The organism is Paraburkholderia sp. J10-1 (assembly GCF_905220165.1).
Lineage (GTDB): Bacteria > Pseudomonadota > Gammaproteobacteria > Burkholderiales > Burkholderiaceae > Paraburkholderia.
Map to the genome: position 1 here is coordinate 1 of NZ_CAJMYW010000007.1, position 57,226 is coordinate 57,226.

A 57,226-nucleotide genomic window follows, 5' to 3' on the forward strand; every position below is an offset into this window, starting at 1 on the left:
TTCCTCGATTGTCCGCGCAGTGTGGTGAAACCCGGTTTGCAATCTCGTGCGCCTCGCGGCCTGCCTGGCCGGTGTTGAACACCGCACAATTTCCTCGAAACGCATTACGCAAAGCATTCGATTTGCATTCCGGCTCACATGTTTGTTATCGAATTGAAGGCATAAATGCCACAGATCAACTGTACGATACTAAGCCGAAAATCTGATGGTGACCTTAAGCGCTTTCCCTTCTTCCGATGTATCGAAACATGCGAAACCGTCATTGTGACGAATCGATGTGACAGTTTTCATCCTGCTGCCGCAATCGACGGAAATTGTGACGACCGCCGTTGACATGCCTCGCGTGCGGCCCAGGCACGATCCGTGCTGCGCTCGTGAGGAGGGGCTTATACGATCTGATCTATGCAAGCTGCGTGCCACTCTGGTTGCGCGCCTTTCGCATGCCCTGGAAGAATTGTCCGGTGGGTCTTCATTCGCTTTGCATCGCCTCCGCCATATCGGACAAGTTTTCGCTGATCGCCGACATTGCGTAAAAACGACTCACAATCGGGTTACGATGAATCAAACGGCGTGACTGCGGGTCCCCGCCGCGAAAGTGCGAGCGGCGTGGCGCAGGGAACGCTGCCCGGCAGGTCGGGACGACTGCCCGGGATGTCATGCTGGCCGGGCACCGTCGCGGTGCGTTGCCTGCTCAACCAAGCGCCACCGTGAGCCGTCATTGTCCATGCGCATTCTCTTCGTCATCGGCAACCTGGGCGACTACCACGTCCCTCGCTACGAGGCGCTCGTTAGCGCAGCCTCCGGTCGCGGCCACCAGGTGGCGCTTCTCGAGGTCTTTGCGCGCTCCGGCGTCTACGGCTTCCCGCAGGAACGCCGTGCCGCCTTCTTTGCGAACCGCCCGCGAATGGCGGAAACATTGGTGAAAGACGGCGCAGACAGCGACGGCCTCGGCGCGCGCGACACCGCGCGTCTCATTGCGAAGGTACGCAATTTCATGCCCGACGTGGTCATCACGCTCGGCTACAACACCGGCTATTCGGCGGTGCTCTGTTTTCTCAGGCATCTCACGCGGCGCTTCAAGCTCATCTACATGTCTGACTCGAAGGCCGACGACGGACTGCGTCAGCGCACCAAGGAGCGGCTCAAGCGTTTCATCGTGAGCCGCTTCGACGGCGCACTCGTCGCGGGCGAGAAGCATCGCCGCTACGCACAATCGCTTGGCATCCCGAAGGAACGCTCGCGCATTGGCTTCGACGTGATCGATGTCGATTATTTTTCGGATCTCGCGCAGGCCGCGAGCGACAACCCGGCAGCCGTGCGCGCCCGCTTCGGACTGCCGCAGCGCTACGTGCTGTGCGTGAGCCGCTTCGTGGCCCGCAAGAATGTCGACGTGCTGATCGATGCCTACCGCAAATCCGGCGTATACAACGAGAATATCGGCCTCGTTCTGGTGGGTCAGGGTCCGCTCGAAGCGCAACTGCGTGCGCGCATCGCGTCGCTCGGCCTCACGCCGCATGTGACGATACTGAACTCACTCGCTAATCAGGAAATGCCGAATCTTTATGCCCTCGCGGAATTCGTCGTACTAGCGAGCGAATTCGATCAATGGGGGTTGTGCGTGAACGAAGCGTTCGCGGCCGGGTGTCCTGCCATCGTCACGCGCACCTGCGGCGTGGCTGGCGAAGTGGTGATAGACGGCGTGAACGGCTTCGTGGTCGAACCGCGCGATGTCTCGACACTCGCGCAACGTATCGGCGAACTGGGCGGCGAGCCCGCGCTGCGCGAGCGCTTTGCCGCCGGCGCGCAAAGTACGATCCGGCGCTGGACACCGTTGCTCTTCGCATCGAACGCGCTGGAGCTTGCCGAGGTCACGACCCGCCGCGCAAGCGACCCTGCGCAGCACGAACTCGTTTAGCGCGTCGCCGCTCAGAGATTGGGGGCGAAAACCCGGCCTGGCGCGAACTTCCGCTTGAGCGTGCGCATCAGCAAATAAACCGTGCCGTGGCGCTCGACGCCTAGCCGCTGCGTGAGCGTCGCACCAAATCCATTGAGGAAGCTGAATGTCGACGGGCTCGAAAAACCGTCGAAGTCGAACGTGAGCTTGCGCTCGAGCGCACGGCCAATGCCGCTCCACAGCAGCAGGCTGATGGATCCGCTGTGCGCGTCCTGCGCGCGCGACGAGAGCAGGTAATACATCGTCTGATGGTCCCAAACGAGGCCGACCGCCGCCACGAGCTTACCGCACGGCCCATAGGCGCCGAGCAGCATCCCGGCCTTGCGTTCGACGAACGCGTTGACGAGCTCGCGCATGACCGCGTCCCCGTACGCGTTGGTACGCGAGCGCGCCGCGAGATTCGCTTCGTAGAACGCAATGAACTCGCCGGGCGTGAGGTCCGGCACGACGGTCAGCTCACGCGAGGCGCTGCGGATCACATTGCGCGTCTTGCTGTTCAAACGCTTCCACGCTTCGTCCGCCGTGGTATTGCGGTCGATGCGGAACGTGTAGCGCGCCGACACCGTGAAACCATGCAGCGCGAACGCAAGTGCGTCGTCAATGCGCGGGTCGAGCACCTGGAAAAAACTGTCGCAGTCGGGCAACTGCTCGATCAGCTTTCCGGTGACGTCGAGTTCATGATGCAACTGGCGAGCCTCGCTGCCGGTCACGGACTTGATTACCGGACCGAGCGTGCGCGTGAGCGGCGGCAGATGCGAGACACGCCATAGTCGCGTGCGCTGCATCGCGTACGGCATCTCGCCGACGACCTCGTCGTTCTGCTTCACCACCGCAAGCTTCCAGCTGCCTTGCGTGGCGATATCGAGCCACCAGCGCTCGTGAAAGATCGAAGGCGCCGCGCGTACCGGCACCGGCACAACTGTCTCAGCCGGTGCCTCGAGAACGGGCAACGTCCGGTCGTTTATGGTCGTCATCAATCACCGATATATTCTGTCTGCAAGCGCCGCGGGTGACACACGCGCTTTATCTCCCCCCCGGCGCCCACGCTCCTCAACCGTCTCTAGTCGGCATGGCAACGGCGTGTACGCAATGTGACAGCTCCGCGGCAAGCGTTTGTTCTCCCGGGTCTTGCGACTATGCGCAAGACGGCACTTCGAGCACTTCTATTTTTGTTTCCGGGTTCACCTGCTCGCGCTGCCATGGAGCGCTACACTCCATGGCGGCGAACTGCCATTCGTACATCGCCTCCAGTCTACGAACAGCACCCTGCCCGTTTACGCCAAAACCAAGACGTATGCGGTTGGATTATCCCCCTGGAAGATTTTCTTCCGATCATAATGCTCGATTTCGCATTGCAGCATCATGTCAATCTGCAGACTTTTTGCGCCCATTTACGCACGCGCAGAACGTCTAACGATAACGATCGGCGACCCGGCACTTTAGTTAGGATTCCATTTTATCTGATGTATTCCAGACCGGCGCCTTTCAAGCGAGCGGCTGCGTCGTCATGGCTCGCGTGAGCCCGTGCATGGGACGGCGTACCGCCACGTCGAACGGGTTCGTTTGCGGCCCGATGATCTCGGCCTGCCGTTTGAGCAGTTCGACGATCGTGGGCAACCGGTCTTCAGTGAGGCGCGCAGCCAGCGTGCCCACGCTCAGCGCGCCCACGGCGCAACCGTTCTGGTCCAGAATCGGCACAGCCACGCCCGCCATGCCCTCCAGCACGCCGGTATTGCGCCCCGCGTAGCCGAGCTTGCGCACACGCTCGATCTCCGTGCGCAAATACACCTCGTCCAGCACGCCGTAGCTGCGCAGACGCGGCACGTTGAAGCGAATGATTTCCTCGCGCTCGGCTTCGGGCTGGAACGCGAGAATCGCAAGACTGCCCTGGCCCACGCCGAGCGCCACGCGCCCGCCGATATCGCCCGTGAACGAGCGGATCGGAAACGGCCCTTCGCACATGTCGAGGCAAACCGCGTCGAAGCTGCTCTTCACGAGCAGAAAAATGGTGTCGCCAAGGCTTGCGCACAGACGCAGCAACGCGGGCCGGCATAGCGTGCGCATGCCGCTCGGATTGCCCGCCTGCGCCGCGAGCGCAAAGAAGTCCACGCTCAGCCGATAGCGTTTGGTGCCCTCGTCCTGCTCGACCACCCCTTCGGCGATCAGCCCCTGCAGCAGCCGGTGCACGGTGGCCTGCGTCAGCCCCACAGCCTTGGCGAGCGCTGTGACACGGCTGCCTTCCGCCTGGCTCACGCCCAGGGCGCGGATCACCGCGAATGCGCGCTGCAACACGCCGGCGCCGCGCGCGTCGTCGGCTGGCGTTCCACTTTTCTCTTCCACTGCCGTCATATCGACCTCGATTTATTTCATTCAGCGGAATATCCGCGGAATGCTCGTACGAATGCGCATGCCGCTCGAACCGTTGGGCCGCCGTACAGTGCTCCGCCTGTGGCGGGCGGTTCAGGGATTTCCCGAAGTTCATCAAATGAAATCGCCTGCAGATTAGCAAGCAATCACATTCCATAGAACGGAATATATGACATATTTCTATCGCCCGATGGAATTTTAAATTGACGACCCAAAATTTGGCTAGCTACAGTCGGCTCAACGTCAGGCACCGCAGTTCACTCAGCGCGTGCCGGCGCAACCCATGCACTGGAAGGCCACACCATGTCGTTCCTCACCCTGACCGATGTGTCGAAATCGTTCGGCGACCTGCAGGCGGTCACCGGCGTCAATTTGTCGGTGGAAAAAGGCGAGTTCGTCTCGCTGCTCGGCCCCTCGGGCTGCGGCAAAACCACGACGCTGCAGATGATCGCCGGCTTCGTGGAGACCACGCGCGGACGCATCACGCTCGACGGGCGCGACATCACGCATATGCCGCCAAACAAGCGCGGCCTCGGCATCGTGTTCCAGAGCTACGCGCTCTTTCCGCATATGAGCGTGGAGCAGAACGTGAGCTTCGGCCTCGAAATGCGCGGCGTGGACAAAGCCGAGCGCAAGGATCGCATTCGCGAGGCGCTTGCGCTCGTGCGCCTCGACGCTTACGCGCATCGCTTTCCGCGCGAGCTTTCGGGCGGCCAGCGCCAGCGCGTGGCGATCGCGCGCGCCATTGTGATCGCGCCGCCCGTGCTGCTGCTCGACGAACCGATGTCCAATCTCGACGCCAAGCTGCGCGAAGACATGCAGTTCGAACTGCGTGCCATCCAACGCAAGATCGGCACGACCACGCTGATGGTCACGCACGATCAATCGGAGGCGCTCTCCATCAGCGACCGCGTGGTCGTGATGGAAAGCGGCCGCATCACCCAGGTCGACACGCCTTATCGCGCGTATGAGCGGCCCGAGAATGATTTCGTCTCGCAGTTCATCGGCAAGGCCAACATGCTCGCGGGCCGCATCGTCGCGCGCGAGGGCGACACGATCCGCGTGGACCTCGGCCACGAACTCGCGGAAACGGGGTCGACTGCGCAACTGCCCGAGCGCGGCCGCGCGGTGGGGGTGGGCGACGCGATCACGCTGTGCATCCGCCCCGAAAAGCTCAAGCTGTGCGCAAGCGGCTCGGGCCGTCTTGCAGGACGTGTGACGAGCCGCTTCTTCCTCGGCAGCCAGTGGCTCTACCGCCTCGACAGCCGTGCAGGAGAGATGCTGGTGTGCTGCCAGAACGAGGGCAAGGAGCCGCTGGCCGAAGGCGAGCAGGTGGGCATTGACTGGCATAGCGACGCGGTCCGCTTCATTCACAAGGAGAGCGCCCGTGTCTAGCACGCTTGACGCTTCACAACGCGCGCCGCGCGCCACTGTGCGCGCGGGCTGGCAGGCCTACCTGCCGCTCTGGCTCATGAGCGCGCCCGCGATGCTGCTGTTCGCCGCGCTCGTGCTCGTGCCGCTCGCGATGACCCTCGCGCTCACGTTCTACCGCTTCGATCCGATGAGCGGCCCGATCGCCGCATTCGATCTGCACAACTACGTAGAGGTGCTGGGCTCGTCGTACTTCCACACCATCTTCCTGCGCACGTTTGGCATTGCGGCGCTCACCACGCTGCTGTGCGTCGTGATCGGCACGCCCGAGGCGTACATCCTCTCGCGCATGCGCGACCCGTGGCGCTCGCTGTTCCTGCTCGTGATCCTCGCCCCGCTGCTGGTTTCCGTGGTGGTGCGCGCATTCGGCTGGAGCATGCTGCTCAACATGAACGGCCTCGTGAACCAGTTCTTCGGCCTGTTCGGCGCGGGGCCCTTCAAGCTCGAATACACGACGTTCGCCATCGTCATCGCGCTCGTGCACGTGATGCTGCCGTTCATGGTGATCCCGGTGTGGACCGCGCTGCAAAGGCTCGATCCGCAAACCGAGAACGCGGCGCTCTCGCTGATGGCCTCGCCCTTTACCACCATGCGCCGCATCGTGCTGCCGCAACTCATGCCCGGCATTCTCTCGGGCAGCCTCATGGTGTTCGGCCTCTCGGCGAGCGCCTTTGCAATTCCGGGCCTGCTGGGCGGCCGGCGTCTGAAAGTGGCGGCGACCGCCGTGTACGACCAGTTCCTCAGTTCGATGAACTGGCCGCTCGGCGCGACCATTGCCGTGCTGCTGCTCGTCGCCAATCTCGTGGTGATGCTCACTTACTACCGCGTGCTCGAACGGCGCTACGCGCGCAGCATGGGCTAAGGAAAAAACATCATGCGCAAAAACGGACCGCTCGCTCTCACGTTCCACAGCTTCGTCATTCTGTTCGTGCTGGCGCCGCTCGTCATCGTCATTCTCGTGGCCTTCACGCCCGACGAAACCTTGACGCTCCCCACGCACGGCTTCTCGCTGCGCTGGTTCCGCGCGATTCTCGACTACCCCGACTTCATCACCGCGTTCTTCAACAGCCTCAAGCTCGCGTTTGCCTCGGCCACGCTCTCGCTCATCGTCGCGCTGCCCGCGGGCCTCGCGATTGGCCGCGCGCGCTTTCCGGGCCGCGGCTTTCTCAACGCGCTGCTGCTGTCGCCGCTCGTGATTCCGGGGCTCGTGCTGGGCATCGCGCTGCTGCGCTTTTTCGCGCTGATTGGCGCAACCGGCTCGTTCGCGTGGCTGATCCTCGCGCACATGATCATCATCACGCCGTTCGTCATGCGGCTCGTGCTCGCCTCGGTGAGCGGCCTCGACCGCAGCATCGAGCATGCGGCCGCCTCGCTCGGCGCGAACGCGTGGACCACCTTCCGCCGCGTCACGCTGCCGATGATCGTGCCCGGCATTACGGGCGGCTGGCTACTCGCGTTCATCAACAGCTTCGATGAACTGACGATGTCTATCTTCGTGACCTCGCCGCAAACCGTCACGCTGCCCGTGCGCATGTACATGTATGCGACCGAGTCGATCGACCCGATGATGGCCTCCGTATCCGCGCTCGTCATTTTCATCACGGCCGGCGCGATGTTCCTGCTCGACCGTGTGTACGGGCTCAACCGCATTCTGATCGGGCAGCACTGAACACCGCCCGCTTCTTCCGATTCCTGCTGCCGCGCCACTGATCTTTCATGAGCACCGTCACGCCGCTTTCCCCTGCCCAGTTCGTCCGCGTTGCCGATACCGCGCGCGCGAGCGTTTCCTTCGTTCTAGACGGCGTCGAAGTCAAGGCGCTCGCGGGCGATACGCTGCTCACCGCGATCCTCACGCACCAGCGCCACGTGCGCCGCAGCGAATTCAGCGCAGAACCGCGCGCGGGTTTCTGCCTGATCGGCGCTTGCCAGGACTGCTGGGTACGCAGCGAGGACGGCACGCGCCTGCGCGCCTGCTCCACGCCGCTGCGTGAAGGCATGCGCGTATTGACGCGAATCAGTTCGGATACCGAAGTGTGCGAAGGAGGTGCGCAATGAGTACGCGCAAGCCTCCCCGCATCGTCATCGTCGGTGCGGGACCCGCTGGCATTCGCGCCGCGCAAACGCTCGTGGCCGCCGGACTGCGCCCGACCGTGATCGACGAGAACGCGCGCTGGGGCGGCCAGATCTATCGCCAGCCCGCTGCCGATGCGGGCTTTTCGCGCACGAAGGCCGCGCTCTACGGCTTCGAGGCGAAGAAGGCCGATGCCGTTCATCGCGCCATGGCCGACCTCCTCCCGAAGATCGAGTATCGGCCCGACACGCTCGCCTGGTCGTGTGAGCCTGGGCGGCTCGATACCTTGCGCGAGGGTCGCGAGGCCACTGTGCCCTGGTCGCATCTGATCATCGCGAGCGGCGCGACCGACCGCATCGTGCCGCTGCCAGGCTGGACGCTGCCCGGCGTTTATACGCTCGGCGGCGCGCAGGTCGCGTTGAAGGCGCAGGGTTGCGCCATTGGCCGGCGCACCGTATTCGCCGGCACCGGGCCGCTGCTTTATCTGGTTGCCTACCAATACGCCAAAGCGGGCGCGCAAGTGGCCGCCGTGCTCGACACGAGTCCGTTCGCGCGCCAGGCCGCCGCTACGCCCAAGCTCCTCAACCAGCCGGGCACCTTCGCCAAGGGCGTTTATTACGTCGCGTGGCTCAAGGCGCATGGCGTGCGCATGGAGCACGGCGTTTCGCTCGCGGCCATTGAAGGCGACGAAGCGGTGCAATATATCCGCTGGAACGCGGCCGACGGGAAAGAGCAGGCCATGGCTTGCGACGCGGTCGGCCTCGGCTACGGCTTGCGGCCCGAAACGCAACTCGCCGATCTCGCGGGCTGCCGCTTCGCCTTCGACACCCTCAACCGCTGCTGGCTGCCCGAACGCGATGCGGCGGGCCGCAGCTCCGCGCCGGGCGTTTATCTCGCTGGTGATGGCGCAGGTATCGCAGGCGCGGATGCCGCCGAACTTGCGGGCCGCCGCACGGCACTCGCGGTGCTCGAAGACATAGGCATTGAAGCGCCGCAGCATGACGCACATTTGCCCGATGCCGCAACGCTCGAAAAGCGGCTTGAGCGCATTACGCGCTTTCGCGTGGGCATCGAGCAGGCGTTCGCGCCTCCGGCCAATTGCGCCGCCAGCTGGCCCGACGACCTGACCGTCTGCCGCTGCGAGGAAGTCGATGCCGGCACGCTGCGTAGCTGCATCCGCAACGGTCTCGCCACCGAAGTCAATCGCCTGAAGGCGCTCACGCGCATCGGCATGGGGCGCTGCCAGGGGCGCATGTGCGGCGAATCCGCCATGGCGCTCCTGAGCGCCGAAACCGGCAAGCCGCTGCACGAAGTGGGCCGTTTGCGCAGCCAGGCGCCCATCAAGCCAATTCCCATTTCACCGATGCTGTTCGACGACGGCGTGCAGGTCATCGAAGAGGAAGCCCACGATGAGTGACACGCGCCACTTCCAGGTTGTGATTGCGGGCGGCGGGCTCGTCGGCGCATCGGCGGCGCTCGCGCTCGCGCGCAAGGGCGTGAGCGTCGGCTTGTTCGAGCGGCGCTTTTGCGGCGCGCAGGCAAGCGGCGTGAACTACGGCGGCGTGCGCACGCACGGCCGCAGCGCCGAGCAACTGCCGCTCGCGGTGCGCGCCCGGCGCGTGTGGAACCGCTTGCCCGAACTGATCGGCATCGACGGCGAATTCGTCGTTTCGGGACATTTGCGCCTCGCGCGCCGTGACAGCGATCTCGAGGCGCTGCACGCATGGGCAGCCATGGCGCGCGAATTCGGCGTGGAGTCGCGGGTCATGAGCGGCGACGCGTTTCGCCGCCGCTACCCGTGGCTCGGCAAGGCCGCCATCGGCGGCGCGCTCTGCGCGAGCGACGGCCATGCGAATCCGCGTCTCGTCTCGCCCGGCTTTGCGGCGGCGGCGCGGCGCGCTGGCGCGCACGTGCAGGAGCAGACCGCGATCAGCGACCTGAGCTTCGACGGCCGGCGCTTCCAGATGCGCGCGGGCGACGCGCGCATTAGCGCCGACTGGCTCATCAACTCGTCGGGCGCGTGGGCCAATACGGTGGCGGGCGCATTCGGCGAAACCGTGCCGATGAAGCCGATCTACCCGAACATGTGGGTGACCGAGCCGCTGCCGCGCTTTATCGAGCACAACCTCGGCGTGTATGGCGGCGGCGTCTACGCCCGCCAGGTCGAGCGCGGCAACTGCGTGATAGGCGGCGGGCGCGGGCACGGCGACGGCGAATACGCGCAGCCTTCCACCGCCACCACGCGCGCCGTCATGCGCGACGCCTGCGCGCTGTTGCCCGGCCTGCGCGACGCCCTGCTCATTCGCACGTGGAGCGGCGTGGAAGGCGAAACGCCGGACAGCAACCCCATCATCGGTTTCAGCAACACCACGCCGCGCCTCTTGCACGCGTTCGGCTTTTCCGGCGGCGGCTTTTTGCTGGCGCCGGGCGTAGGCGAAGTCCTCGCCGAACTCGTGACCGATGGCGCGACGAGCACGCCCATCGAAGCATTCGCTATCGGCCGCTTCACGCAGTCTTCCGTTCATGCCGCTCTCCCAATCAAATAAGGAGTCCCCACGATGAAATTCACACGCACACTGGTTTCGCTAGCCGCACTCTTTGCCGTTGGCTTCTCGGCCAGCGCCTGGTCGCAAACGAAGACGATCTACATCGGCATGAACGGCGGCCCGATGGAGAAGGCCTACACGAGTCAGGTCCTGCCCGACTTCGAAAAGGCCAACAACGTGAAGGTGGTGGTCGTGCCGGGCACCTCTTCCGACGTGCTCGCGAAGCTTCTGGCCAACCGCAACAGCCCGCAGATGCATGTCGCCTTTCTCGACGACGGCGTGATGGCGCGCGCCGTGAGCATGGGCGTATGCGAGAAGCTCGACGACTCGCCCGTGCTCAAGGAGCTGTATCCGTTCGCGCGCATGAAGGGCGACGTGGGCGCGGGCGTGCAGCTTGGCATGACGGGCATTGGCTACAACACGAAGCTGTTCGCGGATAAGGGCTGGGCGCCGCCCACCTCGTGGCTCGACTTCGCCAATCCCAAGTACAAGGGCAAGGTGGTGTTCCAGTCGGCTTCGAGCAGCACGTTCGGGCTGCACGGCTTTCTCGCCATCAACCGCCTGATGGGCGGCAGCGAAACCAACGTCGAGCCGGGCTTCACGAAATGGGGGAGCACGGTGGGCCCGAACGTCGTCGAATACATTCCGAACTCGGCCAAGCTCTCGGAAATGATCCAGACCGGCGAAGCCGGCATCTTCCCGCTTACGCCCACGGCTGTGGGCGACCTGAAGGACAAGGGCCTGCCCGTGGCCTACGCCAACCCGAAGGAAGGCGCCGTGCTGCTGCTCGTGGACCTGTGCGTGGTGAAGAACAATCCGGACCCGCAACTCGCGCAAAAGCTCGCGCAGTTCCTGCTTTCGGCGCCTGCGCAAAGCAAGGCCGCCGCCGCCGGCAAGCAGATTCCGACCAACCAGAACGCGACCATGCCGCCCGATATGCAAAAGAGCCTGGGCAACCTCGACCAGCTCGTGAAGAAGGTGACGGTGGTGGACTGGGACGTCATCAACGAGCACCGCGCGCAGTGGGATTCGCGCTGGAACCGCCAGATCGAGCAATGATCGTTTGATTGGAGGGCGATAGCAGGGGGCGGCGGGCGCGGCGCGTCCTGTATGATCCACGGGTTGTCGAACCGCCCGCTCGCCCATGCGCTCCACCCTCGATGCTTCGTTTCGCCTTTCCGTTTTCGCCCGTACTCCGCGTGCGGGCATTCTCGCGCTGGCGATAGCCGCCGCGTGCGCGCTGCCGGGGTGCGCAACCGGCCCGGGTTCGCAAAATCAGGCCGGGCAGGCGCTCCCGCCCGACACGGTCACGCTCTTCCCGATCGAGCATTACGACCAGAACGTCGATCGCTGGATCGATCCGGCCAGCGCCGATTACGACAAGCCCTTCATTTCCGCAGACGTCCAGCGCGCGCATTTCGCTGCGCTCGTCGCGCGTTATTTCGGTGCGGGTCCGAACGACCCCTCGCCGTGGAATCGCGCGTTTGTCGAGCAGCGCGTGTATCGCGACGGCGGCAGCGACATCGCCGCCCTGCAAACGCGCCGCCTCGCCTACTTCGACAACACGGACAAGGAAGCCCGGCGCATTGGCTACGGCATGAATTTCCGGCCGCACACGAAGGCGTGGATCGACGCCATCGAGCGCAACGCCAACGTCAACCAGTTCGAGCAGGCGAGCGGCTTCGACCCCACGCGCCGCGCTATCGCCACGACCGCGCTGTACGTGCGCGAGTTGCCCACCATCGACCCGTCGTTCTATTCGCATCGCATTGCGGGCGAAGGCTATCCGTTCGACAACCTGCAGGTGAGCGCCGTGCGGCCAGGCACGCCGCTCTACGTGCTCGGCACGAGCGCCGACGGCGCCTGGCGCTACGTGCAGACGCCGGACGTGCAAGGCTGGGTGCGCAGCGACGGCGTGGCGGGCGTAGACAACGCGTTCGTTTCGGCGTGGCGCGCGGCGGCGCACCGCTCGCTCGGCGTCGTGGTGGTGGCCTCCGCGGCGCTGCGCGACGACGGCGGCGTGTTCCGCTTCGAAGCGCCCGCGGGCACGCTGCTGCCGCTGCGGCCCGCTTCCGGCGCGACGCCGGGCGAAGTGCTCGTGCCGGCGCGCGACATCAACGGCCACGCGGCGATCCGCACGGCGGCGCTCGATTCCAACGCCATCGTGCCCGCACCGCTCGCGGCCACGCCGCGCCATCTCGCGCAGTTGATGAAGGCGCTCATTGGCCGCCCCTACGGCTGGGGCAACACGAACTTCGACAACGACTGCTCGGCCGAACTGCAGAGCATTTTCGCGGCGTTCGGCGTGTGGCTGCCGCGCCATTCGTCCACGCAGATGAACGCCGGAGAGATGACCGATCTTTCGGCCGCCACGCCCGCGCAACGCCTCGACTGGCTCGTGCAGCACGGCGCGCCCATGCGCACGATCATCTATATTGGCGGCCACGTCATGCTCTATCTCGGCAACACGGAGCGCGACGGCAAGACGGTGCCGCTCGTCTATCAGGACGTGTGGGGCCTGCGCCCCGCCGACAACAGCCGCCGCGCCGTGATTGGCGGCTCGGTGATCCTTCCGCTGCTACTGACCTACCCCGAAGACCCACGCCTCGAATCGCTTGCTGGCACACCGGTTTTCCAGGTCAGTATCCTGGGCGTGCCCGCCGGAGCCACGCCGCCTCAGGATGAGGAGAATCCGGCCGGGTAAGGCAAGGAAAGGGGCGTCGTTTTTGGGGCAGAGTGTGATCGTTTCTCCCAGGATGACAGATTCCGCACGGTCGTACAAAAATAGCCCCCATCGAACCTTGCATTCCGTCCACGTTGCACACCTCTCGTCTGGGGAGAAACGATCGGTGAACGCGCATTCAATCCGGCTCATGCCTTGCAGCAAGCCCACGATGACCACGCGCTCGCCCACGATGCTCCAGCGCGAGCGACAGGACCCCGGCCGCCGCGCCAGAGCGCCGCACTTCGCGCTGTACTGCGTGCAGTGCGCTGCGCAGTACGCTGAATAGCACCCCGAGCAGTACTCCCAGTTTCCCGATTTCGAGCGGTTCCGCCAGGAACCCCGGCCTCCTGTTGCCTGAAATTTTCTGTGCGGTTTTACCTGGAGCATTGCCTGAAGCGCCCGTAGCACCGTGTCAGCATCGACCTCAATCCATAAATAACACTAAGGATGACGAAATGTTACAACGCGACAACCTCGGCATGAAACGACTGGTGCGCTGCCTCGCGGCGGCCGGTTTGATGGGCGCGGCAGGTGTCGCGAGCGCGCAGAGCACCGTCACGCTGTACGGCATCGTCGACGGGTCGATTCTCTACACGAGCCACACGATGAACATGCTGACGGGCCAGAACGCCGGTCATCAGTTCTCGTTCACGGACAGCGGCATGTCTGGCTCGAACTTCGGCATGCGCGGCGTCGAGGACCTGGGCGGCGGCATGCGCGCGGTGTTCGCGCTTGAAAGCGGCATTAGCATCGCGAACGGCCAGTTCAGCAATTCCAACGGCAACTTCTTCGGGCGTCAGGCGTGGGTCGGCATGGAAAGTCCCTACGGTACGGTCAAGGCCGGTTTGCAGTACTCACCGTTCTTCCTCTCGCTTTACCAGACAGACCCGCGCGGCATGTCGTACTTCGGCAGCGGTCTCGTGAGCTACGTGAACAACGTGTACGTGACCGGCCTCTTCAACAGCAACGCGATCACCTACACGTCGCCGGAAATCGCCGGCATCCAGGCGATGGGCATGTTCGCCATGGGCGGCGCAGCGGGCAACTTTCAGGCGGGACGCCAGTATTCGGCGAGCCTGCGCTACCACATCGCAGGCTTCACGCTCACCGGCGCGCTCTACAGCGGCAACGCCGGCGGCAGCGCGACCTCCACGCCGGTGCCGAGCACCGTGGAGTTCGTGGGCCGCACGATCGGCGCGAGCTACCGCTTCCCGAACTCGTTCACGATCTCCGCTTCGTATGCCCTCTACAAGGTTGCGCAGTCGTTCGACAACAGCGTCTACTCCGGCGGGTTCAGCTACATGATCACGCCCTACCTCGACGTGGATGCAGGCGTCTGGTACACGCGCGACGGCAACGACGGCAGCAATCACTCGCTGCTCGCGTCGACCGGCCTGCAGTTCTTTCTCTCCAAACGCACGACGCTTTACGGCCAGTTTGGCTACGTGAACAATCACGGACGCATGGACACGGGCCTGTCGATCAACAACGCGCTCTTTGAAGTCTCCGGCTCGACGGTGGGCGCAAGCATCGGCATACGGCATCTGTTCTGATGCGCGGCAGTGTTCCGCGAAGCGCGTGGCGCGACGCGGAACACGCTCGCGTGGCCTAGCCTTCTCGCCACGCGCACACGTCGCCTCGCGCAAGCTCACGCGCGCCCAGCACGAACTGTGCCCCTTCGGGGGCCGGAGCCTGCGCCCGTTGCTCGCCAAAGTTGAAGGCGAAACATAATCCGCCGCGCCGGCTCACTCGCATCCCCTCCGGCAAACGCTGCGTTGCGAGGCCCGCGCCGCGCGCAGCTTCGTCGAGCATGGCGAGATGCAGTTCGCGCGTGAACCACGCGGCGGCGTAACGCACGCGCCCATGTGAGAGCAAGGCGGGCCAGCCGTCTTCGAATTGCGCCTGAATGCGCGTAGCTGCGTTCGCGCGCACGTGGTCCCGCCAATGCACGGCCGCACCCTGCACGCCGCCTACCGTGAGCGCGGGCGCGAGCGTTGGCCGCAGCGATTCGGCCTCGAGCACCTGCAAGGGCAGCACGCGCTGCAATGCGCCGGGCGGCAATTCGCCGGGAATGGCGAAGTGCGCGGTCTTCGAACCGCTGCGCGGCCCGAACACCCAGAGGCCGTCGCTGCGCTCGATCTGATCGACGAAGCTGTCGTCGATCACCGCCAGCGACGGCACCACCACGAGCCGGTACGCCGAGAGATCTGCATGCCGCGAGACGATTTCGACATCGAGGCCGAGTTCGCGCAGCGCGCTGTAGTAGTCGAACGCGAGCGTTTGATAGTCGAAGCTCGCGCCGTGGCGCTGGATCTCGTACATCCACTGGGTTTCGTAGTCGAACACGAGCGCCACCTGTGCGCGCCCCGCCGGCGCAAGCGTGCGCAACGCATCGTTCGCCGCGATCTCGCGCGCGGCCTGCTCCACCTCGCGGCCGCCCGGAGACAGCTCGTTATTCGGCAGATTGAGGCCCGAATGCATCTGTTCCTGCGCATACGGGCACTGCCGCCAGCGGAAATACGAAACAAGTTCGGCGCCGTGCGCGAACGCTTCATAGGCCCACAGGCGCACCATGCCAGGCGCCGGCACCGGATTCCAGGGCGCCCAGTTCACCGGCCCCGCCTGCTGCTCCATCACCCAGAAGCGTCCGCCGCCAATCGTGCGGTAACGGTCGTGGTCGAACGAGGAGACATCGGGGTGCGCGGTGCGTGCATAGCGGGCCTTCTCCGCTTCCGGCAGCCCGATCACTTCGGTACGCGCGATTGGATAGCTGTCCCACGTCGCCACGTCAATGGCCTTGTCCGCAGCAAACCGGTAGTGATCGAAGGTCGTGAAAAAGCCCATGAAGTTGTGCAGTACATCCGCGTTCGGCGCGTAGCGGCGCAGCACCTCCGCCTGCTCGCAATGAAAGCTCGCGACTTCGTCGGACATGTAGCGGCGAAAATCCAGATGGTGCGCCGGGTTGGCGTCGGTCGGCGTGCGTACCGGCAGCCCCACCGCTTCGAACGACGGGTACTCCATGCTCCAGAACACGTTGCCCCATGCTTCGTTGAGCGATTCGATCGTGCCGTAGCGCTTTGCGAGCCACGTCTGGAAGCGGCGCTGTGCGGCGTTCGACCAGCTCGGCACGGTGTCGTGGCAGCCCAGCTCGTTGTCGGTCTGCCATGCAACCACCGCCGGATGCGCGCCGTAGCGCTGCGCCATCGCCTCGGTAATGCGCACGCAATGCGCGCGATACGGCTCGCTCGCAATGTCGTAGTGGCGGCGCGAGCCGTAGTTCCATGGCGTGCCGTCCGCGCGCACGGGAAGCATGTCGGGCGTCGCATCGACGAGCCACTTCGGCGGCGATGCCGTGGGCGTGCCAAGCACGATCTTCAGGCCGCGCGCCGCGAGCGTTTCGATCGCGTCGTCGAGCCAGGTCCATTCATACACGCCCGCGCGCGGTTCCATGCGGCTCCACGCGAATTCGCCAATGCGCACGTGCGTGATGCCGAATTCGGCCATGCGGCGCGCGTCGTCGGCCCACATCGTGCGCGGCCATTGTTCGGGGTAGTAGCAAACACCGATTTGCATGAGTGACAATCCGCCTCGGAATAACGTCGGGATAACGAATTAGATGAAAAAGGGCCTTCGGCTGCGGCAAGTCCCGATCAGCCCTTGCTCGCGCCGAAGGTAAGCCCCGCGACAAAATGTTTCTGCATGGCGAAGAACATCAGCACCGAAGGCAGCGCCGCGAGCACCGAGCCCGCCGCCACGAGATTCCACGCCGTGGTCCACTGCCCCTTGAGCGCGGCCACGCCCACTGTGATCGGCGCGGCGTCGTCGCCTTGCGTGAGACACAGCGCCCAGAAGTAGTCGTTCCAGACGAACGTGAACACGAGAATGCCGAGTGCCGCGAGCGCGGGCCGCACGAGCGGCATGACGATGCGCCAGTAGATCGCCCATTCGCTCGCGCCTTCCACGCGCGCGGCCTCGATCAACTCGAACGGCAACTGCTTGATGAAATTGCGCAGGAACAGCGTGCAAAATCCGGTCTGGAACGACACGTGAAAAATGATGAGCGCCCACACGGTGTTGTAAAGCCCCACGCGCAGCGCCATGTCGCGCACCGGAATCATGAGGATCTGGATCGGCACGAAATTACCCGCGACGAAGGCGAACAACACCGCCGTGTTGCCGCGAAACCGATACGTGGAGAGCGCGAAGCCCGCCATCGAGGCCAGCGCGATGGCGCCGATCACCGAAGGCACCGTAATCAGCACGCTGTTCGCGAAGTAATGGAGCATGGGCGTTTGCGTGAGCGCCGCGCCGTAGTTTTCCAGCAGGGCGAAGTGCTTCGGCCAGCCCCAATAGTCGCCCTGCTGCAATTCTTCTGTAGAGCGGATCGACGTGACGAGCACCGCGAGCATGGGCAACAGCCAGAGCACGAGCGCAATCGGCAACGAGATCTTGTAGAGCGCGCGATTCGCGGGTTTCCAGCGATCGACGGGAAGCGGATACATAAGCGGCAACTCCGTGAAAATCAGCGTTCTTCGCGCAGCATGCGGCGCAAATGGAACACGATATAAACGAGCATGATGGCGAACAGCACGACGGCAATCGACGCCGAGTAGCCTTCGCGGTAATACTTGATCGCCTGGTCGTACATGAAGTACGCGAGCACGGTGGAGCTGTCGAACGGGCCGCCGCCGCTCATCACCGCGATGAGGTCGAAGCTGCGCAGCGCGCCGATCACCGTGAGCACAATGGCCATGAAGGTGGCCGGGCGAAGCTGCGGGAGCACCACGTGCCAAAAGAGCCGCCAGCCTTTCGCGCCTTCCATGCGCGCGGCTTCCACGATCTCCGGGTTGATGCCCGTGAGACCTGTGAGATACAGAATCATGCAGAACGGCGTTTGCGGCCACAGCGCGGCGAAGATGATGCCGAACGTCACGAGCTTCGGGTCGCCGAGCACAGGTATGCCGTGCCCGACGATCATCTTCAGGAAACCGAAGGTCGGGTCGTAGAACCACGAGAACACGAGGCCCACCACTACGCCCGAGAGGACGAACGGTGCGAAGAACAGCGACTTCACCGCGCGTATGCCGCGCACGTGCTGGTTCAGATACAGCGCGAACACGAGACCGAGCGGCGGCGCGAGCAGGAACAGCGCGAGCCACAGCAGGTTGTTCTTGAGCGCGGTATAGAACGTGTCGGTCTGGAACAGCTCGACGTAGTTGGCAAGGCCGACAAACGTCTTCGCGGTCATGCCGTCCCAGTTATAGAAGCTCAGCGTAATGCTGCTGAAAATCGGGTAGATCACGCACAGCGTAAAGAGCGCGCAGCCCGGCAGCAGGAAGAACAGCGCGGCGCGATTCTGTTGCCGCCGCACAGTAGAGACGCGACGTGGCCGCGCCGCCCCAATGGGGCGCGCCAGGGTATCGGACATGGTGAAGTCTCGCCGGAGATTGCAGAAGGTGCGGCCAGCGGGGCCGGCCGCACCACGGCTTTACTTGTGGTAAATGCGCTGGCGCGTCGTTTCGAGGCGCGCAAGCAGCGTGTCGAGCTGCGACGGGTCGCTATAGAACTGCTGCATGGCCTTCATGCCTTCGTCGGCCATTTCCTTTTGCATGTCGCGGTCGTAGAACTGCGCAATGCCGCCGCGCGTGCTCGCGAGCGTCTGGAAGCCCACCTTGGAGATGGGATCGTCAGGCTCCGCGGCCTTGTTGTTCGAAGGCAACTGGCCCCAGCCGTGCGCGAGTTCGGCGTTGATCGCGGGCGTTTCCATGAAGGCCAGCAGCCGGCGCGCGTCGGCCTTGTTTTTAGCCTTCGCAGGAATCAGCAGCACGTTCACGGGACCGTCTTCGGCCGTCGGCACATTGGCGTCGATGATCGGGAAGCGGAAGAAGCCCACGTCCTGCTTCATGTTCGCCGGGAAGCTGGCCGAGAAGAACGTGCCCATCAGCATCATCGCCGCCTTGCCGTTCACAAGCACCGGCGCGATCGAATCCACGTCGTATGAAAGCGCGTTCTCCATGAAGCAATGGTTGTCCATCATCGTCTTCCACGTGGTGTACACCTTCTTCACGCGCGGGTCGGTATAGGGAATCTGACCGGCCATCAACTGCTGATGGAACTCGTTGCCGTTGATGCGCAGGTCCAGATAGTCGAACCAGGCCGCCAGCGTCCAGCTATCGCGCGCGGCCACGGCAATGGGCTGCACGCCAATGGCGTTGAGCTTCTTGCAGCTCTCCAGCAATTCGTCGAAGGTCTTCGGCTCCGACTTGATGCCAGCCTTGGCGAACAGGTCCTTGCGGTAGAAGAAGCCATAGGCGTCATAGCCGAGCGGCGCGGCGTACTGCTTGCCGTTCCACGTGGACGCGCTCTTCACCGAGGCGTACTGCTCGTTCCAGCCGTTCTTGGCCCAGTCCGGCGACAGGTCTTCCAGCAGGCCGCGCTCGGCGTAATAGGCCATGCGCTCGCCGTCGTGCCACGACACCACGTCGGGCGGATCGGTCGCGAGCCAGCCGCCCATCTGGACCTTGTAGGCCTCCTCCGTTATATAGGACACCTTGAGTGTCACGTCGGGGTTGGCCTTCTGGAACTTGTCGAAGGCGTCTTGCCATGTCGAGCGCTGGTTCGCGCGCGCCGAGACGTTGACGGTTAGCGTCCCGGCGTTGGCGGCCATGCTCGTGAACGCGGTCGCCGCAACGATCGCAACGGCCGCCGAGGCGCGGGCCAGCGAACCGAACGTTTTCAAGCGATTAGAAAACATCTGTTGTCTCCTGGGTCGATCCATCCAACTTGCTGTTGGACTGCCTTTGTCGACTGACGGCACTCGCGCCGCCAGACCTGGTAACCCGCTCTGCCGGCGGGGTATAACGAAATCAGGCCAGCGCCGGCGCGTGCGCTATCGCAAGCCGGGGTAGTGCAACGCCTTCTGCGTCGAACAGATGGCACGCTTGCGGCGGCACGTGTACGCGGATGCGCTCGCCCACGCCAATGAGCGAATCGCCCGGCGCTTTGGCGACCAGTGTGCCCGCCGCATGATCCGCGTGCAGATAGCTATGTTCGCCCAGGCGCTCGGCAAGGACCGTTGCGCACGCAATCGATTGATCGTCGCCGGTCAGCCGCAGATGTTCGGGACGCACGCCCAGCGTGACGGGCTGGCCGCGCTGCAATGCGCGGCCGTCCACGCAGGCGAGCAGTGTCTCTCCGCCGTTGAGCGCGATGCGCACGCCCTCCTCGTCCACCGTTTCGACGGTCGCATCGATGAAGTTCATGCGCGGCGAGCCGATGAACCCGGCCACGAAGCGCGACTTCGGATGGTGATAGAGATCGAGCGGCGCGCCGCTTTGCGCCACGCTGCCGTGGCGCTCCATGTCGGCGCCCGCGTGCAGCAGCACGATGCGGTCGGCAAGCGTCATCGCCTCGACCTGGTCGTGCGTGACATACACCACGCTCGCGTCTGTGAAACGCTGGTGCAGGCGCGCGATCTCCACACGCGTGTGGCTGCGCAATGCGGCATCGAGGTTGGAAAGCGGCTCGTCGAACAGGAACACGCCGGGCTCGCGCACGATCGCGCGGCCAATCGCAACGCGCTGCCGCTGCCCGCCGGACAGCGCCTTGGGATGCCGGTCGAGCAGCGCCTCCAGTTGCAGGCTGCGCGCGGCGTCGCGCACGCGGCGCTCGATCTCGGCCTTCTGCACCTTCGCGATCTTCAGGCCGAACGCGATGTTGTCGAACACCGTCATGTGCGGAAAGAGCGCGTAGCTCTGAAACACCATCGCCACGCCGCGCTCGGCAGCGGGCACGTCCGTCACCACGCGCGAACCGATGCGCAATTCGCCTTCGCTCAGTTCCTCGAGGCCCGCGATCATGCGCAGCAGCGTGGACTTGCCGCAGCCGGAAGGCCCAAGGAACACACAAAACTCGTGATGCCCGATGTCGAGATCGACGCGCCGGACCACCGGAGGATGATCGCCGTAGCGTTTGCCGACGCCCGAGAGCTGTATCGTCGCCATGTTCTCGCCTCGAAATTTAAGCGCTTAAATTTTTATGCTGAAAACACCACGCAACTCTTGCACAGCGGGCATTTAACCGCTTAAATTCGAATCCGGCATACTCGCGCATTCGTTGTCTCCGTTGATGTTGTGGGAGAAAAGTAGCAAACCCGGCCGCAGCATTGCAACATTTGAATCATCTTCCCTGAATGTGGGAAAGGTCCTCCATGGTCACCTTGTCAGAAGTCGCGCGCCGCGCTCGCGTTACCGCGGCGACCGTCTCGAACGTGCTGCGCAACCGGGAGAAAGTCCGCCCCGAGACAGCCGAGCGCGTGCTGCAGGCCATCGCCGAACTTGGCTACCGCCCCAACCTCAATGCGCGCGCGCTGGCGCAGGGCCGCTCCTCCACGCTCGCGCTCATGCTCTCGAACATCTCCAACCCGTTCTACCCCGAGTTCGTGCTCGCGGCCGAGCGCGCCGCGCGCAAGGCGGGTCACTTCCTCATGGTCTGCAACACCGACGACGACGCGCAAATCGGCCGTGCCTACCTGAACCAGATTGCGGGCACCTTCGCGGATGGCGTGCTCGTGATGAACACCGACATCGCCATGAACGAGCTGTGCATTTCGGCCATGCACAACGGCCCTATTCTGCTGGCGATGTGGGAGCACCCCGAAAATCCGCCCGTGCTGCCGTGCGTGGCCGTGGACTTCGCGCGCGCCGGTGCGCTCGCCGCGCAGCATCTGCTTGAGTTGGGACACCGGAATATCGCCATGCTGATCGGCGACGGCTGCGGCGGCTTGCAGGACGCGCGTTCGGAAGGATTCCGAACGGCCTTGCGCGAAGGCGGCGTGAATCCCGCAAGCGTGGCGCAGATGCAGGTGCGCGACTCGATCGACTCCGGCTATGCGGCCTGCCACGCATTGCTGGCGCAGCACCCGAATGTGAGCGCGATCTTCGCGACCAACGACCTGCTCGCGATCGGAGCGATTCAGGCGCTCGTCAGCATGGGGCGCGCCGTGCCCGATGATGTGTCCGTGATCGGCATCACCGACATTCAGCTCGCCCATCAGATGCGCCCCGCGCTCACCACGGTCGCGATCCAGACCGAGGCCGTGGCCGAACTGTCGATCCGCAGCCTGATCCGGCTGATCGCAGAACCGGAGCAGCAGCCGCCCATGGTGCTCGGGCCGCCGCCGGAGCTGGTCACGCGCATGTCCACGGGGCCGCGCAGGCGGCGCGCGCGGGACTGAATGCGGTGTGGCGAAAACGCCACCGCGCCGAAAATTGAGACGCAAGGTCAAGCAACCCCCTCCGAGCGCGCTACATTTGCGCTACAGCGAGACACGTCTGCCTGCTCCTGCGGCGGCTGGCCCGTCTGATGGACCGGATTCCTGCGTTCCGCATGGCAATGCCTGCCGGGGGAGAGGCAAGCCGTGCGCGGCATTTCATATGCCAGGAACGCACCGATTCGGGCCGTGCAGCCACCATGGCGACCTGAGAGAACCCAAAAAGAAAATGAGCATCCTGGCCAAACACGTGCCTCCGAAGATCACGGGGCTACTGCCCGCAACGCTGGCAGACACGCAACTCGACCACGTCGAGCGCATGGTCCAGTACTACACCCACCACGGCGACGCTGCGGTGAGCGGCTTCGACTACGCCTACTGGCGCAAGCGCCTGCGAGCCGTGGCCGAAACCTACGATCTCGTTGCGACCCAGCGCAAGCGCATCGTCGACCTGCTCGACCGGCTCGAACGCGACGCCCTGCTCAGTTTGCCGCCGCACGAGCGGGTCTGATCCGGCGCGCGCGGCCTCGCTCGACAGGTGCGGGCGAAGCGCCGACAATAAATGCCCTTTACGTGCGCGCGGTCCCGATGTGCGGGGCCGGGCGCGCAGACGTTCGCGCGCCTTGGCGCGCACAGGGCACACATGCAGGACACAAACGTAAGCAATCGACATTTCGACACGATCATCGTTGGCGCAGGCTCGATGGGGATGGCCGCCGGCTACTATCTGAGCCGCCTCGGCAACAAGGTGCTGCTGCTCGACGCCGGCGATCCGCCTCACGATCAGGGCGCGCATCACGGCGCCACGCGCCTCATCCGCCACGCCTACGGCGAAGGCGCCGCCTACGTGCCGCTCGCCTTGCGCGCCCAGCAGCTTTGGGAAGACCTCGAGCAGCACGCGCAAACGGCCCTGTTCGTGCGCACGGGCGTCGTCAATATCGGCTCGCCCGGCGACGCGTTTCTGCGCGAGGTGCAGGCGAGCGCGGCCCGCTACGACATTGCGCTCGAAACGCTCGACGCAGCCACGGCCAGCCGGCGCTGGCCAGCATGGCGCCTCAGGCCGGAGCAGATCGCGAGCTTCGAACCCGGCGCGGGCGTGCTGTATTGCGAGCGCGCGATCAGCGCTTACCGCCAGCTCGCGACCGCGCTCGGCGCAACGCTCGGCACGAATACGCGTGTTGCACGCATCGAGTGCCATGGGCGCGAGAGCGTCAACGTCTGGACCGACAAGAACGAGAAGTTCACCGCGCGCGACCTGATCGTATGCGCCGGCAAATCGACTCGCGGCTTGCTCGCCCCGCTGGGCCTCGAGGTTCCGGTTACGCGCGTGCGCAAGAGCTTTGCGTGGTTCGAGGGCGAGCCCGGCCTCTTTGCGCCGGAGCGTTTTCCGGGCTTTTCCGTCGCCTCTGAAGTGGGGGCCTATTACGGCTTCCCCGATCTCGACGGCAGCGGCCTGAAACTGGGCCGGCACGATGGCGGCGAGCCCGTGGCGGCCGACGCCCCGCTCGCGCCATTCGGTGCGCAGCCGTCTGATCTCGGCGATCTCCAGGCCTTTCTGGAACGCTATTTACCTGGCGCGGGCAAGCTGCGCGTGGGCCGCGCATGCGAATACGACATGACGCCGGACGAGCATTTCATCATCGACCGGGTGCCCACCTGCCCGCACGTGCACGTCGCAACCGGCTTTTCCGGGCACGGCTTCAAGTTCGCCAGCGCGATCGGCGAGGCGCTCGCCGAGCGGATTACGCAAGGCGAAAGCCGCATCGACCTTGCGATGTTCGCGCGCAAGCGCTTCGCATGACGAGGCGGCCTTGACCTAGTTCGCGGGAATCGTCACGACCGGCGCCTTGCTGCTCGTGTCGGCTTCCGCGAGCGCCATGAGGTTTTGCAGCACCGTGAACGCATATTTCGAATCGAAGTCGGCGCGCTCGACCCAGTACGCCGTGCCGTCGTAGTCGATCACCACATAGGCATCCGCCGGCGCCTTCGGCCCCTGATGCACGACGATGATCGGACGCGTTTCGCCCCCGATCAGCCCGACGGTCGGCTTCGTCGCGCCGCTCTGCACCTGGGCGTCCGGCACCTGAACCTGGGCGCCGATATTCGTGAGGATGCCGAGCACCGAGCGCGTGACCATCGGAATGCGGTTGCCGCCCTGCGCCGAGGGGCCGTAGACAATCTCGTAGGTGCGCGTGTCGGCCGCGAGATGGAGCAGTTCGCGCACGCGCGCAAGGTCCGCCGAAACCTGCGGCGACTGCGCGCTGTTCGTCGCGCCGAGCGCGAGAAACACGCTGTTCCTGCCGTTCTCGTTACGCGACTCCACGTTCAGCTCGCCGGCCAGTTGCAGGCGACGCAGTGCCTGCAGCAACTGGAAGAACCCGGCCGAGCCCGCGCTGCCGTCTCCACCCAGCGCGCTACCGTTCTGCAGCCCGCCGATCGATTGCGCGCTGATGCGCAACAGGAGATCGACCGGCATGCCGCCTTCGGCGAGCGGCATGATCAGTTCCGGCGCAAGCGGACGGATGTAGGCGGACGCGAACGCTTCGCCCGTGGTCGGCGAGAATGTGAAGGTCGGGCGATTCGACCAGGAGACGCTGCCGGTCGCCAGCGCATAGTTCGGTTCCGAGCCCGAGCCGATATTGCCGGTCGCGCCCGCCGTCGAGTCGAATTGATACGCCGCGATGATCGAACTCACCGTGAGGAAGGCGGGCGCATCGCCGTAACGCAATCCAACCACCGCCGCGAGTATTTCGCGCTTTTTTGCATCACCTAACGCTCTTGCGTAGTCGACCTGATCCGCGCGCAAGCGCGTCGGGCCGAGATGCACACATGCCGTGCCCAGCAAGGCCGAGCACGAAACCGCCAGAATCGTCGTTTTTGAAATCATTGCAAGCTTGCGCGGCCGGCCGCGCGCAGAGAGTGGGTCCGCGCGCACAGGTAGCAAGCGTTGTGCCCCGAAATTTCAGACGTGCAGGGAATTGCCGCTCAGCGGCTCGTGTTCTATATGCGCGGCGCGCACGCCAGCGCCCTTGCCAGCAGCACTTCGCGGTCGCGCGCGTTTTGCGTGAGCGCGGCCGCGCGCTCGAATTCCGTGCGCGCCTCCGCATGGCGCCCGAGCTTGTCGAGCAAGTCGCCGCGCGTGGCCGGCAGCCACGGATAGTGGCGCAGCGCGGGCTCTGCGCACAGCGCATCGACAAGGTCGAGCGCCGCCTGCGGCCCTTGCGCCATGCCCACCGCCACCGCGCGATTCAGGCGCACGACGGGCGAGGCGTCGAGTTGCAAAAGCGCGTCATAGATCGAAACGATTTGCGCCCAGTCGGTCGCCGCCGCACTCGGCGCGCGCGCATGGCACGCCGCCAGCGCAGCCTGCAGGGCGTAGGGGCCCAGCGCAGCCGCGCAAGCCGCACCGCGCGCAATCGCGGCGAGTCCGCGCCGGATCAATAGCGCGTCCCACCGGCCGCGGTCCTGATCGGCGAGCAGCACGGCGCGCCCTGCGCGGTCCACGCGCGCGGGCAAGCGCGAAGCCTGCAGTTCCATCAGCGCAACGAGACCGTGCGCCTCGCCCTCGAGCGGAACGAGTTCCGCCAGCATGCGGCCAAGCCGCAGCGCTTCTTCGCACAGCGCGGGCCGTGTCCAGTCCGCGCCTGCCGTGGCCGCATAGCCTTCGTTGAAGATCAGGTAAATCACTTCGAACACCGAAGCAAGCCGCGGTTCGAGGTCGGCAAGCCGCGGCACTTCGAACGGGACCTTCGCGGCCGCGAGCGTGCGCTTGGCCCGCACGATGCGCTGCGCGACGGTCGCCTCCGGCACGAGAAACGCGCGCGCGATCTCCGCCGTGGTGAGGCCGCCGAGCAAGCGCAGCGTAAGCGCCGCGCGTCCTTCCTTCGGCAGCACCGGATGGCACGCCACGAACACGAGCCGCAGCAGATCGTCGCCGATTTCGTCCTCGCGCGCGGCGTCGAGCGCTTCGACGAAGTCGGGTGCGAAGTGCGCTTCGAGCGCTTCGAGATCCGCGCCCATCGCCTCGTGCGCGCGGGCATGCGAAGCCGCGCGACGCAGCCGGTCGAGCGCGCGATGTTTCGCGGCGGTCATGAGCCACGCTCCGGGGTTCTCGGGAATGCCGCTCGCAGGCCAGCTTTCGAGCGCGGCGACGAACGCGTCCTGCGCGATTTCCTCGGCCACGCCCACGTCGCGCACAATGCGCGCGGCGTGGGCGATCACCTTCGCCGACTCGATGCGCCACACGGCCTCGACCGCGCGGCGCGTGGCGGCGAATGCGTCCCGCTTGTCGCCTCGCCCGGTCACGAACCGTGCGCGCCCTTTTCAATCGCGGCCGGCGACATGTACATCAGCTCCCAGATATGGCCGTCGGGGTCTTCGAAACTGCGGCCGTACATGTCGGTGCCGTTTTCCATCGGCGGACGCTTCGACGTGCCGCCCGCCGCAAGCGCCTTGTCCACGAGCGTGTCCACTTCCTCACGCGACACGCACGAGAGGCACGTCAGCACCTCGGTGCTTTCGCGGGCGTCGACGAGCGCCTTGTCGGTGAAATTGCGCATGAAGCCGGTGGTGAGCAGCATGGCGTAGATGTTTTCGCCCAGCACCATGCAGGCGGCCTGGTCGTTGGTGAATTTCGGGTCGAACGTGAAGCCGAGCTGGCCGAAGAAGTCCATCGAGCGCTTGAGATCGCGCACGCCCAGATTGACGAAGATGTGCTTATGCATGAGTGTGTTCTCGCAGTGATCGATGAAAATGCTCAGGATGACTTACGTTGTTGCTGCAGCTGGCGAAAACTCTCCACGCCCTCGCACGCCGGAAATTCGTCGAGTTCGTAGAGCTGCCGCACTTCGACCTCACATTCAGCGCGGCCGAAGGGAGACGGGAAGCGGCGCGCCCATTCGATCGCTTCGTCGCGCGAGCGCACCTGGATCAGCGTATAGCCGGCAATCAGCTCCTTCGTCTCGGCGAACGGGCCATCGACGATCGTGGGTTTGCCGTTCGTGTAGTGCACGCGAAAGCCGCGAGAGCTTGGTTGCAGGCCCGAGGCGTCGAGCAGCACGCCCGCCTTCGCCAGTTCTTCGTGATAGCGGGCCATCTCGGCGAATATTTCCACGTCGTCGGGAGGCTCGCCCGCTTCGGTCAACGCGTTGGCGCGCACCATGATCATGAATCGCATTGTCTTCTCCTGAATGTGACGTTCGGGAATGGTCGAAGGCCCCCGTGGGGGCGCTCATGAACACGACGCGCGGCGCCCACGGAAATCGACACGGACAGCGAAATTTATTACGTGCCTGGGGAAACTACCTGGGAAGACGCCGCTTCAGCGGAAGCACGGCCCGGTTTCACGCACTTCAATGCTCGCCCATTGCGCCGCGGGACAGCGCTGCGCGATGGCGAGCGCCTCGTCGCGCGTGGCGCAATCGACGAGAAAAAAGCCGCCGATCATCTCCTTCGCTTCGGCGAACGGACCGTCGACGATGCTCGTACGGCCTTCGCGCACCTGCACGCGGGCGCCGTTCGCGTCGGCGGTAAGCGCGTGCGCGTCGATCAGCTTGCCCTCGACGGCGAGTTGATCCGCGAACGCGACCATGCGCGCGTAGAGCGCCTCGCCTTCGGATTGCCCGCGCGTATCGCGCTGGCCTCGCGGTTCGGCGATGAGCAGCATGAATGCCATGAAGGTGTCCTCCCGGTCAGCCTGCGATCCTGAAAGGCAAGAGTCTATGCCAGAAGAACCGGCGGGCGTCGGGGCCGTGCGCGCCTGCAGGCGCTCACGCGTAGCGCGCGAGGAAGAGATCGGCGGACGATTCGGCAACCTGGCGCTGCTGCGCCTCGTCGAGCGGCGGCTGGCCCATCGCGACCTGCGGCCAGAAGGCGAATGCCTTCACGACGCCTTGCAGTTGCTGCGCGGCGAACGCCGGGTCGGCCGCCTTCAGGCGGCCATCGGCGGCGGCGGCGCGCACCCAGATCGTGAGGTCCTCTTCGCGCTCGCCAATGCGGGCCACCATGTCGCGCGCGCGTTCGGGCGAGTGAATGCCCGCGGCGATCGCCACGCGCGCGAGCTTGAAAAACGCCTCGTCGTTCAGGAGCCGCAGCTTGCGCATCAGCAATTCGATGAGCTGCGCGCGCAGCGGCTCGCCCGCGCGATAGGCCGGCGCGTCGGCGGTCGCGCTCGCGTCCCAGAGCTGGCACAGGATCGACGCGAACAGCGCCTCCTTGCTTGGGAAATGGTTGTAGACCGTGCGCTTCGAGACGCTCGCGCGCGCGGCAATACGGTCCATGCTCGTGGCGTCGAAGCCCGAGGTCAGGAATTCGTCGATGGCCGCCGCGACAATGGCGGCGCGCTTGCGGTCGGTCAGGCGCTGAGGGGTGGCTGGGGTGCAATCCATTTCAAAATCTTACACCACATAGTTTACTTTTCGCCAGTTTAAACTACACTGTGTAGTCTACTTCACGCTCCCAGAGGCAGCCGCCGCCATGACCTCGCCTTTCGCATCGCTGAGCCGTACCTTGGGCCTGAGTGCCGCACAACGCGGCCGCGAGCTCTCGCACACTTCGCCGCAACATGACGGCGAGCGCTTTCGCAACGTGCGTCCGCGTCCGGCCGAGGGCCTTGGCAAGACGCTGAAGATCATGTGGAACATGATCTTTCATAAGCCGGGCGGCACCATGCCCGCCGGCGCGCTGCCCGTGCACACGCTCACGCGCGAGCAACTCGCCGCCGCGCCCGACCGCAGCGTCTACCGGCTTGGCCATTCCACGCTGCTCTTCAAGCTGCGCGGCCACTACTGGCTCACCGACCCCGTGTTCGCCGAGCGCGCCTCGCCGTTTCAGAACCTCGGGCCGAAGCGCTTTCACGCGCCGCCCATCGCGCTGGCCGACCTGCCGCCGTTGCGCGGCGTGATCCTCTCGCACGACCACTACGACCACCTCGACCGCGAAACCGTACTCGCGCTCGCCGCGACGACGGGCGTCTTTCTCACGCCGCTTGGCGTGGGCGACCGGCTCATCGATTGGGGAATCGACGGTGCGAAGGTGCGCCAGTTCGACTGGTGGCAAGGCGCGAGCGTCGAGGGCATTGAATTCACCGCTACGCCGGCGCAGCACTTCTCGGGGCGCAGCCTGTTCGACGGCAACAGCACGCTGTGGGCTTCATGGGTGATCGCCGACGCCAACCTGCGCGTGTTCTTCAGCGGCGACACCGGCTACTTCGACGGCTTTCGCACGATTGGGGAGCGGCTAGGCCCGTTCGACGCGACGTTCATCGAGACGGGGGCGTACGACCCGCACTGGCCGTACGTCCACATGCAGCCCGAGGAAACGGTGCAGGCGCACGTGGATTTGCGCGGCGACTGGCTCGTGCCGATTCATAACGGCACATTCGATCTGGCGATGCATCGCTGGCAGGACCCGTTCGAGCGCGTAACCGGCCTCGCGCTTGCGCGCGGCGTGACGCTCTCCACGCCGCGCATGGGCGAACGGTTCGATCTGGCGCAGCCGCATCGCGGCGAGCGCTGGTGGCGTGAGGTGGCCGATAGCGCAGAAAGCACGAAGGCGCCGCGTGCTTTGCGCCGGTGGTTTGGCTGTCGCGATGCGGGTGAAGCTCAGTCCTCGTAGCGCTCGCGCCTGTCCCTCCTCACCGCTGCCCGCGCGCCGCTCAGCTAAACGAACGCGCGCGGGCACGCCAACTGCTCGTTCCCCGCTTCTTCCCCTTCCTTCCCAAAGTCTCCTAAGCTTTTGCATCGGACGGCCGCGCATCGCGCCCGCGCGCCGCATCGCACCCCATTACCCTTAACGGGATTTCCCCAGGCTGACAGCCCCCGATTTCTGGCATTAAATAAATCAACTTGATTTATTTAGTCGGCGACGGATACCCCGAACGCCGACACTCCCTTCAGCTTTGCATGGGAGCTTTGCATGGGACCGGAGTCAGTGCTGAAACACTAACTCCGGGTCGACAGGAGGAGACAAGTGAGAAGTCCGCATGTCGGTCAGGGCAGCAATTCCGCCAACGTCCGCCGCTTCAACGAACGCCTGCTGCTGCAGGCGCTGCGTCGCGCGGGCGAGGCGTCGAAGGCCGATCTCGCGCGTCTCGCGAATCTCACGAGCACGGCGGTCGGCACCATCATCACGTCGCTCACGGCCAATGGCCTGATCGAGGTGAGCGGCCGCCGCGACGGTCAGCGCGGCCAGCCCGCCTCGCTCCTGCGCCTCTCGCCGCGTGGCGCGTTCGCGATCGGCGTGCGGCTCGACCGGACCAACATCGAAACCGTCCTCGTCGATTTCGCGGGTCAGATGATCGAGCGCCGCTCGCGCGACATGCTGCTGCCGCAACCCTCGGTCGCGCAAGAAATCGTGCAGCGAGACATCGCCGAACTATTAGGGTTACTGACGACCGAGGAGCGCAGCCGCCTGGCCGGCATTGGCGTGGCGCAGCCGTACAACCTCGGCAGCTGGCTGCGCGAGCTGGGCCTGCCCACCGACACCTTCCGCGTGTGGAACGACGTGGACTTCGCGGGCGAACTCGCACGCGCCACGGCGCTGCCCGTGTTCAGCGAAAACGACGGCAATGCAGCCGCCATCGCCGAGATTTTCTACGGCTGCGGGCGCCAGCGCGACGACTTCCTCTATCTGTTCCTCGGCCCGGCGATTGGCGGCGGCATCGCCATCGACGGCGACTGCGTGCGCGGCCTCACCGGCAACGCGGGCGACTTCGCGGTGATGCCCGTGCCGCCAAGCCGCCTGCCCTCCGCGCACAAGCCGGCGGGCCAGTGGGACATCCTGCTTTCGCGCGCTTCGCTCATCGCGCTGCGGCGTCACCTGCAGTATTGCGGCGAGACGATCGACAGCCGCGCCGATCTCGAAGCCTGCATCGCGCGCGGCCACCCCGGCGTGCAGGAATGGCTCGACGACTGCATCGATGCGCTCGCCCCCGCGCTGCGTTCCGCCTTCTGCGTGCTCGACGTGCCCGCCGTAGTGCTCGACGCCGACGTGGACGCGGGCCTCATCGACACGCTCATGCAGCGCCTGCGCCTCGCGGTGGCGGCCACCGCGCCTGAGGCGCGCGGCACACCCGCCCTCGTGCGCGGCACCTTCGGACCCGATGCGGGCGCGCTCGGCGCGGCCACGCTGCCCATGTTTTTCAACTTTTCGCCGCGCGCGGGCATCCTCATGGGCGCCGGCGCACAAACTTACGCTCAAGCGCAGGAGGAGAGCCATGTCGCCCTCTGAGTCCACGCCGCCGCTGCTGGAAATGCGGGGCATCAGCAAAACGTTTCCGGGCGTACGCGCGCTCGACAACGTGCGCCTCACCGTCTTTCCCGACGAGGTCCACTCGCTCATGGGCGAGAACGGCGCAGGCAAGTCCACGTTGATGAAGATTCTCTCCGGCGCCTATCAGGCCGATCCCGGCGGCGAGATTCTCATCGAAGGCAAACCGGTCGTGATCGATGGGCCGCACGCCTCGCGCGAACTGGGCGTGGCGGTGATCTATCAGGAGCTGAGCCTCGCGCCCAATCTCTCGGTCGCGGAGAACATTCATGCCGGCCGCGAGCTGCGCAAAGGCGGCCGCCGCTTCGGCACCGTCGACCGCCGCGCCATGGAGCGTGGTTGCGAAGACGTGCTCAAGCGCCTCGGCGCGAGCTTCGGGCCCACCACGCTGGTCGGCTCGCTTTCCATCGCCGAGCGCCAGCTCGTGGAGATCGCGCGCGCCGTGCATAGCGACGCCCGCATCATCGTGATGGACGAGCCCACCACGCCGCTGTCCTCGCGCGAAACGGAACGTCTCTTCAAGCTGATCAACCAGCTTCGCGACGAAGGGCTGGCGATCATCTACATCAGCCACCGCATGGCTGAGATCTACGAACTGTCGGACCGCGTGTCCGTGCTGCGCGACGGCACCTACGTGGGCACGCTCATGCGCGACGCGCTCAACGCGGAAAGCCTCGTGAGCATGATGGTGGGCCGCGATATTTCGGGCTTCTACAAAAAGGCGCATGCCCCCTACGATCCGGGCAAGGCCGTGCTCACCGTGCGCGACGTGGCCGACGACAAGCGCGTGCGCGGCTGCAGCCTCGACCTGCACGCGGGCGAAGTGCTGGGCATTGCCGGCCTCGTCGGCGCGGGCCGCACCGAGCTTGCACGCCTGATCTTCGGCGCGGAGCCGCGCGTGCGTGGCGAGATCGCCATCGACGGCAAGACGCTCCATGTACACACGCCGCGCGATGCGATCAACGCGGGCCTCGTGTATCTGACCGAGGACCGCAAGCATCAAGGCCTCTTTCTCGACATGAGCGTGCGCGACAACATCAACGTGGCCGTGGCCGGGCGCGACGCGCGCATGGGCGTGCTCGACCTCGCGCGCGGCGGCGAGCGCGCGAAGGAAGCCATCCGCTCGCTCTCCATTCGAGTGCCGAACTCGCGCGTGAACGTGGGCGCGCTCTCGGGCGGCAACCAGCAGAAGGTGCTGCTGTCGCGGCTGCTGGAAACGAAGCCGCGCGTGCTGATTCTCGACGAGCCCACGCGCGGCGTCGATATTGGCGCGAAGTCCGAGATCTACCGCATCATCAACGACCTCGCCAAAACCGGCGTGGGCATCATCGTGATTTCGAGCGAACTGCCCGAGATCATCGGCGTGGCCGATCGCGTGCTCGTCATGCGTGAAGGCGAATTCGCCGGGGAGCTTGGCGGCTATACGGGTAAGCCGATCACCCAGCAAGCGATCATAGAACTCGCCACCGGCTCGCAGCAACCGCTCGGCGAAGCCGCTTGACCTTCACCGCATACGCAAGAAACGTCCCTCAGGAGTACGACATGAAAAGCATTCTTCCCCGGCACGGTGTCGCGGCCTCGCCCACGCAGCCCGCACAAGGCGCTCAACCCGCACGCAGCGTCGCGGTCGACGGCCACCGCCAGCGCATGAAGTCGCTCGTGCGCACGGCTGGCATGCTGCCGGTGCTGGTGCTGCTGTGTATCGGCTTCGGTGTGCTGACCGATGGCTTCTTCACGCTGGAGAATCTTTCGATCGTCACGCAGCAGGCGTCGATCAACATCGTGCTGGCCGCCGGCATGACCTTCGTGATTCTCACGGGCGGCATCGACCTCTCGGTGGGTTCCGTGCTGGCCGCCGCGGCCATGGCCGCGATGATCGGCTCGAACATCGCGGGCTGGGGCTGGCTCGGCGTGCCCATGGCGCTCGCGGTGGGGCTCGGCTTCGGCCTCATCAACGGCGCGCTCATCTCGCTCCTGCGCCTGCCGCCGTTCATCGTCACGCTCGGCTCGCTCACGGCGGTGCGCGGCATTGCGCGCCTCATGGGCCACGACACGACGATCTTCAACCCGCAGCTCTCGTTCGCATTCATCGGCAACGGCACGGTGCTCGGCGTGCCCTGGCTCGTGATCATCGCGCTCGTGGTGGTGGCCGGCTCGTGGTTCGTGCTGCGCCGTACGGTGCTCGGCCTGCGCATCTACTCGGTGGGCGGCAACCCGGAAGCGGCGCGCCTCTCCGGCATCAAGGTGTGGGGCATCGAGATGTTCGTCTATGCCATCTCGGGTCTGCTCGCGGGTCTTGGCGCGGTGATGTCCGCCGCCCGGCTCTACGCGGCCAACGGCCTGCAACTGGGCCAGTCCTATGAACTCGATGCGATCGCCGCGGTCATCCTGGGCGGCACGAGCTTCGTGGGCGGCGTAGGCTCGATCATCGGCACGCTGATCGGCGCGCTCATCATCGCAGTCCTGACCAATGGGCTCGTGCTGCTCGGCGTCTCGGACATCTGGCAGTACATCATCAAGGGCCTCGTGATCGTCGGCGCCGTGGCGCTGGACCGCTACCGCCAGCGTGGCTCGGCCCGCACGTGAGCCACTGAATCCGTCAACGGACAGAAACAGGCGCGAGCGCAGGCGGTCCTGCTGCGCTCGCCGGGAAAGCACTCAAACAGGACCCAAGCAGGCCCCCCTCAGGAGACAACCTCATGTTCAAGAAAAAAGCCGTTCTCGCCGCTGCCGCCCTCACATTTGGCTTCGCACTGCAGGGCGCACATGCCGCCGACAAGCAGCTCAAGTCGATCGGCATTACCGTGGGTTCGCTCGGCAATCCCTACTTCGTGACGATCGTGCAGGGTGCGCAGGCGAAGGCCAAGGAGATCAACCCGAGCGCCAAGGTCACGGCCGTTTCCGCCGACTACGACCTCAACAAGCAGTTCACGCAAATCGACAACTTCATTTCGGCGCACGTGGACATGATCCTGCTGAACGCGACCGATCCGAAGGCGATCGAACCGGCGGTGAAGAAGGCCCAGGCGGCCGGCATCGTGGTGATGGCGGTGGACGTGAGCGCCGCGGGCGCCAACGCGACCGTGCAGACCGACAACGTGAAGGCCGGGGCGATTTCGTGCGAATACCTCGAAAAGAAGCTCAACGGCAAGGGTAATGTGATCATCCAGAACGGCCCGCAGGTCTCGGCCGTGATCGACCGCGTGAACGGCTGCAAGCAGGTGCTCGCCAAGGCGCCGGGCATCAAGATTCTCTCCGACGACCAGGACGCCAAAGGCTCGCGCGAAGGCGGCATGAATGTGATGCAGGGCTATCTCACGCGCTTTCCGAAGCTTGACGGCGTGTTCGCCATCAACGATCCGCAGGCCATTGGCAGCGACCTCGCCGCGAAGCAACTGCACCGCACCAACATCGTGATCACCTCGGTGGATGGCGCGCCCGATATCGAAACGGCGCTCAAGACCGACACGCTCGTGCAGGCTTCGGCAAGCCAGGACCCGTACAAGATGGCGCAAACGGCCGTGCAGGTGGGCTACGACATCATGAACGGCAAGAAGCCCGCCAACCCGATGATCGAAATGACGCCTCAGCTCGTCACGCGCGACAACGTGGGCAGCTACAAGGGCTGGTCGTCGCACTAAGCACTTAGCGCCAAGCGCTCCCGGAAGGCGACCGTGCCCGCAGGCGTTACGCGAGCACGGCGTCCTTCGTCACCACGCGGCGCGGAATGATCTTCAGCTCGTAGAACGTGTCCGCGATCTTCTGCTGCTGCGCGATCACGGCGGCGTCGATAGGCCGGTACTCATGCGCGTAGTGCGTGAGGCCGGTCTGGATCGTCGCCGCATCCAGCCCCTGGATCGGCGAGAGCTTCGCGGCGGCCGCCGCCGTGTTGGCGCGCACCCACTGCCCCGTCTTGCCGAGTTCGTCCAGCGCGATCGCGAGGGCGTCCTTGCGGTTCTGCGCGAATTCGCGCTGGCTCAAGAAGAACTGGTGATGACTCGCCACGCCGCTGGCATCGGCGACGAGGCGCGCGCCATCCTGCGCTTCGACGGCGGCGAGGAACGGGTCCCAGATCGCCCAGGCGTCGATGGCGCCGCTTTGCAGCGCCGCGCGCGCGTCGGCGGGTGCGAGGAATACGGGTTGCACGTCGGCGATGGAAAGGCCGTGCTTTTGCAGCAGCGCGACGAGAAACCAATGCACGTCCGAGCCGCGATTCAGGCCGATTTTCTTGCCCTTCAGCCCAGCCACGTCCTGGATCGGCGACTGCTTTGCCACGACCACGCCCTCTGCGTGCGGCGTGGGCAGTTCGTACGCCGTGTAGACGAAATCCGCGCCCGCGGCCTGAGCAAACACGGGTGGCGCTTCGCCCACGTAACCAAAGTCGATTGCGCCCACGTTCAGGCCTTCGAGCAATTGCGGGCCGGCCGGGAACTCGGTCCATGACACCTTGATGCCGAGCGGCGCGAGGCGCGTTTCCAGCGTGCCGTTCGCCTTGAGCAGCACGAGCGTGCTCGCGGCCTTCTGGTAGCCGATGCGGAACTGGTCGGGCTGATATTTCGCGAATGCGGTGGCGGGCAGCGCCGCGCCGGCGAGCGTCGCGCCCAGCGTGGCGAGAAAATGGCGGCGTGACCAGGTTGCAGGATGCGTGGGGCGAGTCATGTTCGGCTAATCCGTGTTGGCTTTGGGCATGCACCCACACGGCGCAGCCATCGAACCGTCGATGCTACCGGCATACACGGGCTCCCAGAACCGATGTTTCGCGCTAAGCAAATCACCCCAGCGGGAATGCGCCTGCGGGCACCGCGCCTGAGCCCTACGCACCCGCCGTCATATGCGGATCGGGCGCCATATGCGCCCCGTTCGCGCGATACCAGCGCATGAACGCCTCCGAGCGCATGGGCTTCGCGTAGAAAAATCCCTGTATGTATGTGACGCCGCGCGCACACAGATAGTCGCGTTGCACCTGGGTTTCCACGCCTTCCGCCACGAGCCGCGCCCCCAGGCTATGCGCAAGGTCGATGATGGCGTCGAGCACCGCCGCCTTCTGGCCTTCCGGATCGATCGTGAGCACGAAGCCCCGATCGATCTTCAGGATATCGAATGGAAATTTCTCGAGATACGAGAGTGAGCAATACCCGGTGCCAAAGTCGTCGATGGCGACGTTGACGCCCTCGTGCCGCAAGGTCAACAGGCTGTTGCGCGCCTGCTCGGTATTGCACACCAGGGTGCGCTCGGTAATTTCCACCGTGATCGTCGCGCCGCGCTGCGCCACGGCCGTGCGCAGCCGCCGCACGTCGCTCACGAGCTGCTCGCCCGACAAATGCTCGGGCGCGAAATTGACCCCGAGGTGAAAGCCCGGCGCGATGTCCCACGCCGCGACGTCGCGCGCGATGAGCTTCAGCAGATGCTGCGTGAGCGGCACGATCACGTGCTCTTCTTCAGCCGCCTGGATGAACTCGTCCGGGCGCGTCGCACCCTGGCCTGGCCGCACCCAGCGCAGCAACGCCTCCACGCCCTCGCACCGCTGCGTCGCCACGCCGTAGAGCGGCTGGTATTCGACGTGGAATTCGTTTGCGCGCATGCCCCTCAGCAGTTGATCGCGGCGCGACCGCCCGTTTTGCTGCAAACGCCGCACGAGCCATACGAGCAGCGCGGAGAGCGCGGCCGCCCATGGCAGATAGCGCAGCAGCAGAGCGCCCCACGCTTCGTTGATGCGCTCGGGCCGCCCATAGATCTTCAGGTCGATCGTGGTGCCCGACATGCGCTTTTGCACGTCGGCCAGCAACGGCGCGCCGCGCACGTTCACGAGCGCCATGGCTTCGCGCAACACGGTGCCCTCGCCCACGCTCAACTCGGCCTGGCGAAATACCGTGAGCGGCGCGGCGCCATGCAGCAGGTCCAGCAGATACTGCACATCCACCACGGCCACGACCGCGCGCCCCGCTTCACCCGCTACGCCAACCAGCAGCGAGGGGCGGTTGCGCACCATCGGCGTGTCGTTGACGATCCTGAGCCATTCGCCGTTCGAGGGCGGCACATAGCCGTTGAGCACGCCGTTGGCGGGAATCGAGTGTTGCGCGAGTGCAGACGAGCAGGTGAAGCGGCCGCCATACAGGATGTTGAGTGTGCGCACATAAGGCACGGCGGCGGCCTTGAGCGTGAGGTCCGGCGAGAGCGTCTCGCATGCCTCGGCCGCGCGCGGCGCGAGCGTGTGGGCCGCGCTCTGCGCTGTCTCGACGATCGAGACGACTTGCCCGACGATGAACGTGGAAGCGAGCGTCGCCTCGCGCCGCGCAATACGCTCGGCCTCGTAGCGCCCGAGCGCCACACACAGCACGATCGGAATCAGCGCCACGAGCAGCAGCACGAGCAAACGCGACACTCGCGCGCGGACTGCGCCGGGGTTGGGCGAGACTTCGGGCAAAGCGTCCTCCGCACCTGGGCCGTCATGGAAGGCGGCTACGGTATGGCGCCAACATACACCAACGCGCGCGCTGCGCGCGTGAGCGGTGCCCGGCGCACGCGAACGTCAGCTAACGTGGCCGCGCGTTATGCGCATTCGATGCGGTTACGTCCGCCTTTTTTCGCGCGGTAGAGTGCGAAGTCGCTGCGCGTGAGCGTGGCTTCGGCGCTCATGTCGGCGGCGTTCATGAGCGTGATGCCGATGCTCACGGTAAGCGCCACGACCTCGCCCACCACCGCGAGCGGTTGCGCGGCGAAGCGCTCCTGTATGCGCTGCGCGACGCTATGCGCGCCTTCGAGGTCGGTGGCCGCGAGCAGGATCGCAAACTCCTCGCCGCCGATACGGCCGGCCAGGTCGCCCACGCGCAACTGCGTGCGCAGGATCTCGGCGAAATGGCGCAGCACGTCGTCGCCGATCGCGTGGCCCCAGCGGTCGTTGATCGACTTGAAGTGGTCGAGGTCGCACATCATCACGGCCGCACTGGCGCCGCCGCGCCGCGCCTGCGCAAGCTGCGCCTCGACGCGGGCCATGAAATGACGGCGGTTGGCCAGACGCGTGAGGCCGTCGGTGCTCGCGAATTCCTGCAGTTCGGCTTCGATACGCTTGCGCTCGGTTGCCTCCGTGATGAAGCCATGCCAGACCGTCGTGCCGTTGGCGAGCCGCTGCGGCCTCGCATCGCCCTGGCGCCAGCGCAAGCCCTGCTGCGGCAGCAGCACGCGAAACTCCAGATGCCACGGCGTGAGGTTCGCCGCCGACTGCTCGAACGAGGCGCGCCATGCGTCGAGATCGTCGGGATGAATCAGCGCGTCGATGCACGCCGTGTCGTGCGCGGCCTGCGCGGGCGTGACTTCGAAGATTTCCGCGATGCCCGCACTCGCATAGGAGAACAACGCGTGGCCGCCGGACGTCTGGCGGCGCTGGAACACGAGGCCCGGCACCTCGTTCGTGAGGTTCGTGATGAGCGCCGCGCTCTCGCGCAAACGCTCGGCCATCTCGCGCATCGAGGTGATGTCCGTGGTCGTGCCGATCATGCGCAGCGCACGCCCGTTCGCGTCGCGGCTCATGACCTTGCCGCGGCTGCAGATCCACTTGTAGCGGCCGTCCTTGCAGCGAATGCGGTGCTCGACCTCATAGGTCGGCGTGCGGCCTTCGAAGTGCGCCTGCATCGTGGCCTTCACGTACTCGGCGTCTTCGGGATGCAGCCGCAGATAGCTGTCTTCGATACGACTCGTCAACTCGTGCCCGGCGTAGCCGAGTATTGCCTTCCAGCCCTCCGAATAGCGGATCTCGCCCGTCACCACGTCGCGGTCCCAGATACCTGTGCCGCTGCCGTCGATGGCGTGCGCGAGCAGGCGTTCCTGCTCGCGCAATGCCTCGAGTTCGGCATACAGCGCGGGTTCGTCTGTGGCGGGAACGTCGATATCGCGGCTCGTGGCGAGCGTCGGCCGCGCGGCCAGCGCGGCCGCCATGCGCGCAAAGTCGCCGAGACTCGCGCGAGCGGCGGCGTCCAGCTCACGCGGGGCGGGGTCGATCAGGCAGAGGCTGCCGACGTGCTCGCCCTGCGCGCCGTACAAGGGCCATGCGGCCACGAACCGAAGCGGCTTGCTTGCGTGCGCAAGCACAGAGCACCAGGCGGGGTCGGCGGAAATATCGGGCACGATGAGCGGCTCCCGTGCGCCGCTTTCGCTGGTCGGATGCGCAAGTGTGCGCAGTGCTTCGTAGACCGTCTCGTCCACGCCGGCGCCGCGCCCGTGCACGGCGGGCGCCTCGCCGGGCACCACGCAGGCTGCCGCCACCCCGAAATGCGCCGCGACGAGGCGCAACAGGCCATCGACCAACGGGTCCGCCGTTGCGTGCCCGGCGCCGGGCAAAACCGCATGATCGTGCGAGCGCAACGGCTCGCGCGGGTCGGCGTCCGGCTCCCGCACCCCGGCATACGCGGCATCGCTTACGGGGGGCACGGCCTCGGGCGTCGACGAGGGAACGGTCATGGCAGGCGCTCAAACAGGAAATTCGAGCGCCTAGTATATAGCGCGCGCGTGAGGGCCCGGCGGCGGCCCCGCGAGCCTGCGGTGCCTCATAGGCAACGCGTGCCTCAGGTGTCCGCGCGCCGGCGGAACACCCACCATCCCAGCAGCGCCGTGAAGGTCGCGACCAGCACCACCATGAGCCAGAAGCCGTGGCGGTTTTCCGCAAGCGGAATGCCGCCTACGTTCATGCCGAAGAAGCCCGCGACGATGTTGATCGGCAGCGCGAGCACGGTCACGAGCGTGAGCGTGAAAAGCGTGCGGTTGTTCTGCTCCTCGAGCCGCGCGGCAATTTCTTCCTGCAGGAGCTTGATGCGCTCCACCAGTCCGGCCATGTCGCCCAGCACGAGCGAAAACTCCTCGGTCGCCTCGCGCAGGTCCTGCATGTCGGCTAGCTGGAGCCAGCGCGGCGGGCGCGCGAGCAGACGGAAAATCGAGCCAGGCTCCGGCGCGAGCATCCGTTGCAGGCGCACCAGGATGCGCCGCATGGCCGCGAGTTCATGACGGCTCGCCGAGCGGCGCGAGGCAAGAAACTGGTCCTCGGCGCGATCGACATCGACGCTCGTGCGGCGCACGATCTCCACCATCAGGTCGGCCTGATCGCGCATCAAGTGGATGAGCAACTCGGCCGGCGAGCGGAACGTCTCGCCGTTGCGCACGTAGCCGCGCAGACGGTCGATGGAGCGCAGCGGCTTCAGCCGCGCCGTGACGAGTATGCGTTCGTGCGTGTATGACCAGAGGGTCGCGATCTGCGAGGGCGTGAGTTCGAAATCGAACATCACGTCGTTGACCACGGCGAAGAGCCCGTTGTCCACGTGTTCGATGCGCGTGGAGTGCGAGCCTTCCACGAGCATTTCGAAGAAGGCGTCGGGCAGGTCGAGATGCGCGCGCATCCACGGTTGTGCCGCGGCGTGGGCGAGATTGAAGTGCAGCCAGTAGAACGAGTCGTCGTGCGCGGCTTGCGGCTCGCCGCTTTCGTGCGTGCGCCGCAGCGCGTCGAGTACATCGTCGCACGTGACGGACTGCCCGGGTTGCCCGGGCGTGAAGCGAAAACCGCAAACGAGACCCGACAGGTCGGCGCCATACGTTGCGACGGACGAAGCGAAATCCATGGTCGTCATGGCCGGTTGATCGGCGCACAGCATGCCATAGGCGTGCTTTTGCAGGCAAGCGCGCGAATCGATGCACCGACACGCGCGCGTCATCTGCCTGTGCTAGGCGGCGCCGGGCAGACCTAGCTGGGTGCGGCCGAGCGCGGTGAGATCGGCCACGCCCGCCCGGTCCGCCAGATCGGCTTCGATGTGCTCAGGGGGAAAATCGGGCGGGCTGCGGCCTTCGAGGAAGCTCGGCAACTGGCGCTGCAAATAGGCGTCGTTCTTCGCGCAACCCGGCGTGGCCGGGATGTACATCACGTTGCTGTATCCCGTGCCGCGGTGCTCGTCTTCCACCGAGTGAATCACGTCGCAGTGCCAGAACACGGTGTCGCCGGCTTGCATCTGCGGAATCGATGTCAGCGCGTCGACGAGCGGCGCGTGCCATTCGGAACTGATCGGCAGCCCGCGGCCCGGTTGCGCGCCGCACAGGTCGTCTTCGGCCACGTCGTCCTGCAGCGCGCGCAGGAGCACGTACGCCATGGCGTTGGCAATCGGCACGATCTGCAGCGTGCCGTCGCCGGGGCCCTGCGGCGTGAGCGCGGTCCAGCCCTGGAAGGTGCGGAACATCGAAGAAGCGATGCGCGAAGGAATCTCGCTCGCGTGCGTGCGGTAAGCGCCGTCGAACGGGTCGTAGCGCCGCCAGTCGCCCGAGAACACGTGGCGATACACCTGGCGGAAGCTCTCGTCGACCCAGCGCTCGACCGCGCCGCCGTCGCAATGCGCGGCGAGGCCGGGCGCCGCCGTTCCGGGCGGCCGGCGCCGCAGGCGGTCGGCGTAGGCGGGCACGACATCGGGATCGAAATGCACGCGCCCTTCGCTCTCGTGGCGCCACAGACGGTTGAGAAAGACGCGCGCGGCGGTGAGTTCGGCGGACTCGCGCGCCTGCACTTGCGGGCGCGACCAGTACAAGCCGTAGATCAGCGGGCGGCTCGCTTGCGGCGGGAGGGCATTGCGCTGCGCCGCGCGTTGGGTTGCGAGCGCGTCGAGATCGTTGCGCGCCACGTACTCCGCGATTTCGGCATCCCAGCGCGCGGCCTGCTCCGGCTCGAATACGCGGCGGATCACGCAGGCGCCGCGCGCTTTCACGCGCGCGATCGTCTCGGCGCTCACGCGCTGCGCCGCGATGTCGGCGAAGGCGATCTCCGGAATCACGGACTCGCCCGCCTCGCGCAGTCGCGCGATGCTCCGCGCCTCTTCGCCTATGGCCTGCGCGACCTCCTCGAACACTTCGCGATAGTTCGGCAGTTGCGCGCGCAACATGCGCTTGGCCTGCCGGATCGCGGCCGGGACATCGTCGATCTGAAGTGCCGCCATGCGTGTCTCCATCGGGGTTGAATGCCGTCGTTTAATGGCAAGCATACGCTTGAATGGGGCACTTCTGACCGGTTCAACGCAGGCGACATCTTCAGAAAGCTGGCTGGATGATGAGCGGCGTACGGCTTGAGCGACCCGATACGCGCCCCCCTCAGCCGCCCACGCGACTGGTATCGCCGTCACTGCGCTCCCAGAACACCACTCGGCGCTGCACCGCGCGCACGGCCTGCGCGCCGCCCACGCCGATGACGGCGAGCAGCACGACGCCCGCAAACATCGTCGCAACGCTCATATTGACCGAGGCCGAACTGATCAGATAGCCGAGCCCGCGCTGCGAAGAGAGAAACTCGCCGACCACCGCGCCGATCAGCGCCAGCGACACGCCGATCTGCAGGCCGCTGAAGATTTCGGGCGCGGCGCAAGGCAACTTCACGTGCAAGAACAGAAACGCACGCGAGGCCGAGAATGCCCGGCACGCGTCGAGCAGATCCGGGTCGGCGCGCTTGAGGCCATTGACCGTGTTCACGAACAGCGGGAAGAAGCACACGAGCACGACGAGCACGACCTTCGAGGCGCTGCCATAGCCGCACCAGACGAGAATGATCGGCCCGAGCGCGACCTTCGGCATGGCCTGCAGGCCAGCGAGCAGCGGGAACACGAAACGCTCGAACGTACGCGACTCCGCGAGCACGGCACCGGTCGCGACGGCGAGCACGCTGCCGATTGCGTAGCCAAGCAGCGTCTCGCCGAGGGTCGCGGCAATATGCGGCCACAACGTGCCGTCGGCGAAGCCCGCCGCGAGTGCCCGGCCCACTTCGGCGGGCGCGGGCAGCACATAGTCCGGTATCGACCACCATGCGACCACGGCCTGCCAGCAGGCGATCGCTGCCGCGAGGCTCGCGAGCGGATACAGCGCCGCGGGCATGCCTTTGCGCTTTCGTTGATTCATTGGAAGTGCCTCCGCAAATACGCGCACGCATCGACGAATGCCGCGGAACTGAGGGTGTGCGCGTCACGCGCTCGCGCGATCGGCACCACCAGTTCGTCGACGATGCGGCCCGGCCGCGCCGACATGACGACGACGCGATCCGCGAGAAAGACCGCCTCGGGAATGCTGTGCGTAATGAACAGCACCGACTTGCGCTGCGCGAGCCAGATACGTTGGAGTTCGAGCGTGAGCCGCTCGCGCGTGAGCGCGTCGAGGGCGGCGAAGGGCTCGTCCATCAGCAGCAGTTCGGGGTCATGCAGCAGCATGCGCGCAATGCCCACGCGCTGCTGCATGCCGCCGGAAAGCTCGGCTGGATAGTTGCGCGCGAAAGCATCCAGTCCCACGAGTTCAAGCAGTTCCCGTGCGCGCGCCTGTGCGTGCTCCATCGGCAGGCCGAGCGTGCGCGCGGGCAACAGCACGTTGTCGAGTACGTTGCGCCACGGCAGCAGGTTCGGCTTCTGGAACGCTACGCCGACCTGGCGGCCCGGCTTCGTCAGCGCCGCGCCGCCGAGGCGCGCACGCCCCGAGGTCGGCGCAATCAGCGCCGCCGCCACCTTGAGCAAGGTGGACTTGCCGCAGCCGGACGGCCCCAGCAGCGCGACGAACTCGCCCGCCTCGATACGCAGGTCCACGTCGAGCAACGCGTCGATCGTGCCGGTACGCGTGCGGTAGCTCACCGAGACCCGCTCGGCATGAAAGGCGCTCGTGCTCATGGCGCGCGCCTCGCTGCGTCGAGGAACTGCAGCACGCGCGGCCACGAAGCCTCGTTTGCGCGCGCATTCGCGGCGGCCGTGCCGCCTGCCGTGATCGGCACGCGCGCGACCGGATGCACGCGCGCGATCTGCGTGGTCGGCACATGCGGAAACAGGATCGAGTGGCCCGCGCCCTCGTAGCGCAAATGTTCGACGCGGTGCGGGAAGCCGCGCGCCGCGAGATCGGCGGCGATCATTGCGGCGTAGCGCGACGATGGCCAGAAGCCGTCGTCGGTGCCTGAAATCAGCAAGACCGGTCCGGCAATGGGCTCGACGGGAATACGCGCGCGGGCCACGGCCTCGGCGTCGCCGAGCGCCGACTCGAAGGCCGGCGCCTGACGCACCGGTTCGCCCGGCGCACTCGCGTGGCGGAACGCGGTCCAGTCGGCGTGAGTATTGCGCTCCCACACATGCGCGAGCGGGCGGCCGCCAAGCGTCCACGCGACCGAATCCGGCGGTTCGCCGGGCGCGCCCGCGCGCAGCGTGCCGTGCAGCACGGCGCTCGGCACATAGCCGATCACGGCCGAAACCCGCTCGGGCCACGTCGCCGCGAGCAGCAACGCGAGTTCCCCGCCGCGCGACTGTCCTGCCACGGCCACAAAATCGTTTTGCGGGTGCACGCTCTCGCGCAGCCAGTCGAGCGCCGCCGCGAAGTATTCCAGCGGCGTGTGCGAAATGGTGGGCGGCAGTCCCGGCGCGTTGAAATAGCCGAGCGCGAGCGCCGCGTAACCGTGCGCCGCGTAAAGCGCCGCGCGCGGCTCGTTGATGCCGCCGCCCGAGCCATTGAGCACGACCACGGCTGGATGCGGCCCAGGCGTCGCGGGCGTGAACAGCGTGCCGACCACGCCCGCTTCGCGAATCTCGCGGCGCACGACGCCATCGGCCACGTACTGTTGCACGAACTGCGCCGTGGCTGTGGTGTCCGCCCCTTCCGTTTGGCGCGCAACGAGTTCGACCGTCAGCGGCTCGATGCTTTCGGCACGCGTCGGCTCGCTCTCGCAGCGCATCGACCAGACCACGCCCATCGGCTGCACGCCGCTGTGCGCATAGTCGCCCGCCGTGGGCGCGACCTCGCCGAGATCGGCGTTGCCGTCGGCGTCGGTCGCGAAGCGGTTCGTGCTGCGCCACACGCTACCGTCCGGCATGTCGAGCCGCGCGGTCAGCTCGACCTGCGCATGCGGCGCGAAGCCCTTGAGCACGATGCGCCGCGCGACATCGATCAGCGCCACGCGCGGCGTCACCTCGATACGCGCGCTCACGGCTGCTGCCGCGCGCGTTCGCGCAGCGCGGCCTCGTCGAAGTGGCTGAAGTCGGCCACGAACTGGTTCGAGAACAGTTGATCGAGCGGAACGTCGCCCTTCGGGAACTCGCCCACCCGCTGCATCTCGGCCAGATTCGCGCGCACGGCGGGCAAGTCGTATGCGCCGGGCTGGCGCGGTTTGCCGTCTGCAGTTCGCAGCACGCGGGAGAGACGCCGCTTGAGCAGTTCCTCCGCCACGCGCAGGTTGTGCGCTTCGTCGCCTGGCGGCTTCGACTCGGGGTGCGCCTCCCAGAAGGCCTTCACGCAGAACGCCGGATTCGCATCGCAGACGATTTGCGCTTCCGTATAGGCGCGGCCGAAGCGCACGATCAGGTCCGGCCGCTCGGCAAACGTATCGCGATGGGCAATGAAGCCGTTGCCGGCCGTTTCGTCGAACACGGCCGGATAGCGGATGCGGCGGATCGGTGTGCCCGAAAGTTCCAGCATGTCGTCCCAGCTGCTGTTGAAATTGAGCGCGTCGACGGCGCCCGTTTTCAGTGCCTGAAACCCGGAGCCGAGCGAGCCCACGGGCACGTAGTCCACATTCTTGCCAGGCGTGAGCCCTGCCTCGCGCAACGCGGCGCGGCCACCCGGAATCGTGCCCCACGTGAGCGCGCCGACGCCGATCTTCTTGCCATCCAGATCGGCCAGTCTTTTCACCGGCGACGAGGCGAGCACGGCAAACTCCATCGTGTTCGCGGGCACGCCGTTGTAAAAGTAGCGCACGGGCGGCGGCGTGCCGCCGTTCAGATAGCTCGACAGGAGCGGCTCCGAGGTCGGGTAGCCGAACGTGATGCGCTTGCTCGCCACCTGCGGAATCAGCGCGCCTGCGCCCTGGAACACGACGAGCTTCACGTCGAGCCCTTCGCTCTTGAAGAGGCCGAGCTTGTCGGCGGCGGCATAAGGCGCGCCGTCGTGCACGGCGGGCGGAATCGCGAGGCCGACCGTGACGGCATCGAGCGCATGGGCATCGCTTGCCGCAAGCGCGAAAAGCGGCGCGCTGGCCGCGGCGAGCCAGGCGGCCAGTCTGTTACGGGGTTTCATGGAATGAGTGGTCTCCGTGGGTGGGCGCGGTCGCGGCCACGCGGCGCGCGGCCTCGCCTTTGAGTGCGGCGCGGTCGATCTTGTTTGTCGAAGCGATCGGGAGCATGTCGACGAACCACACCCGGCGCGGATGCTGAAAAGCGGGCGCGTGCTCCAGCGCGTAATGCTTGAGCGTGGCTTCGTCAGCCTGCGCGCCGGCTTTCAGGACGACGAACGCCACCGGCTTTGCGCCCTTGATCTCGTCGGCCACCGGCACGACGCACGCCTGCGCGACATCCGGATGACGTTCGAGCAGGCGCTCGACTTCGCCCGGATAGATGTTCTCGCCGCCGCAGACGAACATATCGTCGCGGCGGCCGACGAACGTGTAGAAGCCCTGCGCGTCGCGGCGGAAGACGTCGCCGGTGCGGTAGTAACCGTCCTGTGTGAGCGGCGCGCGCACGTCCGGGCGGTTGTGATAGCCGGTCATCAGCGCCGGGCTGCGCAAATGCAACTCGCCCTCTTCCGCCTGTGCGCCGTTTTCGTCGACGAGACGCAGCTTGACGAGCGCATGCGCGGCGCCGACCGAAAGCGGCGGCGTCGGCAAGCCCTGCGGATGCGGGCCGAATACGACCGGGCCGCCCTCCGTGGTGCCGTACGCGTTGATGACGCGCGCGTTCGGCAGCAGTGCGTGGATCTGTTGCAACAGCGTGGCGCTGACGGGCGCCGAGCCCATCCGCACGTAGCGCACGGAGGAAAGATCGCTTTGCGCAAGCAGTTCGCGCTGTTGCAGCATCATGGCGATCATCGGCGGCACGGCGGTGAGCCACGTGCAGCGCCAGGCGGCCACGGCGCGAATATAGTTGCCGGCCTCGAATTGCGGCAACATCACGGTCGTTGCGCGCGCAGCCAATGTGAGGAACGCCAGCGCAAGGGCATTCATGTGAAAGAGCGGCGCGGCGATCAGCACGCGCTCACCTGCGAGCGGCTGCGACAGCAGGCGCGTGTGTACGACCCACAGGTGGCTCTCGTGCGACAGTACAACGCCTTTGGGCCGCCCCGTCGAGCCCGACGTATAGAGCATGAGCGCGGCTTCGCCCGGCAGCGGCTCGACTGGCTCGAAACGCGTCGCGCGCAGGTTCGCCACGAAGGCCGAAAACGGTGTGACGTGATCGGGCAATTCGCTTGCAAGCAACGGCACGCGCGCATCGAACACGACGCCCGCGAGACCCGGCGGCAAGTCCGCCACGCGTTTCGCGTCGCAGAACACGAGGCGCGCGCCGCTGTCCGCTATCACGTCGGCGATGAGCGCGCGAGGGAAGCGGAAATTCACAGGCACCGCGACGAGACCCGCCCGCATGATGCCCAGCACCGTCGCAACATAGTGCGCCGAGTTCGCGGCGAGCACGGCGATGCGCTCGCCGCGTGCGTGGTGCGTGGCGAGCGCTGCCGCGACGCGGTCCGCCAGCGCGTCGAGTTCCCCGAAACGGTAGCGCACCGGTGTCAGCGCGTCGTCGAGTTCGATGAGCGCGAGCGCTGCGGCGTCGCCGCTGCGGTCGATCAGATCGCCGAGGTTGCGCGGCAAGCTCATGGCACGAACTCCAGCAAGGTATCGAACCGAGGCAACGCGACAAGGCTACGCGTGGCTTCCACTTCATACGGCAATTGCGCGTGCTGCGCGTACGTACCGATCTCGCGCCACTTTGGAGTCCGAATCGTGACCGCGCCGTAGCGCGGCGCGCGCGCCGTAACATGCCCGGCCAGCGCGCCGAAATGCGCGTCAAACCGGGCGCGACTGTGAAAGACCAGCTCGAAGCCCGGGCCCGGCTCGCCAAGACGCGCATAGTCCTCGCGCTCCGCGTCCACGAGATGCAGCGCCGCGAGCGCATACGCGCCGTTGGCATGAGTGCGCCACGCTTCGCGGAACACGAACTCGGGCGTGAGGTGCTGGCAGAAGTACACACGCCCGCCCGGCAGTTGGCCGGACCCAAGGCGCACGGTCACGAAGCGCGCATCGCCGAGCCCCGCCACCGGCCGCGAGAAGTGCTGCGGCGGCGTTGCGTCGAAACCGGCAGCGCGCAGATCGTCGAAGGTGCGTTGTGGATCGTCGCTGCGCAAGACGAGGCCATCCGCGCCAAGCGGGCTTGCGGCGATCTCCGGCCGCGTGGCCGAGCCGTCGGCGGGCAGGCCGATCAGTTCGAGATAGTGCCCTTCGAACACGATCGCGTGATTGATCGAACCGAGCGTGTGGAACCCGCGCGGCGTGAGCGTAAAGCCCAGTGCGCCGAACAGCGCTTGCGCCGCGTCGGTGTCGTAGCGCGTGTTGATGACGAGGTGATCGAGGCTCAGCATCACGGGCGTGCCGGCTGCGGCGCGGGTGCGGCTGCGCCGGCGGTGGAATAGGCGCCTCGGCCGCTCGCGACGAGTTTGCCGTCCGCGTCGAACACCTGCGCTTCGGCCGTCGCGATCTGCGCGCCGAAGCGGATCACCTTGCCCTTCACGCGCAGGTTGCCCGGCAGCGCCGCGCGGTGGTAATCGACGCGCAGGTCGATCGTCGGCACGCCGCGCCCCGTTTTCGAAACGAGCGCCCAGTCGGCGGCGAGGTCGACCAGCGCGGCCAGGATGCCGCCATGCGTGTAGCGCTTCTCGGGGTTCACGACCCATTCCTCGCGCCACGCCGCAGTGAGTTCGATCTCGCCGTCGGCAACCGCGACGACCTTCAGCCCGAGCCATTCGTGATAAGGACCACGGCGCAAACGCGCCTCTACGTCTTCGGCTGTCGGCAATGCCGTTGGGTTTGCTGCCTGATTCATGCGTATTCTCTCCTTGCCCCGATTACGGTGTGACGACGATCTTGCCCAGCACCTCGCGGTCGCGGATCAGGCGCAAGCCCTGAGCGGCCTCTTCGAGGGGCAGCACGCGGTCGATGGCGGGCGTAAGCTCGCCGCGCGCGATCTGAGCGAGCAGCGCACGCAGGTTGTCGTCGTAGAAACTGTTCGAGCCGATCACCTTCAGTTCGAAACTCCAGATGTAGCGCAGGTCTTCCTTCGGGTCGTGACCCGCCGTCGCGCCGCATACGAGCACCGTTCCGCCGCGCTTGACGCACTTGAGCGAAGGCACCCAGGTTTCGCCGCCCGTGAAATTCACGAGCACGTCCACGCCGCCTTCCTGGCTGCGCCGCTGCGGTTTGCCGTACTGCGCGATCGCCCATTTCGAAAAGTCGGCCGTGCGGTAATTGACGACGTGGTCGGCGCCGAGCGCCTTCAGTTGCGCGGCCTTTTCGTCGCTGCCCGCGCAGGCGATCACTTCGGCGCCGAGTTGCTTCGCGAGCAGCAGCGAAGCCGTCCCCACGCCGCCGCTCGCGCCGAGAATCAGCACGCGGTCGCCGGCCTTCACGGTCTGGTGCGTGATCAGCATGCGATGCGCCGTGCCATACGCAACCGGCAGCGCGGAGGCCGCCTCGAAGCTCACCGCGTCGGGCAGCGGGATCAATTGCGCGGCGGAAACGGCGCAATATTCGGCCATGCCGCCGTCGAGCATCTCGCCCATCAGCCCTTTCTCGCGGTTGAGCGGGTTCACAAGCACGCGCTCGCCAATCTTCCAGCCTTCCACGCCCTCGCCGACGGCGACGATCTCACCCGCCATGTCGAGGCCGATCACGACCGGCAGCGGCACCTTGATGCCCGGCATGCCCTTCACCGTGAAAACGTCGTGATAGTTGAACGACGAAGCGCGCACGCGGATCACCACGCCGCCCGGCTCGGCCCGCGGCACGGGCTTGTCGCTCACGACCTCGAGCTGGTCGAGGTCGCCGTGCGCGCGCAGCACGAGCGCCTTCATGGTGGAAGGAAGGGAAACTGCCATATCTGGACTCCGAATGAATGCCGAAAAAAATAGATGAGGGTTACTGAATGGATCGCGAGGCGATGTAAGGCGCGGTGTCGAACAGACCGGCGGGCAATTCGCCTTGAATCACGCCGCCGTCGACAAAGATCTTGTGCTCGTGCTGCAAGGTCTCGATGTCGCCCGGCTCGAAACTCACGCGGTTGATTTCAGACCAGCGCGCCGCGTAGGCATCGGCGTCGGCCGCAGGAAGGTTCGCGCTCTTTTGCAGGATCGCCGAAACGTCGCTGTGGTGTGCGGCGCCCCATTGCAGCGCGGCGCGCAAGCCGGCAATCAGCTTCGCCGCGTCGGCCGGATGCTGGGCGAGCCAGTCCGCGCGCACCGCGCTCACGCCGATATACGGCACGGCGTCGCTTTTCGTGAGCTTCTTCCATTCGTCGCCGAACGTGCCGAGCTGGCGCACCTTCAGGTCCTTCAACTGCGCCACGGTGATCGTGCGCACCGCCGCCGCATCGACCTGCTTCTGCACGAGAAACTGGGCGAGGCGCCCTTCGTTGCCTGGCACGATCGAAAAGTCGGCGCTGCGAATGCCGTAGTTGCCTTGCAGTACGGCGGTTGCGATCGAAGCGACCGAACTTCCCGGCGGCGACATGCCAACCTTTTTGCCGCGCAGCTCGGCAAGCGAGCGGATAGGCGAGTCTTCGGGCGCAACGAAAGCGACGTCGGCGGGCTGGGTCGCCAGCACGATGCGCAGCGGCGCGCCCTGCGAAGCGGAGCTGAACACGGCGGAAGCCGGCGCGGCGAAGGCGAAGTCGATTGCGCCGGCCGCGAGCGCCCGGTTCGGCGCATTGACGTCGGCGAAGCGCACGAACTGCACGTCGAGCCCGCGCTGCTGCAGGAAGGGCTTCGCCTCGAGCACCGCCCCAAAGCCAAGGCTCACGCCACTCGTCCAGTAACCGATCCGAACGGTGTCGGCCAGCGCCGTTTGCGCGGCGCAAGCCGAAGCGGCGGCGACCAGCGCCGCAACGGCTGCCCGCTTGATGTGTCGTGTCATTTGCATGGTGTCATTCCCCGTAGTCAGTGGATTCAGGCCGCGCGCTTCCAGCGAAAGAGGCGGCGTTCGATCGGCTTGAGCACGCCCGCCTCGAGCAGCAGCATCAGCACGACGAGCGTCACGGTCCAGGCGAACACCTGATCCGTTTGCACGAGATCGGCGGCCTGGCGCAGCCTGTAGCCGATGCCGTCCGACGCGCCGATCGTCTCCGCCACGAGCGAGACGCGCCAGCCGAAGCCGAATGCGAGCCGCGCGCCCGCGAAAAAGTGCGGCAGGATGGTCGGCAAGTAGATCTTGCGCATGATCTGCGCGGGCGAAAAACGCAGGCTTCGCGCGAGTTCGACGTGCTGCGTGTCGACGGTCAGCGCGCCCTGCCATACGTTGGTCAGGACCAGCGGCATGGCGGTCATGAAGACGACGAATATCGTCGTTGCGTTCGAAATGCCGAACCAGATGATCGCGAACACAGCCCAGATCGCCGACGAGACTGTGTTCACGATCGCCAGCAACGGCTCGAAAAAACGCGCCGCGCGCGGGCTTGCGCCAAGGGCCACGCCGAGCGGCGCACCCACCGCGGCCGCGAGCGCGAAGCCCGCCAGCACGCGGTAGAGCGTCGCGCCGAGATCGCGGAAAAACGAGGGCGAGTGCAGCAACGCAACGAGCGCGTGCGCGACCTGCCCGGGGCCTGGCATCACGAAGGCAGGCATGCGCCGCGCCGCCATCCACCAGACCCCCACGAGCAGGGCCACGAGCGCCACGCGCTGCGCGGCGAGCGAAACGAAGGAACGGGACAGCAAGGCAGGCATCGAAGGGCCCTGGCGGCGTGCAGTAGTGGATGGCATCAGGCTCATACCAGCAGGCGAAGACGGCGGATCGCTTCCGCGACTTCGGCGTCGGTCGCGCTTCGCGGGCGCGGCAGATTGACGGGCACGATCTCGCGCACGCGGCCGGGGCGCGGCGCCAGCACGATCACGCGGTCGGCGAGTACGATGGCCTCCTCCACGTCGTGCGTGACGAAGAGGATCGTGGTCGGGCGCAGCGCGCGCAGCCGCAGCACCTCGGCGTGCATCTGCGCGCGCGTTTGCGGGTCGAGCTTCGAGAAAGGCTCGTCCATCAGCAAGATGCCCGGCTCGCTCACAAGGCTGCGCGCGAGCGCCACGCGACTGCGCATGCCGCCCGATAGTTGATGCGGGTGGTGTTCGGCAAACGCAGCGAGACCCACCATGTCGAGCACGGCCGCCGCACGCTCGCGCCGCTCACGGGCCGCAAGGCGCGGGCGGGCCGATTCGAGCGCGAACTCCGCGTTGGCTCGCACCGTGCGCCACGGCAGCAGCCGGTCTTCCTGAAACATGTACGAAAGCGACTGCCGCCCATTGCCAGGCGCGACGCGCTCGCCGTGCAGCCACAGTTCGCCCGAATCGGCCCCGGCCAGGCCCGCGACGATATTGAGCAGCGTGCTCTTGCCGCAGCCCGAGGCGCCGAGCAGCGCCACGATCTCGCCCTGCCCGACGTCGAACCGGATATCGTCCAGCACGCTTAGTGATCCGAAATATTTACCGATGCCCCGCACCGAAATGGCCGCTGTCGTCACCGTCTCAACTCCGCAACGGTATACACGGGCAGCGACGCGCCCGAGCTGGACAAGCTCGCGTAGACCTTCTCCATCGTCATGTCGCGGAACGTTTCGATGTGCCGGCGGGCGATCGTTTCCGCGCGCCGTGCGTCGTTGGTCTCGAATGCGTCGATCATCGAATTATGGTCGTGACGGATTTCCGGCTTGGTGCCCTGCACGCCGAAGCCGAGCGCGACGAGGCGCGACATCTCGTCCATCAGGTTGGCTAGCGTGTGGTGCAGGCGTACGTTGCCGCTTGCCTGGGCGATCGCGAGATGGAACTCGCGGTTCGCGTCGAGAAAGACGTCGATCTGATCGGAGAGCTCACGCTCGGGGTAAGGCACGCGGCAAGCCGCTTCCAGCTTGCGCAGCAGCGCGACGTCGACACGCCCGCATGCAAGGCGCGCCGCGAGCGGCTCCAGTTGCACGCGCAGGGCGAAGACCTCTTCGACGTCGCGCAACGTGATCGGCGCGACGCGGTAGCCCTGGCGCGGCATGGCGCGAATGAACCCTTCGTGAACGAGCCGCACGAGCGCGACGCGGCACGTGCTTTTGCCGATCCCGTAGTGCTCCATCAACTGGCTTTCCGTGAGAGTCGCGCCAGGCATGAAGCGGCACGACAGCACATCGCGGCGGATTCGCCAGTAGGCGTCCTCACCGCGCAGCGCCGGCAGGTCGCTCTGTTCCGGCTGGCCGGATGCAATGCCAGTTTCGTTCATCTCGCACTCGCCTTCGTGAGCTGCTCACAATTCGTTCTTGAGGCTTTCATGCAAGCATCGTAGTCGTGCAGGGGCGCGTTGATAACGAATAAAACCGACGAATGATGTGTGCAATCGAGATATCGTGAGCGGCTCAGAGATAAGCATCTGACAATATCTTGGTTGTGCCGGCGACGAAACGGACTAAGGTGAGAGGCGCTTTGCCGCGCACGCGCGGCCGTTTCAGCGTATTTCCATTAAGGCACAAGAGACATGTCGATCGACAAGCATGACGACCCCGCTGCAAACCGCCCGCGACGGGCACTGATCAAGCTCGCGTCGCTCGCCGCGACCGGCGCCGCCCTGCGCGGTGTAACGGGCGTAACGGGCCTTGCGGGCGCGGCCGCGCTGGCGCTGCAAAGCGGCGCGGCGCGCGCACAAGACGCCAGGGTGCTGCGCATCGGGTTTCAGAAGTACGGCAACTTCGTCGTGCTAAAGGCACGCGGCACCCTCGAAAAGCGGCTGGCGCCGCTCGGATTCTCGGTGCAGTGGCTGGAGTTCCCGGGCGGCCCGCAGTTGCTGGAAGGGCTGGCCGCGGGCGCGGTGGATGTCGGCACGGTTGGGGAAACGCCGCCCATTTTCGCGCAGGCCGGTGGCGTGGACTTTGTCTATATCGCGAGCGAACCGCCCGCTGCGCAGGGCGAGGCTATCGTCGTGCACCAGGACTCGCCGATCCGTACGAGCGCCGACCTGCGCGGCAAGCGCGTGGCGCTGAACAAGGGCTCGAACGTGCATTATCTGCTCGTCAAAGCGCTCGAGAAGGCCAACCTGAAGTACGAAGAGATTCAGCCAATCTATCTCGCGCCCGCCGATGCGCGCGCCGCATTCACGAGCCGCAGCGTCGATGCATGGGTGATCTGGGACCCGTACCTCGCGGCCATCGAACGCCAGGCGAACGCGCGCTCGATCGCAAACGGTGAGAGCCTCGTGCGCAATACGCAGTACTACATTGCGAGCCGCGGCTTCGCGAATGCGCACGCGCCGATCATCCACGCGCTGCTCGACGAGATCGGCGCGGTGGACACGTGGGCGCGCGACAATGTGCCCGCCGTGGCCACGCAGCTTTCACCTCTCGTGGGGCTCGATGCGCCGACGCTCGAAGTCGCGCTCAAGCGTGCGGGATATGGCGTGCAGCCCATCGATGCCGCCACGCTCGCCTACCAGCAGCAGATCGCCGACACCTTCTCCGGTCTCAAGCTCATTCCGAAGAAGCTCGTCGTGGCCGACGCGCGCTGGCGCTCGGCCTGAACGCGCCTGCGCCACGAACCGCCGCCATGTGCAGCGGTCCGGGCGCATGGCGCGTGCAGCGCGCTTCAGAAACCCAAGTCCGCACCGCCAGGACCGCCGGCCGGCGCCGTCGCAGCTCCGGCTTTGGGCGCTTCGTGCACGGTCGCGTCGGTCGTGAGCAAAAGGCCCGCCACCGAAGCCGCGTTTTGCAGCGCCGTGCGCGTGACCTTGGTCGGGTCGAGCACGCCCTTCTCGACGAGGTCGCCGTATTCGCCTGTGGCTGCGTCGTAGCCGAAGTTGCCGGAGCCTTCCGCGACACGCGCCGCCACGACGCTCGCCTCTTCGCCCGCATTCGTGACGATCTGGCGCAGCGGCTCCTCCAGCGCGCGCAGCACGATTTTCACGCCCGCTGTCTGGTCGGCGTTGTTGCCCTTCACGTCGAGAATCGCCTGGCGCACACGGATCAGCGCGACGCCGCCGCCCGGCACGATGCCCTCTTCCACGGCCGCGCGCGTGGCGTGCAGCGCGTCGTCCACGCGGTCCTTCTTTTCCTTCACTTCGATCTCGGTCGCGCCGCCCACCTTGATCACCGCCACGCCGCCCGCGAGCTTCGCCACGCGCTCCTGGAGCTTCTCGCGATCGTAGTCGGACGTGGCTTCCTCGATCTGCGCGCGAATCTGCTTCACGCGCGCTTCGATGCCGGCCGCTTCGCCCGCGCCGTCGATCACGGTCGTGCTCTCCTTGCCCACCTCGATGCGCTTGGCCTGTCCCAGCTCCTGCAGCGTGGCCTTCTCCAGCGTGAGGCCCGTTTCCTCCGCGATCACCTGGCCACCGGTGAGAATCGCGATATCTTCGAGCAGTGCCTTGCGGCGGTCGCCAAAGCCGGGGGCCTTCACGGCAACCGTCTTGAGTACGCCGCGAATGTTGTTGACGACGAGCGTGGCGAGCGCTTCGCCCTCGATGTCCTCGGCAATGAGCAAGAGCGGCCGGCCCGCTTTCGCGACCTGTTCGAGCACCGGCAGCAAGTCGCGAATGTTCGAGATCTTCTTGTCGTGCAGCAGAATGAACGGGTTTTCGAGTTCCGCGATCTGCTTGTCGGGATTGTTGATGAAGTACGGCGAGAGATAGCCGCGGTCGAACTGCAGGCCTTCCACGACGTCGAGTTCGTCGGCGAGCGACTTGCCGTCTTCCACCGTGATCACGCCTTCCTTGCCCACCCGGTCGATCGCCTCGGCAATGCGCTGGCCGATCGACTCCTCGCCATTGGCCGAGATGGTCGCGACCTGTGCGATCTCCTTGCTCGTGGTCGTGGGCTTGCTGATCTTCTTCAGCTCCTCCACGGCCGCCAGCACGGCCTTGTCGATGCCGCGCTTCAAATCGAGCGGGTTGAGCCCGGCGGCCACGTACTTCTGGCCCTCGCGCACGATGGCTTGAGCCAGCACCGTGGCCGTCGTGGTGCCGTCGCCAGCCGCGTCGCTGGTTTTCGAGGCGACTTCCTTGACGATCTGCGCGCCGATGTTCTGCAGCTTGTCGGCCAGCTCGATTTCCTTCGCGACCGACACGCCGTCCTTGGTCACGACGGGTGCGCCGAAGCTGCGTTCCAGCACGACGTTACGCCCCTTCGGGCCGAGCGTGACCTTTACGGCGTCGGCGAGCAGGTTCACGCCTTCAATGAGTTTGGTGCGGGCGAGGTCGCCGAATACGATGTCTTTGGTTGCCATAGTGATGGTCTCTCAGGTTCCGTTATTGATTCACGACTGCGACGATGTCTTCTTCGCGCAGTACGAGCAGCTCGTTCCCATCGACTTTCACGGTTTGCCCCGCGTACTTGCCGAACAGCACGCGGTCGCCCACGTTCAGGTCCGGCGCAATGCGGCGGCCGTCGTTGTCGCGACGGCCCGGACCCACGGCGAGCACCTCGCCCTGATCGGGCTTTTCCGCGGCGCTATCGGGAATGACGATGCCCGACGCGGTGCGGGTTTCCTGGTCGAGTCGTTTGACGATCACGCGATCGTGCAAGGGGCGCAGGCTCATGGGCGGCTTTCTCCGGGGTGTTCTCGATGAGATTGGCACTCGCCA

51 protein-coding genes are annotated in these 57,226 nt (G+C 66.0%); 19 read left to right on the forward strand and 32 right to left on the reverse strand.

The features are described 5' to 3' along the window. Nucleotides 1-724 precede the first annotated feature (724 nt). Nucleotides 725-1,915: a glycosyltransferase family 4 protein gene (locus tag U5A65_RS21660; RefSeq protein ID WP_321915602.1), complete on the forward strand. Its 1,191-nt coding sequence runs from the start codon at nt 725-727 to the stop codon at nt 1,913-1,915. 11 nt (nt 1,916-1,926) lie between these two features. Here the strand turns inward: U5A65_RS21660 and U5A65_RS21665 are convergent, their stop codons facing one another. Then, entirely contained in the window at nt 1,927-2,928 is a 1,002-nt protein-coding gene (locus U5A65_RS21665) for a GNAT family N-acetyltransferase (RefSeq protein WP_321915601.1), read from the reverse strand. 511 nt (nt 2,929-3,439) lie between these two features. Beyond that, nucleotides 3,440-4,303 (reverse strand): IclR family transcriptional regulator, encoded by an 864-nt coding sequence (locus U5A65_RS21670; RefSeq protein WP_321915600.1) that lies wholly within the window; start codon nt 4,301-4,303, stop codon nt 3,440-3,442. 321 nt (nt 4,304-4,624) lie between these two features. Between U5A65_RS21670 and U5A65_RS21675 the strand changes: the two genes are divergently transcribed. The 9 genes from U5A65_RS21675 (at nt 4,625) to U5A65_RS21715 (ending at nt 14,647) form a co-directional block, all read left to right on the forward strand. Further along, nucleotides 4,625-5,716 (forward strand): ABC transporter ATP-binding protein, encoded by a 1,092-nt coding sequence (locus tag U5A65_RS21675; protein ID WP_321947326.1) that lies wholly within the window; start codon nt 4,625-4,627, stop codon nt 5,714-5,716. Next, nucleotides 5,709-6,614 carry an ABC transporter permease gene (locus U5A65_RS21680; protein ID WP_321915598.1) on the forward strand — a complete coding sequence of 302 codons (906 nt, stop codon included), beginning with the start codon at nt 5,709-5,711 and terminating at the stop codon, nt 6,612-6,614. The genes U5A65_RS21675 and U5A65_RS21680 overlap by 8 nt, the downstream gene beginning before the upstream one ends. A gap of 12 nt (nt 6,615-6,626) precedes the next feature. Then, complete coding sequence (locus U5A65_RS21685) at nt 6,627-7,421, forward strand: ABC transporter permease (protein WP_321915597.1); 795 nt, start codon at nt 6,627-6,629, stop codon at nt 7,419-7,421. Between the two features lie 47 nt (nt 7,422-7,468). Then, the gene (locus U5A65_RS21690; RefSeq protein ID WP_321947328.1) at nt 7,469-7,807 is read left to right on the forward strand and encodes a (2Fe-2S)-binding protein; all 339 of its coding nucleotides are present in this window, start codon (nt 7,469-7,471) and stop codon (nt 7,805-7,807) included. After that, a complete protein-coding gene (locus tag U5A65_RS21695; RefSeq protein WP_321947330.1) occupies nt 7,804-9,240 on the forward strand; it encodes an NAD(P)/FAD-dependent oxidoreductase in 1,437 nt (478 codons plus the stop codon). Before U5A65_RS21690 ends, U5A65_RS21695 begins: the two co-directional genes overlap by 4 nt. After that, a complete protein-coding gene (locus U5A65_RS21700; RefSeq protein WP_321915594.1) occupies nt 9,233-10,369 on the forward strand; it encodes an FAD-binding oxidoreductase in 1,137 nt (378 codons plus the stop codon). The genes U5A65_RS21695 and U5A65_RS21700 overlap by 8 nt, the downstream gene beginning before the upstream one ends. A gap of 12 nt (nt 10,370-10,381) precedes the next feature. Then, nucleotides 10,382-11,428: an ABC transporter substrate-binding protein gene (locus tag U5A65_RS21705; protein WP_321915593.1), complete on the forward strand. Its 1,047-nt coding sequence runs from the start codon at nt 10,382-10,384 to the stop codon at nt 11,426-11,428. A gap of 85 nt (nt 11,429-11,513) precedes the next feature. After that, on the forward strand, nt 11,514-13,073 hold the full coding sequence (locus U5A65_RS21710) for an SH3 domain-containing protein (RefSeq protein ID WP_321947332.1): 1,560 nt from the start codon (nt 11,514-11,516) through the stop codon (nt 13,071-13,073). 476 nt (nt 13,074-13,549) lie between these two features. Continuing rightward, entirely contained in the window at nt 13,550-14,647 is a 1,098-nt protein-coding gene (locus tag U5A65_RS21715; RefSeq protein ID WP_415765349.1) for a porin, read from the forward strand. A 55-nt stretch (nt 14,648-14,702) separates the two neighbouring features. On the opposite strand, the gene U5A65_RS21720 is transcribed toward U5A65_RS21715, so the two are convergent. From U5A65_RS21720 to U5A65_RS21740, 5 genes are all read right to left on the reverse strand, one after another. Next, nucleotides 14,703-16,667 (reverse strand): beta-galactosidase, encoded by a 1,965-nt coding sequence (locus tag U5A65_RS21720; RefSeq protein WP_321937342.1) that lies wholly within the window; start codon nt 16,665-16,667, stop codon nt 14,703-14,705. A gap of 77 nt (nt 16,668-16,744) precedes the next feature. After that, on the reverse strand, nt 16,745-17,596 hold the full coding sequence (locus tag U5A65_RS21725; protein WP_321915590.1) for a carbohydrate ABC transporter permease: 852 nt from the start codon (nt 17,594-17,596) through the stop codon (nt 16,745-16,747). A gap of 20 nt (nt 17,597-17,616) precedes the next feature. Then, on the reverse strand, nt 17,617-18,522 hold the full coding sequence (locus U5A65_RS21730) for a sugar ABC transporter permease (protein WP_321947333.1): 906 nt from the start codon (nt 18,520-18,522) through the stop codon (nt 17,617-17,619). 60 nt (nt 18,523-18,582) lie between these two features. Continuing rightward, entirely contained in the window at nt 18,583-19,848 is a 1,266-nt protein-coding gene (locus tag U5A65_RS21735) for an ABC transporter substrate-binding protein (RefSeq protein ID WP_321915588.1), read from the reverse strand. A 112-nt stretch (nt 19,849-19,960) separates the two neighbouring features. Next, entirely contained in the window at nt 19,961-21,097 is a 1,137-nt protein-coding gene (locus U5A65_RS21740) for a sn-glycerol-3-phosphate ABC transporter ATP-binding protein UgpC (RefSeq protein ID WP_321947335.1), read from the reverse strand. 206 nt (nt 21,098-21,303) lie between these two features. Between U5A65_RS21740 and U5A65_RS21745 the strand changes: the two genes are divergently transcribed. The 3 genes from U5A65_RS21745 (at nt 21,304) to solA (ending at nt 24,166) form a co-directional block, all read left to right on the forward strand. After that, the gene (locus U5A65_RS21745) at nt 21,304-22,329 is read left to right on the forward strand and encodes a LacI family DNA-binding transcriptional regulator (RefSeq protein ID WP_321947337.1); all 1,026 of its coding nucleotides are present in this window, start codon (nt 21,304-21,306) and stop codon (nt 22,327-22,329) included. 265 nt (nt 22,330-22,594) lie between these two features. Continuing rightward, complete coding sequence (locus U5A65_RS21750; RefSeq protein WP_321947338.1) at nt 22,595-22,876, forward strand: hypothetical protein; 282 nt, start codon at nt 22,595-22,597, stop codon at nt 22,874-22,876. Between the two features lie 132 nt (nt 22,877-23,008). Further along, a complete protein-coding gene (solA, locus tag U5A65_RS21755) occupies nt 23,009-24,166 on the forward strand; it encodes an N-methyl-L-tryptophan oxidase (protein ID WP_321947340.1) in 1,158 nt (385 codons plus the stop codon). A 15-nt stretch (nt 24,167-24,181) separates the two neighbouring features. Here the strand turns inward: solA and U5A65_RS21760 are convergent, their stop codons facing one another. The 6 genes from U5A65_RS21760 to U5A65_RS21785 all read right to left on the reverse strand — a co-directional run bounded on the left by U5A65_RS21760 (nt 24,182) and on the right by U5A65_RS21785 (nt 28,751). Then, nucleotides 24,182-25,252: a hypothetical protein gene (locus U5A65_RS21760; protein WP_321947343.1), complete on the reverse strand. Its 1,071-nt coding sequence runs from the start codon at nt 25,250-25,252 to the stop codon at nt 24,182-24,184. A gap of 113 nt (nt 25,253-25,365) precedes the next feature. After that, nucleotides 25,366-26,670 carry an RNA polymerase sigma factor gene (locus U5A65_RS21765; protein ID WP_321947344.1) on the reverse strand — a complete coding sequence of 435 codons (1,305 nt, stop codon included), beginning with the start codon at nt 26,668-26,670 and terminating at the stop codon, nt 25,366-25,368. Next, nucleotides 26,667-27,089, reverse strand: a complete 423-nt coding sequence (locus tag U5A65_RS21770) for a VOC family protein (RefSeq protein WP_321915581.1) — start codon at nt 27,087-27,089, stop codon at nt 26,667-26,669. Before U5A65_RS21770 ends, U5A65_RS21765 begins: the two co-directional genes overlap by 4 nt. 32 nt (nt 27,090-27,121) lie before the next feature. Beyond that, the gene (locus tag U5A65_RS21775; RefSeq protein WP_321915580.1) at nt 27,122-27,541 is read right to left on the reverse strand and encodes a YciI family protein; all 420 of its coding nucleotides are present in this window, start codon (nt 27,539-27,541) and stop codon (nt 27,122-27,124) included. Between the two features lie 144 nt (nt 27,542-27,685). Further along, on the reverse strand, nt 27,686-28,039 hold the full coding sequence (locus U5A65_RS21780; protein ID WP_321947345.1) for a YciI family protein: 354 nt from the start codon (nt 28,037-28,039) through the stop codon (nt 27,686-27,688). 94 nt (nt 28,040-28,133) lie between these two features. Further along, entirely contained in the window at nt 28,134-28,751 is a 618-nt protein-coding gene (locus U5A65_RS21785) for a TetR/AcrR family transcriptional regulator (RefSeq protein WP_321915578.1), read from the reverse strand. Nucleotides 28,752-28,839: 88 nt separating this feature from the next. Here U5A65_RS21785 and U5A65_RS21790 point away from each other — a divergent pair, with 88 nt between their 5' ends. From U5A65_RS21790 to U5A65_RS21810, 5 genes are all read left to right on the forward strand, one after another. Next, nucleotides 28,840-29,979: an MBL fold metallo-hydrolase gene (locus tag U5A65_RS21790; RefSeq protein ID WP_321937329.1), complete on the forward strand. Its 1,140-nt coding sequence runs from the start codon at nt 28,840-28,842 to the stop codon at nt 29,977-29,979. A gap of 354 nt (nt 29,980-30,333) precedes the next feature. Next, nucleotides 30,334-31,593: an ROK family transcriptional regulator gene (locus U5A65_RS21795; protein WP_158762746.1), complete on the forward strand. Its 1,260-nt coding sequence runs from the start codon at nt 30,334-30,336 to the stop codon at nt 31,591-31,593. Beyond that, entirely contained in the window at nt 31,580-33,133 is a 1,554-nt protein-coding gene (locus tag U5A65_RS21800; RefSeq protein WP_321947347.1) for a sugar ABC transporter ATP-binding protein, read from the forward strand. Before U5A65_RS21795 ends, U5A65_RS21800 begins: the two co-directional genes overlap by 14 nt. Nucleotides 33,134-33,174: 41 nt before the next feature. After that, nucleotides 33,175-34,218, forward strand: coding sequence for an ABC transporter permease subunit (locus U5A65_RS21805; protein ID WP_321915575.1), 1,044 nt, complete (start codon nt 33,175-33,177; stop codon nt 34,216-34,218). Between the two features lie 113 nt (nt 34,219-34,331). After that, nucleotides 34,332-35,273, forward strand: a complete 942-nt coding sequence (locus U5A65_RS21810; RefSeq protein WP_321915574.1) for an ABC transporter substrate-binding protein — start codon at nt 34,332-34,334, stop codon at nt 35,271-35,273. A gap of 46 nt (nt 35,274-35,319) precedes the next feature. Here U5A65_RS21810 and U5A65_RS21815 read toward each other — a convergent pair whose 3' ends face one another. The 17 genes from U5A65_RS21815 to U5A65_RS21895 form a co-directional block, all read right to left on the reverse strand. Beyond that, nucleotides 35,320-36,291, reverse strand: coding sequence for a sulfonate ABC transporter substrate-binding protein (locus U5A65_RS21815; protein WP_321937327.1), 972 nt, complete (start codon nt 36,289-36,291; stop codon nt 35,320-35,322). Between the two features lie 154 nt (nt 36,292-36,445). Then, the gene (locus U5A65_RS21820; RefSeq protein ID WP_321947349.1) at nt 36,446-38,056 is read right to left on the reverse strand and encodes an EAL domain-containing protein; all 1,611 of its coding nucleotides are present in this window, start codon (nt 38,054-38,056) and stop codon (nt 36,446-36,448) included. A 125-nt stretch (nt 38,057-38,181) separates the two neighbouring features. Continuing rightward, nucleotides 38,182-40,086 carry a diguanylate cyclase gene (locus U5A65_RS21825; RefSeq protein WP_321947351.1) on the reverse strand — a complete coding sequence of 635 codons (1,905 nt, stop codon included), beginning with the start codon at nt 40,084-40,086 and terminating at the stop codon, nt 38,182-38,184. Nucleotides 40,087-40,190: 104 nt separating this feature from the next. Beyond that, the gene (locus U5A65_RS21830) at nt 40,191-41,243 is read right to left on the reverse strand and encodes a transporter (protein ID WP_415765357.1); all 1,053 of its coding nucleotides are present in this window, start codon (nt 41,241-41,243) and stop codon (nt 40,191-40,193) included. 93 nt (nt 41,244-41,336) lie between these two features. Continuing rightward, nucleotides 41,337-42,590: a DUF1479 domain-containing protein gene (locus U5A65_RS21835; RefSeq protein WP_321947353.1), complete on the reverse strand. Its 1,254-nt coding sequence runs from the start codon at nt 42,588-42,590 to the stop codon at nt 41,337-41,339. A 151-nt stretch (nt 42,591-42,741) separates the two neighbouring features. Next, nucleotides 42,742-43,539 carry an ABC transporter permease gene (locus U5A65_RS21840; protein WP_321915569.1) on the reverse strand — a complete coding sequence of 266 codons (798 nt, stop codon included), beginning with the start codon at nt 43,537-43,539 and terminating at the stop codon, nt 42,742-42,744. After that, on the reverse strand, nt 43,536-44,291 hold the full coding sequence (locus U5A65_RS21845) for an ABC transporter ATP-binding protein (protein ID WP_321947355.1): 756 nt from the start codon (nt 44,289-44,291) through the stop codon (nt 43,536-43,538). Before U5A65_RS21845 ends, U5A65_RS21840 begins: the two co-directional genes overlap by 4 nt. Further along, nucleotides 44,288-45,589 (reverse strand): acyl-CoA thioesterase/bile acid-CoA:amino acid N-acyltransferase family protein, encoded by a 1,302-nt coding sequence (locus U5A65_RS21850; protein ID WP_321947357.1) that lies wholly within the window; start codon nt 45,587-45,589, stop codon nt 44,288-44,290. Before U5A65_RS21850 ends, U5A65_RS21845 begins: the two co-directional genes overlap by 4 nt. Next, the gene (locus U5A65_RS21855) at nt 45,586-46,674 is read right to left on the reverse strand and encodes an ABC transporter substrate-binding protein (protein ID WP_321947359.1); all 1,089 of its coding nucleotides are present in this window, start codon (nt 46,672-46,674) and stop codon (nt 45,586-45,588) included. The genes U5A65_RS21850 and U5A65_RS21855 overlap by 4 nt, the downstream gene beginning before the upstream one ends. Then, entirely contained in the window at nt 46,661-48,244 is a 1,584-nt protein-coding gene (locus U5A65_RS21860; RefSeq protein WP_321947361.1) for a class I adenylate-forming enzyme family protein, read from the reverse strand. Before U5A65_RS21860 ends, U5A65_RS21855 begins: the two co-directional genes overlap by 14 nt. Continuing rightward, on the reverse strand, nt 48,241-49,005 hold the full coding sequence (locus U5A65_RS21865) for a VOC family protein (protein WP_321937314.1): 765 nt from the start codon (nt 49,003-49,005) through the stop codon (nt 48,241-48,243). Before U5A65_RS21865 ends, U5A65_RS21860 begins: the two co-directional genes overlap by 4 nt. Then, entirely contained in the window at nt 49,005-49,466 is a 462-nt protein-coding gene (locus tag U5A65_RS21870; protein ID WP_321937312.1) for a PaaI family thioesterase, read from the reverse strand. Before U5A65_RS21870 ends, U5A65_RS21865 begins: the two co-directional genes overlap by 1 nt. 22 nt (nt 49,467-49,488) lie before the next feature. Next, the gene (locus tag U5A65_RS21875) at nt 49,489-50,493 is read right to left on the reverse strand and encodes a zinc-binding dehydrogenase (protein WP_321937360.1); all 1,005 of its coding nucleotides are present in this window, start codon (nt 50,491-50,493) and stop codon (nt 49,489-49,491) included. Nucleotides 50,494-50,557: 64 nt separating this feature from the next. After that, on the reverse strand, nt 50,558-51,556 hold the full coding sequence (locus tag U5A65_RS21880) for an ABC transporter substrate-binding protein (protein ID WP_321937310.1): 999 nt from the start codon (nt 51,554-51,556) through the stop codon (nt 50,558-50,560). 26 nt (nt 51,557-51,582) lie between these two features. Beyond that, nucleotides 51,583-52,356, reverse strand: coding sequence for an ABC transporter permease (locus U5A65_RS21885; RefSeq protein ID WP_415765457.1), 774 nt, complete (start codon nt 52,354-52,356; stop codon nt 51,583-51,585). Between the two features lie 41 nt (nt 52,357-52,397). Beyond that, nucleotides 52,398-53,084 carry an ABC transporter ATP-binding protein gene (locus tag U5A65_RS21890; RefSeq protein ID WP_321947363.1) on the reverse strand — a complete coding sequence of 229 codons (687 nt, stop codon included), beginning with the start codon at nt 53,082-53,084 and terminating at the stop codon, nt 52,398-52,400. Nucleotides 53,085-53,137: 53 nt separating this feature from the next. Next, nucleotides 53,138-53,881 carry a GntR family transcriptional regulator gene (locus U5A65_RS21895; RefSeq protein WP_321915559.1) on the reverse strand — a complete coding sequence of 248 codons (744 nt, stop codon included), beginning with the start codon at nt 53,879-53,881 and terminating at the stop codon, nt 53,138-53,140. A 252-nt stretch (nt 53,882-54,133) separates the two neighbouring features. On the opposite strand from U5A65_RS21895, the gene U5A65_RS21900 reads away from it, so the two are divergent. Continuing rightward, nucleotides 54,134-55,168, forward strand: coding sequence for a sulfonate ABC transporter substrate-binding protein (locus U5A65_RS21900; RefSeq protein ID WP_321937302.1), 1,035 nt, complete (start codon nt 54,134-54,136; stop codon nt 55,166-55,168). Nucleotides 55,169-55,233: 65 nt separating this feature from the next. Here U5A65_RS21900 and groL read toward each other — a convergent pair whose 3' ends face one another. Together groL and groES are read right to left on the reverse strand one after the other, a co-directional pair. Continuing rightward, entirely contained in the window at nt 55,234-56,868 is a 1,635-nt protein-coding gene (gene groL / locus U5A65_RS21905; RefSeq protein ID WP_321915557.1) for a chaperonin GroEL, read from the reverse strand. Nucleotides 56,869-56,890: 22 nt separating this feature from the next. Beyond that, nucleotides 56,891-57,181 (reverse strand): co-chaperone GroES, encoded by a 291-nt coding sequence (gene groES / locus U5A65_RS21910; RefSeq protein ID WP_199124958.1) that lies wholly within the window; start codon nt 57,179-57,181, stop codon nt 56,891-56,893. Nucleotides 57,182-57,226: the final 45 nt, after the last annotated feature.

Excerpts from the sequence above, each read along its gene's own strand:
- U5A65_RS21660 (WP_321915602.1), top strand. The coding sequence starts at position 725 with ATGCGCATTCTCTTCGTCATCGGCAACCTGGGCGACTACCACGTCCCT.
- U5A65_RS21665 (WP_321915601.1), bottom strand. The coding sequence starts at position 2,928 with ATGACGACCATAAACGACCGGACGTTGCCCGTTCTCGAGGCACCGGCT.
- U5A65_RS21670 (WP_321915600.1), bottom strand. The coding sequence starts at position 4,303 with ATGACGGCAGTGGAAGAGAAAAGTGGAACGCCAGCCGACGACGCGCGC.
- U5A65_RS21675 (WP_321947326.1), top strand. The coding sequence starts at position 4,625 with ATGTCGTTCCTCACCCTGACCGATGTGTCGAAATCGTTCGGCGACCTG.
- U5A65_RS21685 (WP_321915597.1), top strand. The coding sequence starts at position 6,627 with ATGCGCAAAAACGGACCGCTCGCTCTCACGTTCCACAGCTTCGTCATT.
- U5A65_RS21690 (WP_321947328.1), top strand. The coding sequence starts at position 7,469 with ATGAGCACCGTCACGCCGCTTTCCCCTGCCCAGTTCGTCCGCGTTGCC.
- U5A65_RS21695 (WP_321947330.1), top strand. The coding sequence starts at position 7,804 with ATGAGTACGCGCAAGCCTCCCCGCATCGTCATCGTCGGTGCGGGACCC.
- U5A65_RS21700 (WP_321915594.1), top strand. The coding sequence starts at position 9,233 with ATGAGTGACACGCGCCACTTCCAGGTTGTGATTGCGGGCGGCGGGCTC.
- U5A65_RS21705 (WP_321915593.1), top strand. The coding sequence starts at position 10,382 with ATGAAATTCACACGCACACTGGTTTCGCTAGCCGCACTCTTTGCCGTT.
- U5A65_RS21710 (WP_321947332.1), top strand. The coding sequence starts at position 11,514 with ATGCGCTCCACCCTCGATGCTTCGTTTCGCCTTTCCGTTTTCGCCCGT.
- U5A65_RS21715 (WP_415765349.1), top strand. The coding sequence starts at position 13,550 with ATGTTACAACGCGACAACCTCGGCATGAAACGACTGGTGCGCTGCCTC.
- U5A65_RS21720 (WP_321937342.1), bottom strand. The coding sequence starts at position 16,667 with ATGCAAATCGGTGTTTGCTACTACCCCGAACAATGGCCGCGCACGATG.
- U5A65_RS21725 (WP_321915590.1), bottom strand. The coding sequence starts at position 17,596 with ATGTATCCGCTTCCCGTCGATCGCTGGAAACCCGCGAATCGCGCGCTC.
- U5A65_RS21730 (WP_321947333.1), bottom strand. The coding sequence starts at position 18,522 with ATGTCCGATACCCTGGCGCGCCCCATTGGGGCGGCGCGGCCACGTCGC.
- U5A65_RS21735 (WP_321915588.1), bottom strand. The coding sequence starts at position 19,848 with ATGTTTTCTAATCGCTTGAAAACGTTCGGTTCGCTGGCCCGCGCCTCG.
- U5A65_RS21740 (WP_321947335.1), bottom strand. The coding sequence starts at position 21,097 with ATGGCGACGATACAGCTCTCGGGCGTCGGCAAACGCTACGGCGATCAT.
- U5A65_RS21745 (WP_321947337.1), top strand. The coding sequence starts at position 21,304 with ATGGTCACCTTGTCAGAAGTCGCGCGCCGCGCTCGCGTTACCGCGGCG.
- U5A65_RS21750 (WP_321947338.1), top strand. The coding sequence starts at position 22,595 with ATGAGCATCCTGGCCAAACACGTGCCTCCGAAGATCACGGGGCTACTG.
- solA (WP_321947340.1), top strand. The coding sequence starts at position 23,009 with ATGCAGGACACAAACGTAAGCAATCGACATTTCGACACGATCATCGTT.
- U5A65_RS21760 (WP_321947343.1), bottom strand. The coding sequence starts at position 25,252 with ATGATTTCAAAAACGACGATTCTGGCGGTTTCGTGCTCGGCCTTGCTG.
- U5A65_RS21770 (WP_321915581.1), bottom strand. The coding sequence starts at position 27,089 with ATGCATAAGCACATCTTCGTCAATCTGGGCGTGCGCGATCTCAAGCGC.
- U5A65_RS21775 (WP_321915580.1), bottom strand. The coding sequence starts at position 27,541 with ATGCGATTCATGATCATGGTGCGCGCCAACGCGTTGACCGAAGCGGGC.
- U5A65_RS21780 (WP_321947345.1), bottom strand. The coding sequence starts at position 28,039 with ATGGCATTCATGCTGCTCATCGCCGAACCGCGAGGCCAGCGCGATACG.
- U5A65_RS21785 (WP_321915578.1), bottom strand. The coding sequence starts at position 28,751 with ATGGATTGCACCCCAGCCACCCCTCAGCGCCTGACCGACCGCAAGCGC.
- U5A65_RS21790 (WP_321937329.1), top strand. The coding sequence starts at position 28,840 with ATGACCTCGCCTTTCGCATCGCTGAGCCGTACCTTGGGCCTGAGTGCC.
- U5A65_RS21800 (WP_321947347.1), top strand. The coding sequence starts at position 31,580 with ATGTCGCCCTCTGAGTCCACGCCGCCGCTGCTGGAAATGCGGGGCATC.
- U5A65_RS21805 (WP_321915575.1), top strand. The coding sequence starts at position 33,175 with ATGAAAAGCATTCTTCCCCGGCACGGTGTCGCGGCCTCGCCCACGCAG.
- U5A65_RS21810 (WP_321915574.1), top strand. The coding sequence starts at position 34,332 with ATGTTCAAGAAAAAAGCCGTTCTCGCCGCTGCCGCCCTCACATTTGGC.
- U5A65_RS21815 (WP_321937327.1), bottom strand. The coding sequence starts at position 36,291 with ATGACTCGCCCCACGCATCCTGCAACCTGGTCACGCCGCCATTTTCTC.
- U5A65_RS21825 (WP_321947351.1), bottom strand. The coding sequence starts at position 40,086 with ATGACCGTTCCCTCGTCGACGCCCGAGGCCGTGCCCCCCGTAAGCGAT.
- U5A65_RS21830 (WP_415765357.1), bottom strand. The coding sequence starts at position 41,243 with ATGACGACCATGGATTTCGCTTCGTCCGTCGCAACGTATGGCGCCGAC.
- U5A65_RS21835 (WP_321947353.1), bottom strand. The coding sequence starts at position 42,590 with ATGGCGGCACTTCAGATCGACGATGTCCCGGCCGCGATCCGGCAGGCC.
- U5A65_RS21840 (WP_321915569.1), bottom strand. The coding sequence starts at position 43,539 with ATGAATCAACGAAAGCGCAAAGGCATGCCCGCGGCGCTGTATCCGCTC.
- U5A65_RS21845 (WP_321947355.1), bottom strand. The coding sequence starts at position 44,291 with ATGAGCACGAGCGCCTTTCATGCCGAGCGGGTCTCGGTGAGCTACCGC.
- U5A65_RS21855 (WP_321947359.1), bottom strand. The coding sequence starts at position 46,674 with ATGAAACCCCGTAACAGACTGGCCGCCTGGCTCGCCGCGGCCAGCGCG.
- U5A65_RS21860 (WP_321947361.1), bottom strand. The coding sequence starts at position 48,244 with ATGAGCTTGCCGCGCAACCTCGGCGATCTGATCGACCGCAGCGGCGAC.
- U5A65_RS21865 (WP_321937314.1), bottom strand. The coding sequence starts at position 49,005 with ATGCTGAGCCTCGATCACCTCGTCATCAACACGCGCTACGACACCGAC.
- U5A65_RS21870 (WP_321937312.1), bottom strand. The coding sequence starts at position 49,466 with ATGAATCAGGCAGCAAACCCAACGGCATTGCCGACAGCCGAAGACGTA.
- U5A65_RS21875 (WP_321937360.1), bottom strand. The coding sequence starts at position 50,493 with ATGAAGGCGCTCGTGCTGCGCGCGCACGGCGACCTCGACCAGCTCGAG.
- U5A65_RS21880 (WP_321937310.1), bottom strand. The coding sequence starts at position 51,556 with ATGCAAATGACACGACACATCAAGCGGGCAGCCGTTGCGGCGCTGGTC.
- U5A65_RS21885 (WP_415765457.1), bottom strand. The coding sequence starts at position 52,356 with ATGCCTGCCTTGCTGTCCCGTTCCTTCGTTTCGCTCGCCGCGCAGCGC.
- U5A65_RS21895 (WP_321915559.1), bottom strand. The coding sequence starts at position 53,881 with ATGAACGAAACTGGCATTGCATCCGGCCAGCCGGAACAGAGCGACCTG.
- U5A65_RS21900 (WP_321937302.1), top strand. The coding sequence starts at position 54,134 with ATGTCGATCGACAAGCATGACGACCCCGCTGCAAACCGCCCGCGACGG.
- groL (WP_321915557.1), bottom strand. The coding sequence starts at position 56,868 with ATGGCAACCAAAGACATCGTATTCGGCGACCTCGCCCGCACCAAACTC.
- groES (WP_199124958.1), bottom strand. The coding sequence starts at position 57,181 with ATGAGCCTGCGCCCCTTGCACGATCGCGTGATCGTCAAACGACTCGAC.